At 59.9% G+C, this 57,671-nt stretch carries 53 protein-coding genes and 2 pseudogenes (1 of these 55 running past the window's edge); 44 read left to right on the forward strand and 11 right to left on the reverse strand.

Features of this window, described 5'->3' with window-relative positions; genetic code table 11:
• Positions 1-173: 173 nt before the first annotated feature.
• The 11 genes from ispG to VL197_08715 all read left to right on the forward strand — a co-directional run bounded on the left by ispG (position 174) and on the right by VL197_08715 (position 10,575).
• Positions 174-1,256, forward strand: coding sequence for a flavodoxin-dependent (E)-4-hydroxy-3-methylbut-2-enyl-diphosphate synthase (ispG, locus tag VL197_08665; protein ID HUJ18053.1), 1,083 nt, complete (start codon positions 174-176; stop codon positions 1,254-1,256).
• 149 nt (positions 1,257-1,405) lie between these two features.
• Complete coding sequence (locus tag VL197_08670) at positions 1,406-3,094, forward strand: proline--tRNA ligase (protein ID HUJ18054.1); 1,689 nt, start codon at positions 1,406-1,408, stop codon at positions 3,092-3,094.
• A gap of 85 nt (positions 3,095-3,179) precedes the next feature.
• A complete protein-coding gene (locus VL197_08675; protein HUJ18055.1) occupies positions 3,180-3,320 on the forward strand; it encodes a hypothetical protein in 141 nt (46 codons plus the stop codon).
• A 176-nt stretch (positions 3,321-3,496) separates the two neighbouring features.
• On the forward strand, positions 3,497-3,724 hold the full coding sequence (locus tag VL197_08680; protein HUJ18056.1) for a hypothetical protein: 228 nt from the start codon (positions 3,497-3,499) through the stop codon (positions 3,722-3,724).
• A gap of 88 nt (positions 3,725-3,812) precedes the next feature.
• Positions 3,813-4,019: a hypothetical protein gene (locus VL197_08685; protein HUJ18057.1), complete on the forward strand. Its 207-nt coding sequence runs from the start codon at positions 3,813-3,815 to the stop codon at positions 4,017-4,019.
• A 181-nt stretch (positions 4,020-4,200) separates the two neighbouring features.
• Entirely contained in the window at positions 4,201-5,994 is a 1,794-nt protein-coding gene (locus VL197_08690) for an ATPase, T2SS/T4P/T4SS family (protein HUJ18058.1), read from the forward strand.
• 127 nt (positions 5,995-6,121) lie between these two features.
• A complete protein-coding gene (locus VL197_08695; GenBank protein HUJ18059.1) occupies positions 6,122-7,375 on the forward strand; it encodes a hemolysin family protein in 1,254 nt (417 codons plus the stop codon).
• Positions 7,376-7,417: 42 nt separating this feature from the next.
• Positions 7,418-8,341 carry a malate dehydrogenase gene (mdh, locus tag VL197_08700; protein ID HUJ18060.1) on the forward strand — a complete coding sequence of 308 codons (924 nt, stop codon included), beginning with the start codon at positions 7,418-7,420 and terminating at the stop codon, positions 8,339-8,341.
• Entirely contained in the window at positions 8,323-9,162 is an 840-nt protein-coding gene (locus VL197_08705) for a fumarate hydratase (GenBank protein ID HUJ18061.1), read from the forward strand. The genes mdh and VL197_08705 overlap by 19 nt, the downstream gene beginning before the upstream one ends.
• A gap of 130 nt (positions 9,163-9,292) precedes the next feature.
• Entirely contained in the window at positions 9,293-9,871 is a 579-nt protein-coding gene (locus VL197_08710; GenBank protein ID HUJ18062.1) for a Fe-S-containing hydro-lyase, read from the forward strand.
• 170 nt (positions 9,872-10,041) lie between these two features.
• A complete protein-coding gene (locus tag VL197_08715; protein HUJ18063.1) occupies positions 10,042-10,575 on the forward strand; it encodes an adenine phosphoribosyltransferase in 534 nt (177 codons plus the stop codon).
• A gap of 109 nt (positions 10,576-10,684) precedes the next feature.
• Here the strand turns inward: VL197_08715 and VL197_08720 are convergent, their stop codons facing one another.
• The 8 genes from VL197_08720 to VL197_08755 form a co-directional block, all read right to left on the reverse strand.
• Positions 10,685-11,197: a hypothetical protein gene (locus VL197_08720; GenBank protein ID HUJ18064.1), complete on the reverse strand. Its 513-nt coding sequence runs from the start codon at positions 11,195-11,197 to the stop codon at positions 10,685-10,687.
• A 77-nt stretch (positions 11,198-11,274) separates the two neighbouring features.
• Positions 11,275-12,627 carry an HD-GYP domain-containing protein gene (locus VL197_08725; GenBank protein ID HUJ18065.1) on the reverse strand — a complete coding sequence of 451 codons (1,353 nt, stop codon included), beginning with the start codon at positions 12,625-12,627 and terminating at the stop codon, positions 11,275-11,277.
• A 297-nt stretch (positions 12,628-12,924) separates the two neighbouring features.
• Positions 12,925-14,253 (reverse strand): UDP-3-O-acyl-N-acetylglucosamine deacetylase, encoded by a 1,329-nt coding sequence (gene lpxC, locus VL197_08730; GenBank protein ID HUJ18066.1) that lies wholly within the window; start codon positions 14,251-14,253, stop codon positions 12,925-12,927.
• Between the two features lie 95 nt (positions 14,254-14,348).
• Complete coding sequence (locus VL197_08735) at positions 14,349-14,504, reverse strand: hypothetical protein (protein HUJ18067.1); 156 nt, start codon at positions 14,502-14,504, stop codon at positions 14,349-14,351.
• A gap of 12 nt (positions 14,505-14,516) precedes the next feature.
• On the reverse strand, positions 14,517-14,690 hold the full coding sequence (locus tag VL197_08740) for a hypothetical protein (GenBank protein ID HUJ18068.1): 174 nt from the start codon (positions 14,688-14,690) through the stop codon (positions 14,517-14,519).
• Positions 14,691-14,783: 93 nt separating this feature from the next.
• Positions 14,784-14,933 carry a hypothetical protein gene (locus tag VL197_08745; GenBank protein HUJ18069.1) on the reverse strand — a complete coding sequence of 50 codons (150 nt, stop codon included), beginning with the start codon at positions 14,931-14,933 and terminating at the stop codon, positions 14,784-14,786.
• A gap of 160 nt (positions 14,934-15,093) precedes the next feature.
• Positions 15,094-17,055 carry a phosphotransferase gene (locus tag VL197_08750; protein ID HUJ18070.1) on the reverse strand — a complete coding sequence of 654 codons (1,962 nt, stop codon included), beginning with the start codon at positions 17,053-17,055 and terminating at the stop codon, positions 15,094-15,096.
• Between the two features lie 163 nt (positions 17,056-17,218).
• Entirely contained in the window at positions 17,219-18,406 is a 1,188-nt protein-coding gene (locus tag VL197_08755) for a DUF1343 domain-containing protein (GenBank protein HUJ18071.1), read from the reverse strand.
• Positions 18,407-18,498: 92 nt separating this feature from the next.
• Here VL197_08755 and VL197_08760 point away from each other — a divergent pair, with 92 nt between their 5' ends.
• From VL197_08760 to gspN, 16 genes and pseudogenes are all read left to right on the forward strand, one after another.
• Complete coding sequence (locus tag VL197_08760; GenBank protein ID HUJ18072.1) at positions 18,499-18,669, forward strand: DUF4177 domain-containing protein; 171 nt, start codon at positions 18,499-18,501, stop codon at positions 18,667-18,669.
• A gap of 94 nt (positions 18,670-18,763) precedes the next feature.
• Positions 18,764-19,444, forward strand: a complete 681-nt coding sequence (locus VL197_08765; protein ID HUJ18073.1) for an amidotransferase — start codon at positions 18,764-18,766, stop codon at positions 19,442-19,444.
• 116 nt (positions 19,445-19,560) lie between these two features.
• Positions 19,561-20,130, forward strand: a complete 570-nt coding sequence (locus tag VL197_08770) for a hypothetical protein (protein HUJ18074.1) — start codon at positions 19,561-19,563, stop codon at positions 20,128-20,130.
• A 167-nt stretch (positions 20,131-20,297) separates the two neighbouring features.
• Positions 20,298-21,119: a type II secretion system protein N gene (locus tag VL197_08775; GenBank protein ID HUJ18075.1), complete on the forward strand. Its 822-nt coding sequence runs from the start codon at positions 20,298-20,300 to the stop codon at positions 21,117-21,119.
• A gap of 147 nt (positions 21,120-21,266) precedes the next feature.
• A complete protein-coding gene (locus VL197_08780; protein HUJ18076.1) occupies positions 21,267-23,342 on the forward strand; it encodes a secretin N-terminal domain-containing protein in 2,076 nt (691 codons plus the stop codon).
• Positions 23,339-25,021 (forward strand): type II secretion system ATPase GspE, encoded by a 1,683-nt coding sequence (gspE, locus tag VL197_08785; protein ID HUJ18077.1) that lies wholly within the window; start codon positions 23,339-23,341, stop codon positions 25,019-25,021. Before VL197_08780 ends, gspE begins: the two co-directional genes overlap by 4 nt.
• A gap of 181 nt (positions 25,022-25,202) precedes the next feature.
• A complete protein-coding gene (gspF, locus tag VL197_08790; protein ID HUJ18078.1) occupies positions 25,203-26,420 on the forward strand; it encodes a type II secretion system inner membrane protein GspF in 1,218 nt (405 codons plus the stop codon).
• A 153-nt stretch (positions 26,421-26,573) separates the two neighbouring features.
• Positions 26,574-27,008, forward strand: a complete 435-nt coding sequence (gene gspG / locus VL197_08795) for a type II secretion system major pseudopilin GspG (GenBank protein HUJ18079.1) — start codon at positions 26,574-26,576, stop codon at positions 27,006-27,008.
• A 28-nt stretch (positions 27,009-27,036) separates the two neighbouring features.
• The gene (locus VL197_08800; GenBank protein HUJ18080.1) at positions 27,037-27,609 is read left to right on the forward strand and encodes a prepilin-type N-terminal cleavage/methylation domain-containing protein; all 573 of its coding nucleotides are present in this window, start codon (positions 27,037-27,039) and stop codon (positions 27,607-27,609) included.
• Positions 27,610-27,669: 60 nt separating this feature from the next.
• A complete protein-coding gene (locus VL197_08805) occupies positions 27,670-28,095 on the forward strand; it encodes a prepilin-type N-terminal cleavage/methylation domain-containing protein (GenBank protein ID HUJ18081.1) in 426 nt (141 codons plus the stop codon).
• Positions 28,088-28,831: a prepilin-type N-terminal cleavage/methylation domain-containing protein gene (locus VL197_08810; protein HUJ18082.1), complete on the forward strand. Its 744-nt coding sequence runs from the start codon at positions 28,088-28,090 to the stop codon at positions 28,829-28,831. The genes VL197_08805 and VL197_08810 overlap by 8 nt, the downstream gene beginning before the upstream one ends.
• A complete protein-coding gene (locus VL197_08815; GenBank protein HUJ18083.1) occupies positions 28,828-29,703 on the forward strand; it encodes a hypothetical protein in 876 nt (291 codons plus the stop codon). Before VL197_08810 ends, VL197_08815 begins: the two co-directional genes overlap by 4 nt.
• Entirely contained in the window at positions 29,700-31,037 is a 1,338-nt protein-coding gene (gspL, locus tag VL197_08820; GenBank protein HUJ18084.1) for a type II secretion system protein GspL, read from the forward strand. The genes VL197_08815 and gspL overlap by 4 nt, the downstream gene beginning before the upstream one ends.
• 134 nt (positions 31,038-31,171) lie before the next feature.
• A pseudogene (locus VL197_08825) lies at positions 31,172-31,525 on the forward strand (GxxExxY protein).
• A 38-nt stretch (positions 31,526-31,563) separates the two neighbouring features.
• Positions 31,564-32,064: a type II secretion system protein GspM gene (gspM, locus tag VL197_08830; protein ID HUJ18085.1), complete on the forward strand. Its 501-nt coding sequence runs from the start codon at positions 31,564-31,566 to the stop codon at positions 32,062-32,064.
• 6 nt (positions 32,065-32,070) lie between these two features.
• Entirely contained in the window at positions 32,071-32,901 is an 831-nt protein-coding gene (gene gspN / locus VL197_08835) for a type II secretion system protein GspN (protein HUJ18086.1), read from the forward strand.
• Positions 32,902-33,001: 100 nt separating this feature from the next.
• Here the strand turns inward: gspN and traF are convergent, their stop codons facing one another.
• The gene (gene traF, locus VL197_08840; GenBank protein ID HUJ18087.1) at positions 33,002-34,201 is read right to left on the reverse strand and encodes a conjugal transfer protein TraF; all 1,200 of its coding nucleotides are present in this window, start codon (positions 34,199-34,201) and stop codon (positions 33,002-33,004) included.
• Positions 34,202-34,322: 121 nt separating this feature from the next.
• On the opposite strand from traF, the gene radA reads away from it, so the two are divergent.
• From radA to VL197_08890, 10 genes and pseudogenes are all read left to right on the forward strand, one after another.
• Positions 34,323-35,696: a DNA repair protein RadA gene (gene radA, locus VL197_08845; protein ID HUJ18088.1), complete on the forward strand. Its 1,374-nt coding sequence runs from the start codon at positions 34,323-34,325 to the stop codon at positions 35,694-35,696.
• 192 nt (positions 35,697-35,888) lie between these two features.
• Complete coding sequence (locus VL197_08850; protein ID HUJ18089.1) at positions 35,889-36,509, forward strand: hypothetical protein; 621 nt, start codon at positions 35,889-35,891, stop codon at positions 36,507-36,509.
• Positions 36,510-36,785: 276 nt separating this feature from the next.
• Positions 36,786-37,811, forward strand: a complete 1,026-nt coding sequence (locus VL197_08855) for a cytochrome c3 family protein (GenBank protein HUJ18090.1) — start codon at positions 36,786-36,788, stop codon at positions 37,809-37,811.
• A 195-nt stretch (positions 37,812-38,006) separates the two neighbouring features.
• A pseudogene (locus VL197_08860) lies at positions 38,007-38,584 on the forward strand (nitroreductase family protein).
• 146 nt (positions 38,585-38,730) lie between these two features.
• Positions 38,731-39,201, forward strand: a complete 471-nt coding sequence (locus VL197_08865) for a hypothetical protein (GenBank protein HUJ18091.1) — start codon at positions 38,731-38,733, stop codon at positions 39,199-39,201.
• Positions 39,201-39,812, forward strand: a complete 612-nt coding sequence (locus VL197_08870) for a trimeric intracellular cation channel family protein (GenBank protein HUJ18092.1) — start codon at positions 39,201-39,203, stop codon at positions 39,810-39,812. Before VL197_08865 ends, VL197_08870 begins: the two co-directional genes overlap by 1 nt.
• The gene (locus VL197_08875) at positions 39,809-40,357 is read left to right on the forward strand and encodes a hypothetical protein (GenBank protein HUJ18093.1); all 549 of its coding nucleotides are present in this window, start codon (positions 39,809-39,811) and stop codon (positions 40,355-40,357) included. Before VL197_08870 ends, VL197_08875 begins: the two co-directional genes overlap by 4 nt.
• A 113-nt stretch (positions 40,358-40,470) precedes the next feature.
• A complete protein-coding gene (locus VL197_08880) occupies positions 40,471-40,677 on the forward strand; it encodes a 4-oxalocrotonate tautomerase family protein (GenBank protein ID HUJ18094.1) in 207 nt (68 codons plus the stop codon).
• 115 nt (positions 40,678-40,792) lie between these two features.
• Positions 40,793-41,821 (forward strand): 3-deoxy-7-phosphoheptulonate synthase, encoded by a 1,029-nt coding sequence (aroF, locus tag VL197_08885; GenBank protein HUJ18095.1) that lies wholly within the window; start codon positions 40,793-40,795, stop codon positions 41,819-41,821.
• 62 nt (positions 41,822-41,883) lie between these two features.
• Entirely contained in the window at positions 41,884-43,590 is a 1,707-nt protein-coding gene (locus tag VL197_08890) for a sigma-54-dependent Fis family transcriptional regulator (protein ID HUJ18096.1), read from the forward strand.
• 6 nt (positions 43,591-43,596) lie between these two features.
• Here VL197_08890 and VL197_08895 read toward each other — a convergent pair whose 3' ends face one another.
• Both VL197_08895 and VL197_08900 read right to left on the reverse strand, forming a co-directional pair.
• A complete protein-coding gene (locus tag VL197_08895; protein ID HUJ18097.1) occupies positions 43,597-44,109 on the reverse strand; it encodes a hypothetical protein in 513 nt (170 codons plus the stop codon).
• Positions 44,110-44,375: 266 nt separating this feature from the next.
• Positions 44,376-45,998 (reverse strand): acetolactate synthase large subunit, encoded by a 1,623-nt coding sequence (locus VL197_08900; protein HUJ18098.1) that lies wholly within the window; start codon positions 45,996-45,998, stop codon positions 44,376-44,378.
• A gap of 721 nt (positions 45,999-46,719) precedes the next feature.
• On the opposite strand from VL197_08900, the gene prpB reads away from it, so the two are divergent.
• The 7 genes from prpB to VL197_08935 form a co-directional block, all read left to right on the forward strand.
• The gene (gene prpB / locus VL197_08905) at positions 46,720-47,610 is read left to right on the forward strand and encodes a methylisocitrate lyase (protein ID HUJ18099.1); all 891 of its coding nucleotides are present in this window, start codon (positions 46,720-46,722) and stop codon (positions 47,608-47,610) included.
• A gap of 129 nt (positions 47,611-47,739) precedes the next feature.
• On the forward strand, positions 47,740-48,912 hold the full coding sequence (prpC, locus tag VL197_08910) for a 2-methylcitrate synthase (GenBank protein HUJ18100.1): 1,173 nt from the start codon (positions 47,740-47,742) through the stop codon (positions 48,910-48,912).
• Positions 48,913-49,022: 110 nt separating this feature from the next.
• The gene (locus tag VL197_08915; protein ID HUJ18101.1) at positions 49,023-50,474 is read left to right on the forward strand and encodes a bifunctional 2-methylcitrate dehydratase/aconitate hydratase; all 1,452 of its coding nucleotides are present in this window, start codon (positions 49,023-49,025) and stop codon (positions 50,472-50,474) included.
• 253 nt (positions 50,475-50,727) lie between these two features.
• Positions 50,728-53,436, forward strand: coding sequence for an aconitate hydratase AcnA (acnA, locus tag VL197_08920; protein ID HUJ18102.1), 2,709 nt, complete (start codon positions 50,728-50,730; stop codon positions 53,434-53,436).
• A gap of 426 nt (positions 53,437-53,862) precedes the next feature.
• Positions 53,863-55,761, forward strand: a complete 1,899-nt coding sequence (locus VL197_08925; GenBank protein ID HUJ18103.1) for a propionyl-CoA synthetase — start codon at positions 53,863-53,865, stop codon at positions 55,759-55,761.
• Positions 55,762-56,015: 254 nt separating this feature from the next.
• A complete protein-coding gene (locus VL197_08930; GenBank protein ID HUJ18104.1) occupies positions 56,016-56,861 on the forward strand; it encodes an MBL fold metallo-hydrolase in 846 nt (281 codons plus the stop codon).
• Between the two features lie 340 nt (positions 56,862-57,201).
• Positions 57,202-57,671, forward strand: the 5' portion of a protein-coding gene (locus VL197_08935) for a hypothetical protein (GenBank protein HUJ18105.1). The gene runs 79 nt beyond the window's last position; 470 of the gene's 549 nt are visible here — the first part of the coding sequence; its start codon is at positions 57,202-57,204; its stop codon lies off the right edge, out of view.

A 57,671-nucleotide genomic window follows, 5' to 3' on the forward strand; every position in this document is an offset into this window, starting at 1 on the left:
GTGCGCAAGAAGCCGCTCAGCCGCAGGACCATGGAGATCGCCCAGAGCATCGGCGCCGGTCTGCTGATCACGCTGATCGCGGTCGTTTCCTATAATGACATCATGAGGATGTTCTTCAGCAAGTAAGGGAACTAGCCGGCAAGCCGGCAAGCTCAAGAGGGATTCTTTCATTGATGGACCCTATACCCCGCAGGCGAACAAGGCAGATCTCCCTCGGTTCCGTCAAAATCGGCGGAGGCGCGCCGGTCGTCGTCCAGTCCATGTGCAACACGGACACGCGGGACGCGGCAAAGACGCTCGAGCAGATGAGTCATCTCGAACAGGCGGGATGCGAGGTGGTGAGGCTTGCCGTTCCCGACCTTGACGCGGCAAAGGCGCTGGGCGGGATCCGTAAGGGTACGAAGCTTCCCCTCATTGCGGACATTCACTTCGATTACCGCCTGGCGCTCGAAGCCGTGAAGCAGGGCGTGGACGGGCTCCGGATCAACCCGGGCAATATCGGCGGGAAGGACAAGGTGGCCGAGGTCGTGGCCGCATGCAGGGAGCGGAATATCCCGATCCGCATCGGTGTGAACGCGGGCTCGCTCGAGAAGAATCTGCTCGAACGGTACGGCCACCCGACGCCCGAAGCGATCGTCGAGAGCGCCTTCGGCCATATCCGCATTCTTGAAGACCTGAACTTCACGAACCTCAAGGTCTCGCTCAAGGCCTCCGACGTGATGACGACCGTCGCGGCCTACCGGCTGTTCTCTCAGCAGTCCGACTATCCGCTCCACATCGGCATCTCCGAAGCCGGCACGCTCTTCTCCGGCACGGTCAAGTCCAGCGTGGGGCTCGGCATCCTGCTGAGCGAAGGCATCGGCGACACCATGCGGGTCTCGCTCACCGCCGATCCCGTCGAGGAGGTCCGCGCAGCCTACGAGATATTGAAAGCCCTCAAGGTCCGGCAGCGCGGCGTGAACATCATCTCCTGCCCGACCTGCGGCAGGACCGAGATCGACATCATCGGGCTTGCCCAGGAGGTGGAAAAACGGCTGGCCCACATCAAGGAGCCGATCACCGTAGCGGTCATGGGCTGCGTGGTGAACGGGCCGGGCGAGGCGCGCGAGGCCGATGCGGGCATTGCCGGCGGCAGGGGAGTGGGCCTCTTGTTCAAGTACGGAGAGATCGTCAAGAAGCTTTCCGAGGAGGACCTCGCCGACGCGCTCGTGAAGGAAGTGGAAGAGATAGTAAGCAAAACAAAATTGAAATCATGATACTTCTCGCGCAAAGGCGCCAAGACGCAAAGGAAAGCTGGATCTCGAGAGTCTTTTGCCTTTCTCTGCGACTTTGCGGCTCTGCGCGAGGCCGCCTTGTTTTGATTCTCGATTTGGTTTTATGAATTTGGTTCCTGAGGGGGTTCTCAGTGCGCTATTCCCATCTCTTCATCCCGACGCTGAAGGAGGTTCCGGCCGAGGCGGAGGCCGTCTCGCACAAGCTCATGGTGCGCGCGGGCTACGTGCGCCAGCTCGCAGCCGGGCTCTACATCTACCTCCCTCTCGGACAGCGGGTGATGCACAAGGTTAACCAGATCATCCGCGAGGAGATGAACGCCATCGGCGGCCAGGAAGTGACCATGCCGGTGCTGAACCCGGCGGAGGTCTGGCAGCAGACCGGCCGGTGGGACGCCATTGGCGACGAGATGTTCCGGCTCAAGGACCGCAGCGGCCGCGACATGTGCCTCGCCATGACCCACGAGGAGACCATGACCTGGCTCGCGGCGCACGACATCCGCTCCTACCGCGACCTGCCCCAGGTCTGGTACCAGGTGCAGACCAAGCTCAGGGACGAGGCGCGGCCCAAGAGCGGCATCCTCAGGACGCGCGAGTTCACGATGAAGGATTCCTACAGCTTCGACAGGGACGAGGAGGGCCTGGACAGGTCCTATCAGCTTCACCTCGAAGCGTATAAGAAGATCTATTCGCGCTGCGGCATCAGGTTCCATGTCGTCCAGAGCGATACGGGCATGATGGGGGGCAGCATGGCCCACGAGTTCATGGCCCCGTCGGCCGCGGGCGAGGATGACGTTGCGCTCTGCGACGGGTGCGGATACGCGGCGAACGTGGAACTCGCGCTTTCGGTCCCGAAAACACCGGCGCATGCTGACTGGCAGTTCGAGGAGGTCGCGACGCCCGAGAGAAGGACCATCGACGAAGTGACCCGGTTCCTCAAGGTCACGCCGGACCTTCTGATCAAGTCGATCCTGGTAATGAGCGAATCGGGGCCCGTGCTCGCGCTCGTGCGCGGCGACCAGACCCTGCACGAGAAAAAGCTGGCGAAGCTGATCGGCGCGCATCGTCCGGCCCAGAAGGACGAGGTGAAGGCGCACCTCGGCGTGCCGGCGGGGTTCATCGGCCCCATGGGACACACGGTCCGGAAGATCGCCGATCCCTCGCTCCAGGAAGGGCTTTTCATCGCCGGCGCGAACAGGGAAGGCTTTCACGTGAAGGGTGTGAAGGCGGGCCGTGATTTCGAGGCCGAGTTCGCGGATATCCATACGGCGGCCGCGGGCGACGCGTGCGTGCAGTGCGGCAAGCCGCTCCGGATCGAGCGGGTGATCGAAATCGGCAACATTTTCAAGCTCGGCACGAAATATTCAGAGCCGCTCAAGGCGAACTTCCTGGACGAGAACGGCGCTGAGAAGCCGATCATTATGGGCAGTTACGGCATCGGCCCTGCAAGGATCGCTGCCGCGGCCATCGAGCAGGGGAATGACGAGAACGGAATGATCTGGCCGCTCGCGATCGCCCCCTACCAGGTGATGGTCCTCCCGGTCAACGTGAAGGACCAGAAGTCCGTGGACGTTGCCGAGGAGATGCATACCGCGCTCGAGGAGAAGGGTTTTGAAGTGCTCCTGGACGACCGGGACGAGCGCGCGGGCATCAAGTTCAAGGACGCGGACCTCATCGGCATTCCCTACCGGATCGTGATCGGCGAGAAGAACCTGAAGGAAGGTTTTGTCGAGGTCAAGGAGCGCAGGTCCGGCCGGGTGGAGAAGGTGCCGGCCGGGGAAGCGGTGGAAACGGTCGTAAAGAAGCTGGTGATGGAACTTTAACAATAGTCCGGAACCGGGAGATCGGAGTGCTGAACCAGGCGTTCTTCTCCGGACTTCAAGCACCGAGCTCCGAACAGGGGTGTGTATGGACCGGGATATCGAACGGATCAAAACCATCGTAGAAACGGCGGGCCAACGGTATCTGAGCAGGGGCGGGAGCGTGCGTCTGGCCGCGATCGAGGGCGGTATGGTCAAGATCGCGCCGGCGGGATTCTGCTGGCGCTGACATATCACCCGGGTGGCCCTGGTGCGGGGCCTCGAGGAGCAGTTGCGGTCTGAATTCCCCTGGGTGGAGCAGGTGCTCGTGGTGAAGCCGCAGCAGGAAACTCCACCGTAAAAAGAACTTGAATTTCAGCGGTAAAGTACTATAATCGCTGGTTAGGGATAGGGAGGGTTCGCCGCATGGAAGAGATCGTAAAACTCGCACTGACGCCTCAGCAGGTCGCTGAAATCAAAAAGCAGATCGGGTTCGATCTGGAGGAAATCTATCTCACCAAACGATCCCTCAACAAACTTCGCGTTTTCCGGCTCCGGCTCACGGAGGAACAGCAGCTTCTCCTGGAAGACAAGCTCGGACAGAAGGTCCGGGAACTGACCGTTACACGTTCCGTGGCCACAAGGATTCTCTAGCCAGCCGGGGAGCAGCCGGCGCTCTCGCCTGCTGCTGCAATTTCCCGGCTCCTACCGTGCGTTCCGTACTCGAAAGGAGGTGATTCTCATGAAAAGATATTTTGTTCTTATCCTGTCCCTCGTGGTCGTTCTTACCATTGCACTCGTTGGATGTGAAAAAAAGGCGGAAGCCCCGAAGCCCGTTGAGCAGCCTGCTGTGGCCCCGGCCGCCCCGGCTCCCGCACCGACGGTTCCTGCGCCGGCCCCGGCAGCACAGCCCATACCGGCACCGGCTTCCAAACCGGCAAAGAAATAATCCAGGGAAAGACATCAGCAGCATCTGCACCGGCCCCCCAATGAGGGGGCCTTTTATTTGGTTCTGTAGTATAATGGTTCCTGCGGCACCGGCCGTCCCCGAATGGCCGGGCGGATAACCGGCCCGCGGGAAGGCATTGCCGGGGCGCTACCCTTCCGATGCGAAATGACAGGATGAGCGTATGACCAGACTGACGACGGACCTTCTCTGCGAGATCCTCCTGAAGGAGGGCAGGATCTCCCCCGAGCAGGCACGAGAGATCAAGGTCAAACAGGACATACAGCGTATGAAGGTGCTCAAGGCCAGGGGCGACCCCCTGCAGCGGGGGAGGATGCACCTGGACGCGGAGGTGTCCCCCATCGAGGTCGCGGCATCGCTTGAGCTGGAAATCCCACGGGAGCCGGGCAAGGTGCTGACCGAAGATATGATCACGGAAGCGGTTGCACGGCACGCCGGGCTTCCCTTCAGGAAGATCGATCCCCTCAAGCTGAACCCCGAAGTGACGACGCAAATCCTTTCCCGCGCCTTCGCGCGCAGGACCGTTTCGGTCCCGCTCGAGCGAAACGACGACAAACTGACGATCGCCGTCGCCGATCCCTTCAACATCGAAACGATCGAGAACATCGAGCGCATGGGGTACAAGGTCAGCCGTGTCGTGGCGCCGAAGACCGATATCCTCAAGATCATTACCGAGTTCTACGGGTTCCGGTCATCGGTCACCGCCGCGGCGAAGGAAATGTCTTCCCAGGTCGACCTCGGCAACCTGGAACAGTTTGTCCGGATGAAGCCCGTCTCGGAGATCGAGGCAACGGACCGGCACATCGTGAACGCCGTGGAGTTCCTGTTCCGTTATGCTTTCGACCAGCGGGCGAGCGACATCCACATCGAGCCGAAGCGCGAGTCGAGCGAGGTCCGGCTCCGGATCGACGGCATGCTCCACACGATCCACCGGACGCCCAAGGCGGTCCACCCCGCCTTTGTCTCGCGCATCAAGATGCTCTCGCGGATGGACATCGCGGAAAAGCGCCGGCCCCAGGACGGCAGGATCAAGACGGAATACAAGGAGCGCGAGGTCGAGCTCCGCGTCTCCACGATGCCCACGGCGTTCGGCGAGAAGGTGGTCATCAGGATCTTCGACCCCGACATCCTGCTCCAGGACCTGGAGGAGATCGGGTTCGAGCCGCGTGACTACGAAGTGTTCCGCTCCTTCCTGACGAGGCCGCACGGGATCGTGCTCGTCACGGGGCCCACGGGAAGCGGCAAGACCACGACCCTCTATTCGGCCCTGAAGACGGTCGCGACGCCGGAGGTGAACGTCGTCACCATCGAAGACCCCGTCGAGATGGTCCATGAACAGTTCAACCAGGTGAGCGTCCAGCCCGCGGTCGGCGTCACCTTCGGAAGCACCCTGCGCACGGTGCTGCGGCAGGACCCGGACATCATCATGGTCGGCGAGATCCGGGACCTGGAAACCGCGGAGAACGCGGTGCAGGCGGCTCTGACGGGCCACCTGGTCTTCTCCACCCTGCATACCAACGACGCCCCCAGCTCGATCACGCGGCTCCTGGACCTCGGGGTTGCTCCGTACCTCATTTCCTCCACGGTGATCGGCGTCATGGCCCAGCGGCTGGTCCGCAAGATCTGCACCCACTGCGAGAAGGTCTATCAGCTGCTCCCCGAGGAGGCGGAGGCTGTCGGACTGGATTCATCCGGGAACGGGATCACCGTGAAGTACGGTGAAGGCTGCCCCCAGTGCCGCGGGACCGGGTACCAGGGAAGGACGGGCATCTTCGAGATCATGGAAGTGAACGAGCGGATCCGTTCGATCATCAGGGAGAAGACGGACGCCGAACAAATCCGGAAGGCGGCGGTTTCCGACGGCATGACCGCTCTGCGCGAGGCCGCGGTCCGGAAGATGCTGAACGGGGAGACGACCTTTGACGAGGTCATCAGGGTCACGGGGGAGAAGATGTGATTCACCCGGACGTGCACATGCCGAAGCTCAAATATCAAAATCGTCCTGTCGGGATGCTTGCCGCTTGTTCTGACATTTGGATTTCGGCCTTTGCAATACCCGTAGGGCTATTCTCATGACCTTCCTCATGGATAACTGGCCGCTCGTCGCAGCCGCGTCGCTCTGTGTGCTGTTCGCCGCATTCTTCGCGGCGTCCGAGACGGCCATCGTCTTCGCGAACAAGGCGCACCTCCGCGAGCTTGCAGACGCCGGCAGCGGGCGGGCGAAGGCGGTCATCCAGCTCCTGGGAGAGCGCGACCGCCTCCACGGGACGCTACTGCTCGCCGAGAACTTTTTCATCATCATGGCCTCGGCCCTCGGCACGGTGACGGCAATGCACCTTTTCGCCGATACGACCATTTCCATCGTCACCTCGGCCCTGGTCTCCACGGTGCTCGTCGTCCTGGTCTCCAAGCTGGCCCCGAAGGGACTCGCTGCCCGGGACCCGGACCGTCTGGCGCTGATCGTTGCCCGGCCGATGCGGTTCACCATGAGGCTGCTGTCTCCGGCCGCGCGCCTGCTGGCCGGCGCCGCCGACTTTTTCGCGGGCCCCGGCCCCCAGGGCATGTCCTGCACCGCGGTCGTGACCGAAGAAGACATCAAGGCAATGATCAATCTCGGGGAGGAGGGCGGTTCCCTCAAGGAGGAAGAGAAGGAACTCCTGCACAAGGTCTTCGAGTTCGGCGACACCCTCGCGGCGCAGGCCATGCGCCCCAGGACCGAGATCGTGAGCATCCCCTCGATCGCCACGCTGCAGGACGTGCTCAATCTCGTGTCTGAATTCGGCTATTCGCGCTACCCGGTCATCGAGGAAACGATCGACTCCGTCATCGGGATCCTGTATATCAAGGATATCCTTGTCGCAATGTCGGCAGGCGAAGTGAACCGCGTGGACGGCATCCAGCGATTCATCAGGCCGGCCTATTTCATCCCGGAGAACAAGCGCGTGAGCGAGCTCCTGTCCGAGATGCAGCGCGAACGGTTCCAGATCTCCATCGTCATCGACGAATACGGCGGGACCTCGGGACTCGTGACGCTGGAGGACCTGATCGAAGAGATCGTCGGCAGCATCCACGATGAGCTTGAGACCGCGGAAAAGGACGTCGAGGTCGTTGACGAGAAAAACTTCGTCATCTCGGGCCAGTCTGCGCTCGACGAGGTGAACGAACTGCTCGGTACGTCACTCCATTCCGCTGATTTCAACACCCTGGGCGGGTTCGTGTTCGGACTGTTCGGAAGGATGCCCCGTGTCGGCGAGCAGCTCAAGTACAAGAACCTCAAGCTCGAGGTGCTGGAGCTTGAGGGACGGAAGATCAACAAGATCAAGATCACCAAGCTGTAAGAGACAAGAGACTCTCCGGTCGCTATAAAGAGGGAGGTGTTTGTGCGTAAGAAAGTTACGGTTGTCGGTGCGGGCAATGTGGGGGCGTCGCTGGTGCAGCGGATTGCGGAGGCCAGGCTTGCCGACGTGGTGATGGTGGATGTGATGGAAGGCGTGCCGCAGGGCAAGGGGCTCGACCTCCTGGAGGCGGGACCGGTCCTGGGCTATGATGAGAAGATAACCGGGAGTAATAGCTACGACGAGACCGCGGGATCGGACATCATCGTGATCACGGCCGGATTGGCCCGGAAGCCGGGCATGAGCAGGGACGACCTGCTCGCCGCGAACGGCAGCATCGTGAAGCAGGTCGCGCAGGAAACGGGCCGACGCTCTCCCGATGCGGTCATGATCGTTGTCACGAACCCCATGGATGTGATGGCGTATGTAGCCATGAAGGCCACGGGCTTTCCGCGCGAGCGCGTGATCGGCATGGGAGGCGTGCTCGATTCGGCGCGGTTCCGCACGTTTATCGCCATGGAACTGGGCGTGTCCGTGGAGAACACCCATGCCTTCGTGCTGGGCGGACACGGCGACTCCATGGTGCCGTTGCCGCGCTACTCGACGGTCGCCGGCATCCCGATCACCGAGCTCATGAGTGCCGAGACGATCAACAGGCTCGTCGAGCGCACGCGGAACGGCGGTGCCGAGATCGTGGCGCTGCTCAAGACCGGGAGCGCATACTATGCGCCGTCCGCCTCCACCCTCGAGATGGTCGAGGCTATCCTGATGGACAGGAAGAAGATACTTCCCTGCTCGGTCTGGCTCGAAGGCGAGTACGGTGTAAAGGGCGCTTTTGCCGGCGTGCCAGTGAAGCTCGGCGCCGGAGGCATGGAGCTGGTGATCGAGATCAGACTGAATGCGGACGAGAACGCGGGGTTCATGAAGTCCGTTGACGCGGTGAGGGCGGGATGCGCGAAATTCACGTAGACGAGATCAGGGACAACGTGGCCCAGATCTGCATCGATGCCGCCTACAACCTGAGCGACGACGTGCTCGCCGCCTTCGACAGGGCCGTCGAAACCGAGACGTCGCCGGGGGCAAAGGAGATCATCGGCCTGCTCAAGGAGAACGCTCATATCGCGAGGGAAGACCACATCCCGATCTGTCAGGATACGGGCATCGCGATCTTCTTCGTGGAAGTGGGCCAGGACCTGCGGATCAAGAACGGTTTCCTTTCTGACGCCATCAACGAGGGCGTGCGCAAGGGGTATAAAGAGGGGTATCTCCGGAAGTCGGTGGTCGACCCGATCACGCGCAGGAATACCGGCGACAACACTCCCGCGATCATCTACACCGAAGTGGTTCCTGGCGACCGGCTCAGGATCTCCTTCATGCCCAAAGGCGCAGGAAGCGAGAACATGAGCGTGATCCGGATGCTCAGGCCCACTGAGGGCGTGGAGGGCATCACGAACTTTGTGCTCGAGTGCGTTCGGAAGGCGGGCGCGAATCCCTGCCCGCCGGTCGTAATCGGCGTGGGCATCGGCGGGGATTTCGAGAAGGCGGCGCTCATCGCGAAGAAGGCGCTGCTCCGGCACGTGGGAAGCCCCAACCCGAAACTGGAGCTGGCGTCCCTTGAGGAGACGCTGCTCAAGGCGGTGAACAAGACCGGCATCGGCCCGGAAGGCCTCGGCGGCAAGGTGACCGCCATGGCCGTACACGTGGAAAGTTTCCCCTGCCACATCGCGAGCCTCCCCGTGGCCGTGAACATCAACTGTCACGCGGCGCGGCACAAGACCATTATCCTGTAACCACAGATGAACAGGGGTAAAGCCAGGGATCGAAGAAAAGGAATCAGGCATGAACGCCGAAAAACACGGATCAAAGATTCTCCCGTTTTAATAAACCTTTGCGAACTTTGCGTCTTTGCGAGAAAAAACTATGACCGATCCCGTGAAAATCCATCCTCCCCTGACCGACGACGTGATCATGAGCCTCAAGGCCGGCGACCGGGTCCTGATCACGGGCGTGATCTTCACCGGCAGGGATATGGCGCACAAGTACATGGTCGAAGGACAGAAAAAGGGAGAGAAGGTCCCCTTTGATCTCAGGGGTCAGATCCTTTATTATACCGGCCCCACGCCCGCGGCGCCGGGCCGGGCCATCGGGTCCGCCGGGCCGACGACCAGCTATCGCATGGACAAGTACACGCCCCACCTGCTCGAGCTGGGCCTCAAGGGCATGATCGGCAAGGGGCCCCGCGGGCAGGACGTGAAGGACGCGATCATGAAACACAAGGCGGTTTATTTCGCCGCGATCGGGGGAGCCGGCGCCCTGATCTCCAAGTCGATCAAAAAGGCCGAGGTGATCGCCTACCCCGAGCTCGGGACGGAGGCGGTCATGAGGCTCGAAGTGGAAGACTTCCCGGTCGTGGTCGTGAATGATGTGCACGGAGCGGACCTGTACCGCATGGGCGTGGAACAATACCGGGAGGTTGGCGGGGAGGAAGACACGTGCTGAGGGGGACACTACCGACAGCCGGGGTACCGCTTCGCGGGACGAACCGATAAACACGGGTGAACCGCTGAGATGCAAGTGCCGTCATTCCCGCGAAAACGGAAATCCGGGATTAGTGCAAATATAAGATTCCTGCCTTCGCAGGGATGACGATTATCCCGTCAGGAGAACTCATGCCGATCAAATCGAAGATCAGAACCATTCCCGACTATCCCAAAAAGGGCATCATGTTCCGGGACATCACCACGCTCATCAAAGACCCCGTCGGGTTCCGGCTGGTCATCGACACGCTCACGCAGCGCTATGTCCACGCGGGATTCGATTTCGATACCGTCGTGGGAATCGAGTCGCGCGGTTTCATCATCGGCTCCGCGCTGGCCTACACGCTCGGCAAGGGTTTCATCCCCATCCGGAAGAAGGGCAAGCTGCCGGCCGAAGTGGAGTTTCAGGAGTACGCGCTCGAATACGGAACGGACCGGATCGAGATCCACAAGGACGCGCTGAAGGAGGGCGAGCGGGTGCTCCTGGTGGACGATTTGCTGGCCACGGGCGGCACGGCGCTGGCGGCCGCAGCGCTCATCGAGAAACTCGGCGGGGTGGTCGTAGAGATGGCGTTCATCGTGGATTTGCCGGAGGTCGGCGGGCGGAAGAAGATTCTGGAGAAAGGCTACAAGCTCTTCGCGTTGACGGAATTCGAAGGGGAGTAGGAGCTGTTCTCAACAGTGGATGTTGAAACGGCACTGTCGGATGTGGACAGTGCCGTTTATATTTGATGACTTAACTACTCGTTCGCACTTGAGGAGGGTCTTTCCTTTTTTACCGAAGATTTTTTTGCTGGATAGTGGCCGTATCAATGGCTTTCATGATGCTTGCATTAGTAGGATCGAATGCAAGAATGCTTTTCCAGAGGGAAATCGCTTCGGCAAGATTACCTTTTCTGTATTCGGCCAATGCCCGTTGGGAAAGATGGGAGCTGCAATCCTCCAAGCGTCCATGCAGGAATCCCTTGTCAAGCGGCGGCTTCCGAACTATTTCTTGGCAGTAAGACTTGTTCTTCTGCAAGACATAATAAGCCCGCCCTGATGAGACAAAATCCTCTCTGCTGAAAGCCTCATTGGCGGCACGGTGAATATCCTCTATGGTTTTATCGTAGTTCTTGAAGAGCGCTTGGTTTTCGGGATATTTGCGGCAGGCTTCAGCGTAGACGTCCAACGCACTTCTATAATTGCCCTGGATGACATACTGTTCGGATTTCATACGTGTTTGGTCAACTTCCCTGCGGGCGCTCTCGCCCAACGTCCTGTCAATTCCTGTGTTCTTCTGTGCCATACAGGAAGAAATCACCAGAAGTATCAAAACCGCATCGAGCGTTATTGTTTTCCGGGAAAGGCGCCGCATCTATTCGTCTACCCCCTCATTACCTGCATTTCCTCGGCGATCCGTTTATCCATGATCCTCGTGAAAGTCCTAACAAGCTCGGGATGAAATTGCTTGCCAGCGCACTTGATAAGTTCCTCCAGGGTCTCCATCTCAGAAATAGCGCCCCGATAGGGTCTGTTCGATGTCATTGCATCATAGGTATCGGTTATCGCGATAATGGCGGCAAAGGAAGGAATGGCATCTCCCTGGAGACCGTCGGGATAACCTTTGCCGTTGAACCATTCATGGTGATGTCTGACCGGAGGTATATATTTTTGCAGAGACGGCGCTTTACTGAGAATCTCGGCCCCGTATTCGGTATGGCGCATCATTTCATCGTATTCCCGTACGGTCAGCTTGTCTCTTTTGCGGAGGATCGAGTCCGGCGTTTTGATCTTTCCGATATCATGGAACAGGCATGCGACCTCGAGTTCCTCCAACGCCGCATCGTCTAGTCCGACTTCTCTCCCGAGCTGCAAAGAAAGCACGGAAACCCTCGCCGAATGCCCATGGGTATAGGGGTCTCTCGCATCAATTGCCGCGGCAAGCACCCTCACCGTGGAAACATAGGAGTCTTCCAGCTCTTTGGCGTATGCATTGAGCTTGCTGCTCTGCGCGTCTATCAATGCCATCATCTCATTGAAACTCGCAGTCAATTTCCCGAACTCGTCTTGTGAATAGATTTTGAGCCTTCGACACTCTTTCCCCTCCTTGAGGTCATCAACTCCTCTGGACAGCTCCTGAATCGGCTTCGTCAAAAACGACGAAAGGGCGATGCTGCCGGCAATGCCCAGCATGAGAATGAGCGCAAAGAATATCATGATTCTCTTTTGCGCCGCATTCTGGGCATCCTTCAGCGACGATTTGTTCACGCTGAGAATTACCGAGCCCTGATGTTTATTGAACGAGACAATGGGGCTTACAATTTCAAAGTATCCAGCGGATGGACTCGCTGATTCCGTTATCGTACTGCCGTCAGCGCCTTCGCGGAGTAAGCGCCCTTGAGGGGGCGACAGCTTATTTCCGGCTTTCGCTATATCGCTGTGCACGATGATCTTCATATCGGGACCGACTATCGCTATGGATTCCACGTCCGGATTTGACTCGTGCATCCTGAAAACCATGTTGTCAAGGCCGAGGAAGTCCTTCGAGAGCAGACTGTAACCCGCAGATGCGGCGATGCTTTTCGAAATGGCTTCCGATCGTTTGAGAACCTCACTGAGGAGATAACGGTTCATTATCGAGAGGGTAATGGTGTAGAAAGCGAGAGCTGAGACAATAAGCAGGAAGAGCACCATGCCGGTAATTTTGAATCTGACGCTGTTAAATTTGGTGGGCATACCGAAATGAGATATTCATTTACGACGGTCAATGCAACTTAGGTCGCATATACCAAATAATAAAATTTTACCCTAAATAATCTGTTTTGGCAAGTTATCACCCCGAAAAAACGACACAGCGAAACGATTGAAAATACACTAGTATTTTACACTGCCTCGATGATTCTATCGGTCGTACGCACCTGCAACGCTGCAATGGCAGTATAAGTCGGAAATCAGGAACCAGTCGGAACTTTCACGTAAAGTGAGGCATGAAGGAGTCCGCTTGAGCGCGGCGGTCCCGCAAAAGGAAGGGAACTATGTCCTGGAGCTGCTCTGGACAGCCTGGTACAAGCGTTGCACCAGGGCCTGATTGTAGCCATGGGAGGTCATGTTGGCGGTTATGCGTCCTCTGATGTGAAGGCCGAGGAGGTAGAGGTCTCCGATCAGGTCCAATATCTTGTGTCGCACGAATTCGTCGGGATAACGGAGTTCCGTGTTGATGACCTTGCCATCGTACATGATGATATGGGAGTGGAGATATCCGCCCCCGACCTTTCCAAGCTTCTGTGCCATTTCGATGTTCTCAAAGGTGTTGAAAGAGCGGGCCGGGGCAATCTCCTTTGCGAAAGACGCGCTTTCAGGGTTGAACGTGAGGACCTGTTCGCCTATGGGTTGCGGGTAGTCAACCCTCATCGATATCTCGAACCCTTCAAAGGGCTCCGCATAGAGATGCTTTTCATGCCTGTCCTCGTTTCCCACTCCGATCTTCCGGCGGATGACGGCAACTTTGGTGGAGGCAGACTGTTCCTCTATCCCTGCCGCTTCCAGGAGTTCGCAGAAATCCTTGGCAGAGCCGTCTATGTTCGGTATCTCCTCGTCGACCTTTATGAGCACGTTCGTTATGCCGTACATGGATAGGACCGCCATCAGGTGCTCAATGGTGCGCACCCGCCGTCTGCCGTTGTCGAGCGTGGTGGAGTTGGCAGAGAAGGTCTTTGGCGAGCCGGCCTGGGAGAAGTCCTCAAGGGAGGTGATATGCCCGCGAATGGTTTGACCGTCAAGCGTTTGAAAGACGATCCCTTCGTTGGGCCCGAGGGGGCTCAGGATGACACCGGTGTTCCGGCCGCTCAGGAGCCCGATCCCGTTCAGGACCACATTCCCTCTGAGGGTTCGCTGAGGTTCGGGGGAGTCAGCCACTTCCACCTCGCCAGGGGGAATCGAAAGGTCGGCACTGACGATCTCAAGCCGCGTGTCCGAAGGCAGGGGCTCACCGCCCCCGGAGGGCCGGTGCTTGAGGGCGGACGCCACTTTGTCGAGCAAGACCTCCAGATGAAGAGGTTTTTCCATAAAATCGTAGGCGCCGGCCTTGATCGAGGCAACCGCAGCCTCGATGCCGGCATGTCCGCTCATCATGATGATGGGGAGTGTGGGCATCCGGGCATGAAGACTCTTCAGGAGTTGCATTCCGTCTATGCCGGGGAGCCAGATATCCAGAAGGACAAGAGAGGGCTCCATGGTGTCGAGCCTCTGCCAGAAGCTCTCCGCATCCGGGAATACGATGGTCTGATACCCCTCGTCCTTCAGGATGCTTGCTATGGTGGAACCAATGGAAGATTCGTCGTCTACTATGCAGATAGGGTTCATATAAGGTTATGTCCGATGTTCGTTCCGCGAAGGTCGATGCTTGCTTGAACCTTCGCGCGCTTCGCGTTCTTCGTGGTCAACTCGTTTCTCGTTTTTCACTTCCCCGTAACATCCTCCTTGATCACCTTTGCCGGATTGCCTCCGCCCCGGCAGTTTTCCTGCCCGAAAACCCTCGCGACCACGGACCCGGCCGCGACCACGCAGCCTTTCGGTATCCTGCTGCCCTTCAGCACCGTCACATTGGCGCCGATCCAGACATGATCTCAGACCAGGATCCGCGGATCCCGGTCTTTCCGTCCCTCGAAATCGAGACGCTGGAAATCCTCGTCCACGAACTCACAGCCCCAGGAGATCAGGAAGTCGTCGCCCACTTCGAGGCCGTGCATGATAATGTACTTGATGTTTGCGCTCATGATCCCCATGCCGAATCGTGCCACGGCCTCTTTTCCAATATCGAAGCGGCATCCCTTGCCGATCGAGCACTTGGATGAGAATTACAGGCGGCCGCTGACGTTGAGGTACGTGCGGTCCTATTTATGCATGAAACCGAGATGCTGCATGCCAATATGTACGAGTCCACCGGTGCTGATGTTCTCCATGCCTTTTATGATCAACCGGTCGTTCGCTACGAGGTTCTTGCCCGCCAACCGGTACCGGAGAGAGGACAGCAGGACGCGCACAAGTGAGGAGTCCGATTCCCTGTATTTTTGCTAGAGTCTTACGAGCTGACGCATATTCCTCTCTCCCTGCCCGACGGTTTCTCCGGGAATTATAGTTCATTTTGAAGAGATGTAAAGCGCAAAAGAAAATGCAGGTCCCGGCAAGGACCGATGTTTTCCGTTAAAGATTGTTCACGAGTCTGTACAGCTCCGGATACTCGTCTCTGGCCAAGGCGCACTCCTCCTTCAGCAGCCGCAGCGCTTCCGTGACGTGCTTCAGGAAGTATTTTTTCCCCTTCACCATTGACAGGAAACCGTATGCTCCCAGCGCCTGCATATGCCGCTGGAGACGGCAGGGAAGCAGGCTTTCCCGGAAGAGCCCTTCGCTGAATCCCGAAGCCTCATGGTTCATCTCGTCAATATAGTATTCAAGCAAGCGGCTGCGGACCCTCTCGTCGAGCCGGTGATAGGGGTCCCAGAGGATCGACGCCACATCGTACGCCGGCGGGGCCATCCTGGCCCCCTGGAAGTCGATGAGGTGCGGAAAGCCGCCCTGGGTGATCATGATGTTCTGGCACTGGAAATCGCGGTGGATAACGCCCTTGGGGTAGCCGTCCGCCTTCTGAGCCAGGCGGTGAAATTCCCGGTCGAGCGCACCCCGGTCCTTCAGGAGCAGCTGCTTCAAGCCCGAAAGGAATCGATCCGCAAAATAACCCGTTTCCCAGCGAAGATAATCATAATCGAAGACCCTCTCGCCCAGGGGGGGGCATTCATCGATGTGCTGCGTGACGCGGGAGTGAAGATTCACCAGGATGTCAAGGACGCTCCGGTAGATGTCCTCAACGTGTTCGTTTCCGCATCTCAGTTTCAGGTATGAGTACAGGCTCATGTCGCCCAGGTCTTCGAAGATCGCCCGCTTCCGGTCGTCATCCGAAGCGATCAGCCAGGGCACGGGCACGGAGTGGTTCTCGAAAAAGCGGCTGTAGACGATGTGTCGTTCATAGTCCGGATCATCGGGCCGGCATTCCATGAGCACGACCGTCTTCCCGTCGTTCCGGATGCGATAGTAACGCCTGTCCGAGCCGCCGAGGCCGATCAGCAAGGCGTCGGCATCGTTCCGGTCCTGTGCGGCGCCCTGCAGGCCCATGCCGAAGTGGTTGGCGAACAGGGGGTCCGAGAGGGAGACCTTCTTCTGCTCCGCCGCATGGAACGTCGGCTGGAAATCCGTCTCCCGCAGGCTGATCGTGTAGTCCGGGCCGATGATTTCGTTCTCGTGGCTGCCCGCGGCGCGCGTCCCGGGCATCACGATGCAGTTCCTGAGAGAGGCGTCCTCTTCTACCGTGCTTCCCGATTCGACCACCACGTATCCGTCCATGCCAAAGGCCTCGAAGACCGTGTTGGCGGACAGATAAACGGTCTCGCCGCTTTCCCGCAGCACATCGAGGACTCCCATGGCGTAGCTGGTCGGAGTGCCGATGTCGTTCCAGGAGGACCCCGTGAAATCCATGGTCTGGACCCGGTGTCCTGCGCGGGCCGCATCGATCCAGGCCACGGTTGCATGGGAAATCCCGGGAGGAAAAAACCTCAGGATCTCCGGCGAGTAGACCGCGATGCCGGTATAGGCCACCTTGTCCGCGACCTTCGAAGGATCGGGCCTGGACTCGCCCGGGTTTTCCACGTCAAGGACCAGGCCGCGGCCGTCAACCACCACGTTGCTGAGCTTCGGGTGCCTGTGCGTCACGAGCGTCGCGATACTGCCCGAGGACAGATGCGCTTCGATCAGGCGGCCGAAGTCGATATCGAGCAGGATGTCCGCGTTGTGAACGATGAACGGGCCGGACGAAAGGAAAGACTCCGCGTTCTTGAGCGCGCCGCCCGTCCCGAGGACCGGGTCCTCGGGGAAAAAGGTGATGCGGCCGGCCCAGGGCGATGCGGCGGCCCAGGAGCGGATGAGGTCGGGCTTCCAGTGCAGGTTGATCCCGATCCTGCCGCTGCAAACGGCGGTCAGTCTTTCCAGGATGCCTTCGATCATTGGCCTGCCGAGGATCGGGAGGAGCGGCTTGGGCAGGTGGTTCGTGACGGGCCTGAGCCGTTCGCCGAGGCCGGCAGCCGGGAGGAAGATAGTAAGGGGATATTTTGACATATCAAAAAAAGCGCTCTCTCGCAGAGGCGCTGAGCTCATGGAGAGGCGATCAAAGCCATTCAGACAATTTCAAACAAGGGGATTCCTTTCTGACAACTATCAGTGAAGGAATTTCTTAAATGGTTCCTCTGCGTGCTCTGCGTTTCCGCGTGAACAGTGCCTCTTATTTATAGATTAAATATTTCTTTCGTATTTTCTCGAACGCCCGCGATTCTTGCTTCCACCACGCTTCCATCTCGTCAAGGTCCTTCCATGCCTCGATGCCCTTGCGCAGGCGGTCCGTGCCCGCAAGGATGTCGACCGGCATCTTGATCTCCTCGTATTCATAAGGAGGCTGCTTCCAGGCGAATTCGCGTGGCCAGGTGTTGTGGATCGCCTTCAGGACGGCGACGCCGGTCTTGAAAGGCTTGAACCTCCCACGGTCCGTCACATGGATCTGAGCCCCGCCGCAGAGCATGTTCGCATGCTTTTGGAAGGTTGGCAGGAAGGAGAGCGGGCGGAAGGCCACGCCGGGAAGCCTGAATTCATCAAGCACCCTCACGAGCGTCTCGGGATGCACAAAGGGCGCGCCAAAGATCTCAAAGGGCCTTGTGGTTCCCCGCCCCTCGGAGAGGTTCGTACCCTCGAGCAGGCACATGCCGGGATAGACGAGGGCCGTATCAAGGGTCGGCATGTTGGGAGACGGAAGGGCCCAGGGCAGCCCTGTCTCGTCGAACCATTGTTTCCGGCTCCATCCCGTCATGGTCACGACCCGGTAATCAAGGCCGGGATAGAACTCGGCGCAGAGATAGAGGCCGATCTCGCCGATGGTCATCCCGTGGCGCACGGGCAGGGGGCGCTGACCCACAAAGGACGCGTACTCAGGATCGAGCACCGGGCCTTCCGTGCCGAGGCCGGTGAGCGGGTTCGGCCGGTCGAGTACGATCACGGCCTTGCCGGCCTCATGGCAGGCCTGCATGCACAGCTCAAGGGTCCAGATGAAGGTGTAGTACCGGCTGCCCACGTCCTGCAGGTCCACAACGAGCAAATCGACGTCCTTGAGCATGCCGGGAAGGGGTTTTCGCGTCCGGCCGTAGAGGCTGTAGACCGGGAGGCGGGTTGCGGGATCGCGGAAACCCTCCCATTCGATCATGTTGTCCTGCGTCTGGCCCAGGATCCCATGCTGGGGACCATACAGGGCGGTCAGTCTGAACTTCTTCGATCCCGCACAGACCGAAATGGCGTGCCGCAGCCTGCGATCGATCGAGGCGGGATGCACCACGAGGCCCGCGCGGGCTCCCTTGAGGTCTCCGGGCCAGAGCCTTTCGACCCGGTCCAGCCCCGAGAGCACGGCCTTTTTCTTCTTCGGCATGCCAGATTATATTGCCGGCGGCCGCCAATAGCAACAGTTATTTGGCGGGTTGCGATGTTGATTCGGTTAGCTTCTTCCACTATAATAGAGGCATGGCATACAAGGTTGTCGAGACCAGCACCGTCACCGATGAAGAGATCGAAAAGATCCTGAACCAGTGGACTGCGGAGGGATATACGTTCGAGAGCATCCACTTCGTCACGGCCGATTCCTCACGGCGGCCGAAGATGGCCTTTCTGTTCTTCGCGAAAAAAGGGGAGTGAAGAGCTTGCCGCGGAGGCACCGGGAACCGGAGAGGATCAAGAGAGAAGTCAATCACCGGGGATCAGCACCCATCGGCTTCAAAGAGGAGATATCATGAACGTCCTTATCATCAAGAACATCGCAGCGGAAGGTCCGGGCACGATCGAGGATTATCTCAGGGCCCGGAAGACGGCCTATTCGGTCGTGGATCTGAGCCAGGGAGAGACCGCGCCCGATCCCGATCCTTTCACCCACGTCGTCATCATGGGCGGACCCATGGCAGTGTATGAAATGGACCAGCATCCCTTTCTGAAGGACGAGGCTGGGCTGATCGGCCGCGCGATCGGCATGAACAAGCGCGTGCTGGGCGTCTGCTTGGGTGCGCAGATGATCGCCCACGTGCTCGGCGCGAGGGTCTATGCAGGCGGCGCAAAGGAGATCGGCTGGTCCCGCGTCGCCATCACGCCAGACGGGATAAAGGACCCGCTCATGGCAGCGCTCGCTGTGGACGGAGGCAGCATTGCCGAGGTATTCCAGTGGCACGGCGATACCTTTGACCTCCCTGCCGGCGCGGTCCTGCTCGCTTCGTCTCAGCTGTTCCCGCATCAGGCGTTCCGGTATTCCGACCGGGTATACGCGCTTCAATTTCACATCGAGGTCACGCCGGTCATCGTGCAGGGCTGGCTCAAGGATGAACAGGGGATAGACTTGAACAGCGTCGATGCCGAATCGAACAGGATCTACGATCCCTACCGGCAGCGGGCGGACGGCTTTTACCGGGGATTCTTCAGCTGAAACGGTGAAGCCCCGGGTTCCGGCGGCCGCTCCCCGGCAAGGGGGACGGGCCCGCGAAAGGCATCCGCGCGTTCTCATTATTGACACCCCTTCACGAGGGGGTTATAATCCCGCCCATGGTTCGGGGCATTCATCATTGGTTCACAGCGGCCGGACGCGGCGCGCTGCTGCTCATGGTGCCGGCCGTGCTGGCGGTGCTTATCCCGCTTCCTGCGCCCGCTCAGACCGCGTCTGAGGGGCCCTTCCGATTGATCGGGATCATCGCCGGCAGTGAGTTCACGGGCGCTGTGCTCGACGATTCGACCGGGAACCAGACCTTCTATCACCTCCGCGAAAGCCTTCCCGACGGGTCGCAGATCGTAGCCGCTGCGGACGACCACGTCTCGGTGAAGAGAAGCGACGGCACATCGTACCGGCTGTTTATCAGCCATGATGCCAAACCGTCTCCCCAGACGGCGCGTCCCCCGGTTGCCGTCGCACCGGCTGTTATGCCGGCCCCCGCTGCGCCGTCCACGACGCTTCTGCCGCAGGCGGAAAAAGAAAATCAATGGCGGTACAGACGGGCTTCTCCTGGGGGCGCCGGTGGCGGACAGCAGGCCGCTGTGCAGGGAACCGGGCCCAACAAGACCGGGAAACAGGCGGCCGGGTCGAGAAGGCACAGCGGTTCTGACACGGACCAGGAGTAGCGGTGCACTCCTGATGATTACCGTCCAGGGCTCTTCCGTACCATACCCGGTACGCGGTTTTCCGCTCTCGTGCTACATTGCCGATCTCTCCCGGAGAGGGAATGCGGCGTCGCACCTGTTTTTTGTAGTTGAATATTTGGGGGAAAAGCAGTAAAGTAAAGGCTATCATGAAGGAAACCAGAAAAGCTTATAGCCTGGCCCTTGTCGCGCTCCTGACGCTGTCGGCCTATTTTCTCGCGGACACCGTTGATGCTATGATCGGCCGGAGTCTCGACGCGGCGCCAACGTACGCGGCGCCCATCGCGAACACCAGGCCCCCCATCGAGCCCCGGCGCGAGATGAGCGATTATGCCTCGGTCCTCGAGCGCGGTCTCTTCGGCGAGGGGAAGGGGCCGTCGAATGCGCCGGCTGCTGCCGACGCGGTCAACTACAAACTGATCGGCACCGTCGAGGGCGATGTGTTCGCCGGCGCGGTTCTCGAGGACGCAACGGGGCAGGTTTTCTACCGCATCCATCAGCAGCTGCCAGACGGTTCGCAGATCATCAAGGTACTTCACGACCGCGTCACGCTCCGCCGGGCCGACGGCACGACAGCCGACATCCAGATCGTGGATGACACGAAGATCGTGAGCATGGTGAAGGCGGGGCCGGGTGTGCGGAGGATCGGAGATGGCAAGTTCGCCATAGATCAGCGGGAGATGCAGGCAAGCACCGAGAACATGAGCCAGCTGCTGACGCAGGCGCGGGCGCTTCCCTACGTGGAGCAGGGGAAGACCATAGGGTTCCGCATCACGGAGATCGTTCCCGGAAGCCTGTATGAAAAGATCGGGCTCGTGAACGGGGACGTGATCCAGAAGATCAATTCCCAGGACGTCGATGATCCCGGCAAGTTCTTCCAGCTGTACCAGGGCCTGAAAGAGGAAAAGAACATCTCGATCGACCTGGTGCGCGGCGGTCAGCGTCAAAGCCTGAATTACGAGATACGCTAAATCCTGCCAGACAGCCCAGAGGATCAGAAGCATATCGTGCACGGCACGGTCGTCCATGAAGGACGGGACGCGGCTCACGTGATAACGGGGCTTCCTGTCAATCGTCCCTTCGCACTGCCTAGTCAATTATCCCAGGGAGGCTGAAGAGTGAAAAAAACAGCGGCCTTGCTGCTCGCAGGGTTTGTCACCGCTTATGGTGCGTATGCCGCGGAGAAACCGGGGCCGGCAACAGCGTCTCCCGGCCCTTCCTCGCGGCAGCTCGACGCACGGAAACCCGGATCCGGCGATGATTTCATAACCCTGAACTTCACGAACATCGACATCAATGCACTCGTGAAGGTGATGAGCGAACTGATGCGCCGGAACTTCATCCTTGACGAGCGCGTGACCGGCAAGGTCACGCTCATGACGCCGACCAGGATATCACCCGATGAAGCGTACCAGGTGTTCCTCTCCGCCCTCGAGCTCAAGGGTTTCACGGCAATCGAGGACGGAAAGATCACCCGCATCATCCCGGCGGCCACCGCCCGGCAGAGCGGACTGAAGGTGCTGAAGGGCAATGATTTCAACGACCAGGGATTCGTCACCAAGCTGATCAGGCTCTCGTACGTGAACCCGAACGAACTGGTGCGGACCCTCACGCCCCTGGTGAGCAGGGACGGGAGCCTGATCGCCTACCCCGCCACGAATTCTCTCATCATCACCGACGCGACGCCCAACGTCAGAAAAATGGAGAGCCTGATCGCGTCGCTCGATATTCCCGTTTCTGAGGGAAGAGGCAAGATCAATGTCTACTATCTGAAGAACGCGAACTCGGAGGATTTCGCCAAGGTGTTGTCGGCCCTCGTGTCCCGGCTGCCGGTCCCGCCGGCGGGGGGAATACCGACCGCGGGGCCGTCGGCCATCCTCGAGGGGCAGGTCACGGTCGCCTCGGACAAGGCCACCAATTCGCTGATCATCGTTGCCTCCCCGAGCGACTACGAGACCGTCAAGGACGTGATCCAGAAGCTGGACATCAGGCGGCGCCAGGTGTACGTCGAGGCTGCGATCATCGAGATGAGCCTGACAAAGATGCGCGACGTCGGGTTTGAGTTCCTGTACGCGCCCCAGGAGATACAGACTGGAACGGGGGCGCCGACTACTCCTTTGGGCGGAACGAACTTCGGCAACATCGCGAACGTGGCTGCGACGGGACCGGCCGCCCTGGCACAGATGAGCGGCCTGGCTGTCGGCGTCATCAAGGGGACCTTCACCTATAACGGTGCGACCTTTCTGAATGTCAGCGCCCTGCTCCACGCTCTTCAGAACGACGGTAATGTGAACGTCCTCTCAACGCCGAACATTTTAACTACGGACAACCAGAAGGCCGAGATCATGGTGGGCCAGAACATCCCCATTATCGCGGGATCGACCTCGTCTGCGGCCACGGGCGGCAACATCCAGACGCAGATCAACCGGCAGGACGTGGGCATCAAGCTCCAGATCACCCCCCAGATCACCTCCGACGACAACGTGCGGCTCGAGGTCAAGCAGGAAATCTCCGACGTCATCCAGACTGCGGGCCTGAACGCGAACGTCCTGGGCCCCAGCACGAGCAAGCGCTCTGCCGATACCACGGTGGTGATCAAGGACCGCCAGACCATGGTGATCGGCGGACTTATCCGCGACAACGTTACGTCGAATACCTCGAAGGTGCCACTCCTGGGTGACATTCCCCTTCTGGGCTGGCTCTTCAAGACCCAGACAACCAGCATTGAAAAGACCAATCTCATGATCTTTATTACGCCATACATCATCAAGAACGAGACAGACGTGGCCGAGCTCACCAAGAAAAAGGGCGACGCCCTCGAGAAATTCCGTGATCAGTACGGGATCGAGAAAAAGGACATGGGCGGACTCATTGAAACGAAGAAGCCGAAAGTCGCTCCGACAGGGACCGCGCCTTCTCCTGCCCAGCCTGCGGAAGAGACCGGCGCCATGGAGAACACAGGGACCACGTCTGCTGTAGAGTCAACGCCCACCGGCTCGAACTACGGGGCTCCCCTGAACAACACGCCGATCGAGTCCGGTCCATCCGGCACAGCTCCGACTGCTCCCCTGAACGGCATGCCGATCGAGTCCGGTCCGTCCGGCACTGCTCCGTCCAAGCCCCTGAACGGCGCGCCGCTCCAGACAGCCCCCACGGGCACGGTCCCCGCGACTCCTCCGGAGGGTTCCCGGTGAGACGCCTGATCGGGGAGATACTGGTCGAGTCCGGGCTTTCCCCGGAAAGGCTCAAGAAAGCGCTCGACCTCCAGAAGAAACGGGGAGGACGGATCGGCACGCTCCTGATGCGCCTCAATTTCGTGACCGAGGCCGATGTGCTGAACGCCCTCGGCGCACAGCTGGGACTGCCGGTGCTGACCGAGCTCGGCGACGTTGACCGGGAACTGGCGCTCAAAATTCCGATCACCTATGCAAAGAAGGCGGTCGTGCTTCCGCTCCGGCAGGAGAACGGGACCGTCATTGCCGCCACAGCAGAGCCGCTCACCCTGACCACCGTTGATGATCTGCGCATCCTCTTCGGCGCCAACGTCGCGCTCAGCCTCGCACCGACCGACAAGATCCTCGACACCGTCAACCGCCTGTACAGCGAGGACATGAACAAGGCCGAGGACACGGCCCAGGAGATGGAGGAAGACGACCTTTCGTTCCTGGCCGCCGAACTCGAGGAGCCCACGGACCTGCTCGAGGTCACCGACGACGCGCCGATCATCCGGCTCGTGAACTCGCTCCTGTCCCAGGCCATCCGCGAACGGGCAAGCGACATCCACATCGAACCCTTCGAGAAGGACCTCGTTGCCCGGTTCCGCATCGACGGCATCCTGTACAATATCCTGACCATCCAGAAGCGCTACCAGGCGAGCATCGCATCGCGCGTCAAGATCATGTCGGGCCTGAACATCGCCGAGAAGCGGCTTCCGCAGGACGGAGGCATGCGCATCAAGATCGGCGGCAAGGACGTGGACGTCCGCGTCTCGATCGTGCCCACGGCCTTCGGCGAGCGCATCGTGCTCCGCCTCCTGTACCGCGAGAGCGCGCTTCTGTCGCTGGAGCAGATCGGGTTCTCCGGGGACTACCTGGTGCGGTTCAACGAGCTGATCACCCGTCCGCACGGGATCGTCCTCGTGACGGGGCCGACGGGAAGCGGCAAGACGACGACCCTCTATGCGTCGCTCTCCAAGATCAACACGCCGGACAAGAACATCATCACCATCGAAGACCCCATCGAGTACCAGCTCAAGGGCATCGGTCAGATCCAGGTGAATGCCAAGATCAACCTTACCTTCGCGGCCGGTCTGCGGTCCGTGCTGCGCCAGGACCCCGACGTCATCCTCGTGGGCGAGATACGGGACTCGGAGACCGCCGAGATCGCGATCCAGGCGGCGCTCACGGGGCACCTCGTGTTCTCCACGCTCCACACGAATGACGCGGCGGGCGCCGTGACCCGGCTGATCGATATGAAGGTCGAACCGTTCCTGATCTCCTCCTCGGTGATGGCCATTCTCGCCCAGCGGCTCGTCCGCGTGCTCTGCAAGGAATGCCGCGAGCCTTACGGGATGACGCCGGCAGAGGCCCAGGAGCTCGAGCTCAAGGAGGCGGGGGGCGCCACGGTGTACCGCGCGAAGGGCTGCGAGGCTTGCTTCAATACGGGGTACCTCGGCCGGAAGGCGATCTACGAGCTGCTGCTCGTCGACGATGAGGTCCGGCAGCTTATCATGAAGAACACCGATGCGGCGACGCTCAAGGCCGCGGCCATACAGCGGGGCATGAGGACGCTCCGCCAGGACGGAGCGGACAACGTGCTCAAGGGCATCACGTCCGTCGAAGAGGTCGTGCGCGTGACGCAGAGGGAAGCGTAGAGTTCAATGCAACGACAGGTGACTTGCGAAAACGCGGGGGCAGGCAGGTTAACACAGATAATGGCATCGGAATCGGGGCGGATTTCCCCCTGGTTCCATCCGCCTGCAACCGCGTCTGCGAGCGGCCGCGCGAATGCAGGGTGTGTATATCTGTGTTCATCTGTGGTTTCCGACAGAAAAAATGCCCGTTTACGAATATAAAGGAGTGACCGCCTCTGGCAAGAAGGTCTCCGGCGTGCAGGACGGAGACGGCCTGAAGGCGGTACGTGCGAAGCTGAAAAAAGACGGGGTCGTGGTCCTCGAGATACAGGAGGGCGGTGCGCTTCGCGCGAGCCGCTCGCGGGAGATCACGTTCCGGAGGCCCGGCGTGCGGCTTGGCGACCTGGCCAACGCGACGCGCCAGCTCGCTACGCTTCTCTCCGCCGGCCTTCCGCTGATGGAGGCGCTCACCGTGATGGTGGAGCAGGAGGAGTCGCCGCCCCTGAAGGCCGCGCTCTCGTCGGTCCGGGACGCCGTCCGGGAAGGCGCGTCGCTTGCCGACGCCCTCAAGGCGAACCCGAAGGTCTTCTCGCCGCTCTTTATCAACATGGTCTCGGCAGGCGAGGCCAGCGGCACGCTCGAGATCACCCTGGCTCGGCTGGCGGATTTCCTGGACGAGCAGGTGCGGTTCCGGGGCAGGTTCGCGGCGGCCCTCGCCTATCCCGTGCTCATGACCGTGATCGGCGTGGCCGTGCTGTTCTTCCTGTTCAGTTTCGTTCTCCCGCGCGTGGTCGGGATGTTCGAGGACATGAAGCAGCAGCTCCCTTTCATGACGATCGCGCTCCTGTGGATGGTGCAGGTCGTATCGAAGGGCTGGTGGGCGATCTTGGCGGCCGTGGGTGCGGCGGTCTATTATGTTCAGCGGTTCTTTGCGACGCCCGCGGGCAAGGCCTGGCGGGACGACCGGGCCCTGAAGCTGCCTCTGTTCGGGACCCTGGTCAGGATGATCGCCGTGTCGCGCTTCACGCGCACCCTCGGGACGTTGCTCCACAGCGGTGTGCCCACGCTTACAGCGCTCGATATCGTTCAGAGCGTGGTCGGGAACTCGGTCCTCGCCGCTGCAATCCAGCGTGCACGCGAGAGCGTGCGCGAGGGTGAATCGATCGCCGAGCCTCTCCGGCGGAGCGGGCTGTTCCCGCCGGTCGTGATCCAGATGGTCAGCGTGGGGGAGCGGAGCGGCGAGCTCGAGCAGATGCTGCTCAAGATCTCAGACTCCTTCGACCGGACCGTCGAAACCCGCATAGCAGCGCTCATGTCGCTGCTCGAACCGGTGATCATCCTGGTGATGGGGCTGGTGGTCGGGTTCATCGTCATCGCGATCATGCTGCCGATCCTTCAGATGAGCTCGGGCGTGAGATGAGATTCATAGTAATAGTAACCACGGGAGCTTCACTCACACGGGCTTCGCGTCACAGATAAAAAAAGGCTCCGCGTTCGTCATCATAAGAGTCTGTGCGTGCGGCAAAGCCGCACCCGTGTTCATCCCTGGTTAAAAATGTTCGGGAGGTTGTTCATGAAGAATCAAAAAGGTTTTACCCTCATCGAGATCATGGTGGTCGTCATCATCCTCGGCCTGCTGGCCGGCCTGGTGCTGCCCCGGATCCTGGGGCAGGAGGAGAAGGCGAAGGTCGAGACCACGAAGGTGCAGATCCGTTCGCTCGAAGGCGCGCTCGATGCGTACAAGCTCGATAACAATTTTTATCCGACCACGGACCAGGGGCTCGACGCGCTGATCAAGAAACCGGAATCGGGCCGCATTCCGGCCAAGTGGCGCGAGGGTGGCTACCTGAAGCCTGCCCGTATCCCCAAGGACCCCTGGGGCAAGGACTACGTGTACCTCTCTCCGGGCAACGAAGGCAGGGAATATGAGATCGTGTCCTACGGCGCGGACGGGGAGCCGGGCGGCGAAGGGAACAACGCAGATATCCAGAGCTGGAAGATGGAGTAGGCCGACGGTTCGGAGCATGGAGTCCGGAGTGAGGAGCATTGAGAAGCAAAAAAGCGCGGTTCCGGCCGGAAGACCGGAGGGTCCTCTCTTCGCATCAGGCACTCTGCACCCCAAGGGTTTTACCCTCATCGAACTTGCTATTGTCATCGTCATCCTCGGCTTCATGATAGCGCTCGTCGCTCCGCGTTTAGGCGAGCTCGGCGAGGCGAACCTGAAGCGGAGCGCGCGGCACCTCACGGGCATGATCCGTTTCCTGCATGAAGAGTCGCAGGCGAAGAAGGCGGCCTACCGCCTGGTGTTCGACATCCAGGACGGAAAGTACTGGGCCGAGGCGCCGTCGCAGCTTTCGGACAAGACATTCGAGTACAAGCGGCTCCAGTCGGTGATCGCCGGCGAGGGGAGCCTTTCGGGCCAGACGACCTTTCGGGACGTCGTTGTTGTCGGCCACCCTGACCAGCCCGTTATCCTCTTCACCCCGGACGGCTGGATCGAGCATGCGATCATCCATCTCCGCGACGGCAGCGACCGCGATTTTTCCCTGGTTTTGAACGCGCTCACGGGAAACACCCAGCTCCTCGATGGATACGTGGAGGAGAAATAATGCATGGTTTGGAGTCATGAGTTCGGAGTGCGGAAGACGGAAAGAAACAGAGAAAAAGATATGGTTAAAGATTCTCCCGCTCGTCCCTCGTCTCTTGTCTCTCGTCGCTCCCGGGGTTTCACGCTGCTCGAGGTCATGGTCGCCGTGGCGATTATGGCCATGGTGCTCGTGACGCTGATCGGGGTCAAGAACCGCAGCATGGAAGATGTGCTGCTGGCGGAGCATATGACCACGGCAACGCTGCTGGCGAAGCGCGAAATGACGGACATGCTCCAGAATCGCGCGAATCTTCCGAAGGAGAACGAGTCCGAAGGCGAGTTTAAGGAGGAGGAGTACAAGGACTACACTTGGAAAAAGACGATCGCTCCCCTTACGATAGAAACCGGGACCGGGACCCTCCCCGTCACCATAAAGGAGCTCAAGGTGGCGGTATTGTGGAAGGAAGGCGGCAGGGACGAGAGCGTTGAGCTGGTGAGCTATGAGTAGAAGTTTCGAGTGCGGAGTGCGGAAGACGGAAAGAAACAGAGAAGAAGATATAGTTAACGGTTCTCCCGCTCGTCCCTCGTCTCTTGTCCCTCGTCGCTCCCGGGGTTTCACACTCCTCGAAGTGCTGCTTGCCATGGCGATCCTTGCCGTGATCATGACCGTCATCTATGCGAGCTTTTCCACGGCCGGGAGGGACGTGGAACAGGCGGAAGCCATGCGGGACGAGACGGACCTGGCCCGCGCGCTGATGACCCGGCTCTCGACGGACATTGCTAATGCCTGGGGCAAGCCGGACCCGAATGGGCCCACGTTCTTTAGAATCCAGAAGGAAGAACTGCAGGACACCAGCGCGGCCACGGGCGAGAAGATCAGGCACGACAGGATCGACCTGACCACGCTCACGAACAGCTGGCCCAGGCTGAACACGAAGGAGACGGAACTCTGGGAGGTCGGCTACTTCCTCAAGGAGAAGCCGGACGGCAAGGGATATTCGCTGTACCGGAGGGAGAAGCGCGAGCTGAGTAATGATGTCCTGGCGGGAGCGGGGCAAGGGGGCGAGGAGTACGAGATCACCGACCGCGTAGAGACGCTCCGTTTCGCGCTCTCCAGTGACGGCACGAACTGGACCGATAACGGGTGGAACAGCAGCGGCTTGCCGAAAACCGTGGAGATAACCATTATCCTCGACAACGGCAGGACATACACCACGCATGTGGATGTGGGGAACCCGTCATGAGCGCGGACACTGATTCGGCCCCTCTGAGGCCGCTGCTTCGGAACGAGCGCGGCGTTGCCCTGCTGATCGTGCTCCTGGTGACGGCGCTCCTGATCGCGCTCATCTTCGAGTTCGCCTACGCGACGCGCATCAGCCTGAACAGTGCCGTCAACTTCCGCGACAGCCAGCGGGCATACTTTCTTGCGCGGTCCGGCATCAATGCTTTTATCGCCGGCGGCCAAGGGCTGCGGGGCTTGATACCGCCGGGAGACTGGTATCCTTTGCCTATTCAGCCGGACGAATCGACGGTCATCATGGTCAAATGGGAGGATGAGTCCGGCAAGATCAAGATCAATGATATAAAAAATGATCCAGCAACGAAGGAGATTGTGACGAGGCTCTTTGAGACTATGAAAGGAATCGATAAAAAAGTAGTGGACGGGATGACCGACCCGAACAGCGGTATCAACAGCGTCAACTTATTGTTATTGTCGGGACTCCATCAGTATATGAGCAATGATGATTTCTTCAAGGTGGCTGACAGTCTGACCGTATCGCCGGTCAGCCTGAACAAAATTACAATTAACATTAACACTGCTTCAACAGACGTGCTGCAAAGCCTTAGTATACCTGCAATGGATGTGGAGAGAATCGTACAAGACAGAAAAGATACGCCATATGCTGACGCTGATCTTACCTCGACAGGGAGGTTATCGAGCATCATCAGGATGCAAGTTAGTGGCTCAAATCTCTCGACTCTATTGACTACCCATTCGGCCGGGTATTATAAGTACTCTGCCCGCGCCGCGGTAGGAGGTTCTGCATCGCCCGTCACCAAGCAGATCGATGCCATTGTGAATGGAAACACCGTCTCCTACTGGAGTTCGTTGTGAAGATCGTCGGTCTTAAAATAGAGAAGGGCATCGTTGCGGCGTCGGTGGTGGAGAAGGATTTCCGCCGAAAGGATCTCGTAGATTCTTTCAGCCAGGCCTTTGCCAGCGATGAAGAGCTCACGGACATCCTGAAAAGCAAGGCGCGGGACTGGGCAGGCGCGAAGATCGTTTCGTCCATTCCGGGGCACCTTTTTACCCAGCGTTTCGTGCAGCTGCCCTTTGCCGACCGCAAGCGAGTGGAAAAGGCACTGCCCTTCGAGATGGAGGACCTGGTGCCCTTCGACCTAGGCGAGGTGGTCATCGACCATGTCGTTCTGAACGCGGCCGCGAACGGCAAGGACTCCGCCGCGCCCAGGGAGTCCCAGGTCCTGGCCATAATGCTGCCGAAGGAGATACTGAAGAAGCACCTGGACCTGCTTGCCGCCGCCGGGATCGACCCGCAGGTCGTCGTCCCCTCGTATGTCGGACTCGAATCCCTCTCGCGCATGATGAAGGCCGAGGGATGCGCACTCCTTGCCTGCGGCAGCGATGTTTGCATGCGGAGCGGACAGGCGGTCAAGGGTCTCCGGAGCTTCTCCGATTCCGCTTCGACGGCAAGCATCCGGCACACGCTCCAGGCGCTCGAGATAGAACAGAAAGAACGGGTCGAGAAGATCTGCTTCCTCTGCCCGGACCACGATTCGGAAGCTCTCTTTACGGACCTCGGCATTGCCGTGGAGCAGGTAGTCCCGGAGTACGGCGGGAAGAAACCGGCAGACCCGCTGACCCTCGGGATCGCCCTGTCCGAGGAGATCAACTTCCGGAAGCAGGAATTCACGTACAAGCTGGTCGACGAGGGGATGCGCAGGAAAAGAAGGACGGTCGTTATCGCAGCATCGATCGCCGCCGTTCTGTTCGCCGTGAACCTCGGGGTGAAGTTCTACCTGGTTGAGACGTCCTACGGCAAGCTGGACAAGGAGATCAAGGCGATCTACCATCAGGCCATGCCCGATGCCAAGATCGTTGGGGATCCCGTGCAGCAGCTCCGCAGCAGCCTGGAAGAAGCCCGCAAGAAGTTCGGAGCGCTCGGGAGCGGGACCTCGGCCCTGGACACGATGAAGGCGGTGACCGACGGGATCCCGAAAGAGGTCCGCGTCAGTTTCCAGGAGTTCAATCTCGAGGGCGACCGGTTGAAGCTCCAGGGCGAAGCGGGCTCCTTCGAGGCCGTGGACAAGATCAAGGCGGAGCTCCAGAAGTCGGAGCTGTTCGGGGACGTCAATGTGCTCGACACCCGGATGGGGACGGACAACAAGGTGAAGTTCCGGCTCGATATCAAACTGAAGCAGGCGCTGTGACATGCGATATAACCACGGATGAACACGGTTAAAAACAGGAAAAAAGCATTTGTAAGATGAGAATCGAAACACGTTATAACCACGGATGAACACGGTTAACTGCTAAAAAATGGCGTCTGAAAAGGAACTACTGCATAGAGAAGTTACAAAGGAAATTATTGACTCTGCTTTTAATGTCCACAATGCAGTCGGGTGCGGTTTGCTTGAAAAGGTATACGGCAATGCCCTTGTCTGGGATGTGGAACTAAAAAAGAAAAAAGTGGTCCCGCAGCAACAATACAGTGATGTATCGGGACAACCAGATCGGCACGTATTACGCCGATCTGGTTGTTGAGGATAAGGTAATAGTGGAAGTAAAATCAGTCGAGAAAATCGATGACATACACCGTGCGCAGCTATTGAACTATCTCAGGATTTCCGGGATTCGAGTCGGTTTGATCATCAATTTTTCGCAACCCAAGTTGGAATACGAAAGGTTTGTAGTTTAAACCGTGTTCATCCGTGGTTATCAAGGGAAGAGGTTTACTTGAAACTCGAAGAACGAGATAAAAAGGTCCTGATCTACGGCGGCATCGCGGCGGCCCTGATCCTGCTCTACGCGCTCGTGCTGTCCCCGCTCTACGGGGACCTTTCCCGGAAGCGGGATGCGATCCCGAAAAAGGAGCGCGACCTTGCCGACATCCGCGTGCTCAAGGGTGAGTACCTCGAGATGCAGCAGCGTCTGCAGCAGCTGCAGGCAGTGGCCGCGCAGCGCGGGCCGCTGCTCACGGAGATCGAGAACATCACCAAGCAGACGAACCTGACCAGCAAGATCGTGTCGCTCAAGCCGCAGACGGGCGTCCAGTCAGCGACCTTCAAGGAGAGCGTCGTCGAGGTGCGGCTGGACAACATTACGCTCTATGACGTCGTGAACTATGTGAACCGGCTCGAGAAGGCGACGCTGCGCATCCGGAAGCTGTATTTCAAGCCCCGCTTCGACAATCCGAAGTTCCTGAACGCCACGATCCTGGTCTCGAGCGCCGGGTAAGCACCGATGATCGACAGAAATACACTCATCCGCAGGTTCTCGTTCGCCGCGTATTTTGTAGCCGCATTCCTGCTCTTCCTTCTCTTCCTGTTCCCCTTCGACCGGATCAAGTCGCGGGTGGAGTCCGAGGTCCGGCTGCGGACGCCCCTCGAGCTGTCCATCGCCCGCATCTCTCCGCGGTTCTTCAACCAATTCCTCCTCTCCGACGTGGTGCTGTCCGACAAGCAGGGAAAGGTGCTGTTCGAAAGCCCGTCGGTGAACACCTCGGTGTCGCTCTTCAGCCTGCTGCGCGGAGGCATGTCCGTCTCGATGAAGGCGGCCGCGTACGGCGGCCAGCTGCTCGTCACGATGCAGCAGGGCCCGGGCAGGCAGTCGGTGATGCTGGACGCGGACGGGCTCGACATCTCGTCCTACACGCTGCTCCGGAACGCAGGCTTCAAGCTGACCGGGAAGGTGGGCGGCAATTTCGAGATGACCAATGATGCGGGCAAGGGGCGTCTCTCGGTGAAAGGCGTGACGTCGCGGGATCTCAAGATCAAGGGCTTTGCAATCCCCGACCTGGATTTCGACAATGGCTGGGTCGAGGCGGATGTGAGGGGCGACCGCCTGATGATCAAGAAGCTGGAGCTCAACGGGAAGGAGCTCACGGTCCGGATCACGGGGGATCTGGTGCTGCGCGAACGGGGTATGATGAACCTCCTGATCAGGTTCAAGCCCTCGGAGCGTCTGGTACATGAGCAGGCCGCGCTGCTCTCACTGTTAAAGGGCCGCGACCCCGAAGGTTTCTACCAGCTTACGCTGGGCGGGCTGCTGTCGGAGCCGACGCCGAGGTTCTGAAAGCGCTTCCCCTGACCCCCTGTCAGGCAGCCGCAACGAAAAAAAGAGCCTGCCCTGAGGCCGGCTCTTTTCGTCTTATAATTCTGCCCCCCGATCGATCTTAGAACCTGAGCGCAATGTCGACCGAAGCATCGCCCTGCCGCTCCTTGAAGTCATACCCCGCGGCCAGATCCAGCCTGAATGCGTAGATCCGGAAGCCGAACCCGGCCGTGTAGATTGCCTTCGAGCTGCTGTCGGCCGTGTTCTTGTTCGCGCCCGCTCTTACGATGACGCTTTCCGACAGGAACGTTTTCTCCAGCCCCACCGCGGCGATCTGGCTCTCATAACCGGGCGTGAGGGTTTCGTTCTTCCTGAGATCATAGTCTGCCGAGAGGGTGAAGGTTTTGGAGGGACGCCAGGCAAGGCCCGCCCGGTACTGCGGGTCCAGGGTCACCTCGTCGGTCCTCGTTACCAGGGTGACATCGCCTGTCGCCTGTTTCTGTGCGAAGAGCCCTGCGACCGGGAAGGACGGCTTGTTCAGGTCCCTGCCGACCACTCCGATGCGGAAGCTTTCAACGGGCACGAACAATATGCCGGCATCCAGAGAGGCCTTGCTGCTGGAGGTCTTGTTCTTCTTCACATCGTCCTTGAAGGTGCTGAATGTCGTCGACGTCAGGCTCTGGGAACTGACGTAGGTGTCGGCATAGATCATCTTGGCATTGACCCCGATGAACAGCTTTTCCGCGAAGGATGTCGCCACAGAGAGCACCGGCTCCCTGAGCACGATCCCGATGCCCGTCGCCGTGGAATCATTGAACGCCACGAAGTTGGGGTCCGTGGGCGTGGCCGAGGTGTGCAGCGAGTCAATCGTCGGGTAGACGCCGGCATAGCCCAATCCCATCGCACTGACGGCTATGGCCGACTTGGACACCGGGATCGAAACGAAAAGACCCGTTGACCCGTCGATGTCCGCACCCGTCTTGGGTTTGTCCAGCTGTGCCAGAATTGATTGCATCTGAGTGATGGCCGCGGGGTCGCCTGCCTGAACAAGCGGGAAAATATCATTGATATTGGTCCAGGTGTCCTTGATGCCCATGTGGTCCTTGACGCCGGCCTCAACGGGTATCCGTATGTCGACACGGCGGTTGTCGGCCAGGGAGGCCGGGTTCCAGTAGACTGCCGTCGAATCATTGACCGCTGCAACGGAGGCTCCGCCCATGCCCAGGGCGCGGGGACCGACGATCGAGAATGGAGCTGCGTGCAGCAGCGTCGGAAAGATCAGGATGATGAGAATGGTTAGAATAGCACTCTGCTTTTTCATGAGAAACTCCTCCCTGCACCTTTTTGTTCTTAATAGCATAACACTGGACAAATTTTTGTCAAGCTAAAGTAGTAGGATGATGGGTTTGACATTCCGGCCATGAACCCCTAGAATATCCCCTATGAAAACGCCGAAATCCAAGACCGTTTATGTATGCCAGTCCTGCGGCACCCAGTCTCCCCGCTGGATGGGAAAATGTCCCGACTGCGGCCAGTGGAACACCATGGTCGAAGAGCGGGTCGAGAAGCCGAGGGATGCCGGGATCGCGAAGCGGCGGAACGGCTCCGAGCCCCTGTTGCTCGGAGATATCCAGGCGCGTGACGAGGACCGGTTCGTGACGAAGATCGGCGAACTCGACCGTGTGCTGGGAGGCGGCATTGTCGCCGGCTCCGTGGTCCTTATCGGCGGCGATCCGGGGATCGGGAAATCCACGCTCGTGCTCCAGATGCTGCGCCAGGTGTCGGAGCTCAGGGGAAAGGCGCTCTACGTAACGGGCGAGGAATCTCCGTCCCAGATCAAGATGCGCGCCGAGCGGCTCGGGGTAAAGGCGGAGAACCTCTACGTGCTGGCCGAGACGTCGCTTGATGATATCATCTTTGCCGCCGACGGGCTCGAGCCCCAGGTGATCGTCGTGGACTCGGTGCAGACGGTGTTCACTTCTGAGCTGCCTTCCGCTCCGGGCAGTGTGGGACAGGTCAGGGAAGTTTCGGGGAGGCTCATGGTCCACGCGAAGCGCACCGGCATACCCACGTTCCTCATCGGACACGTGACCAAGGACGGCGCCATCGCCGGTCCCCGGGTGCTCGAGCACATCGTGGACACGGTGCTCTATTTCGAGGGCGACCGGGGGCATGCTTTCCGCATCCTGCGCGCGGTCAAGAACCGCTTCGGCTCCACGAACGAGATCGGCGTGTTCGAGATGAAGGAGAGCGGCCTGGCAGAGGTGGCCAACCCCTCGGAGATCTTCCTGGCCGAGCGGCCGGCGGACGCCACGGGCTCCGTGGTCGTGTCCTCCTTGGAAGGCACGCGCCCTATCCTGGCGGAGCTCCAGGCGCTCGTGGCGCCGTCGAAGCTCACCATGCCGCGCAGGACCTGCATCGGCGTGGATTTCAACCGCGTGTCGCTGCTTTTGGCCGTGCTCGAGAAAAGGGTCGGCATGCACCTCATGGGCATGGACGTGTTCGTGAACGTGGTGGGCGGCCTCAGGATCGACGAACCCGCAGTGGACCTCGGCGTGATCGCCGCCGTGGCATCGAGCTTCCGGGAGAAGGCCATCAACGCCCAGACCCTGGTCATGGGCGAGGTGGGTCTCGCGGGTGAAGTCCGCGCGATCAGCCAGGCCGAATCGCGGCTCAAGGACGCGGCCAAGCTCGGGTTCACCCGGTGCATCCTTCCCGCGGCGAGCGTCGAAAAGCTGGAGAAGACCGCTGCGCTCAGGAACATGGAACTCCTCGGCGTGAAGAGCGTCGATGAGGCCATGGAGCGGCTGTTCTGAGAGGTTTTGCTTCTCCCGGCGCCGCGGCGCGGTTGACCGGTCATGGTGACGGCAGTGCTGTCAGCGGAGAATACGAGGGAACCTGTTTGTATCAGCTAAAGGCGATTTTCCTTTCTTCCCGCGACCTCCTTTCATGATGGCTTGATAACATTCCATTTGTTTTGGCCCTTTCCCTGTGGTATCCTTCACGCTATGACGATCGGAAGACTCGGGAACCTGTTCGGCACAAGGCGCGGCATGTCGCTCCTTTTCGTGCAGCTTCTGCTCGTGCTCGTCTTCAGCTATTTTTACCGCGGCTACCAGTCGAGCGACAGATGCGTCCAGTGCCACGCCGACAAGGGGAGGATGGCCTCGCTCGGATATCCGCAGTTCGTGATGACCCGCGAGCAGGTCCAGAAGGAGTCGCGCCATCCGAACACCGAATGCCGCGACTGCCACCTGGGGAACGGCCTCTCCGGCGATCCCGCCGGGGCGCACAGGGGCATGCTGAAGCTCATCGTCCTCGATAACGACCTGAACATCATGCCGCGCAAAGGGCATGTCAATCGCCTGCTTCCCGACGGCTCCGACCGGATGCGCGAAATGCTGCCCCGCCTCGCTGACGGCTCCCTCGATTACGATGTCGGCACCCTCCTCTGGCACGACCGGAACACGACCACGCTGGGGTACGATCCCGCCATCGCGCAGAAGACCTGCGGCAAGTCAGGCTGCCATGCCGACGAGGTGAAGCAGTTCAGTACGAGCGTGATGGGAGCGAACTTCCGGCAGCGGTCTATGAGGACGTGGAACGATATCCACGGCCCGAATAACTGAGGGCCGTCCTTTGCGGACACCCTGCCGGTCGGCAGGGCGGAAGGAAACAGGTTCTCCTTCGAAAACACGCAGAAGATCCTGAACGAGATCAATCTTGCGCTCACGAACGACCAGGCCATCGCCAAGCAGAAGGCGTGCAACATCTGCCACGCAGGCTGCCTCGACTGCCACTATGCGCCCAGCCGCGAGCGGGGCAGCCATGCGTTCAGCAGGACGCCGCCGTCGCCGAACTGCACCGGCGGCGGGCGGAGCACCTTCGTCTGTCATGCGGGTACCATGGAGCGGCGAAGGGGCGACAGCTATCTCGGGAAGGATTTTTCCGAGCCGGCAGGCCTGCCGGAGGACGTTCACGTCTCGAAAAAGATCGAGTGTGTTGACTGCCATCAGACCGGGCCCGGCGGCATGGGCCATATCGAACGCAAGGCGACCTGCCAGGACTGCCACATCGAGGTCGAGGAAGCCATGGCAAAGAGCGTGCACAAGAACGTAGCCTGTGCGGCCTGCCACGTGAAGATCCTCGGCGGCTACGAGATGACCTCCTGGGGCCCGGGCATGATCGCCTCCAGGCCGAACCCGTTCAAGAAGTATTCATTATATTACGGCCCGCAGGAACCGCCGATCCTGATCAGGGACCAGAAGGGCACGTGGATGCCGACCAAGATCTGGCCGAACAGCGTCGGCGGGTTCAAGGAGACCATCGCAGCAAGGCAGGGGCTCACGTTCCGGTGGCCCAAGGGCGAGACGCACGATGCCTTTGCGCAGCTCGGGACCTTCAACTTCCCCGGAGGGAACAACAACTATCTCGCGTGGCTCCAGGTCGAGGAGGTTGCCCATCCGCTCGGCAAGTCGCGCACCTGCGGAAGCTGTCATGACTCCGGGACCCAGGTTGCCAGGGTCTCGTGGCACTATTTCGATTCACAGGGGGCCGAGCCCTTTGACGGGAGCCAGAAGGTCGTGGCCGACAGGAACGGGATCCACGTAAAGGACATCAAGGCGGCATCCCCGATGAAACTCATGGAAGGCGGGAAGATCGAGAACTTCGCCGCATGGATGAAACTGGGCGATATCTGGAAAACGAGCGGGGACTTCTCGATCCCGAAGTCCGATCCGGTCAAGTACCGGAACCTCGAACAAGGCATCCGCGATGCAATGCTTCGGCTTGATGCGATCGACAGGCAGCTCAGGGTTCGGGAGGCAAGGGGCGAGGATGTGAAGAAGCTCCGGAGACGGTGGAAAGAGGTCCGCGCCGCGGCAATGCATGAGCCGGCATCGGCTCGGAATTTATTGAACGAAATGAGGTAATACAATTTTAAGGAGGAAGGCGGGTAGAGCTGAGCGTAACCCGATGCTTTTGTCATTCCGGGCTTGCAAGCCCGCCCCGTACTTCATACGGGGGAATCCAGCGGTTCAGATTCGTCGTTAAAGACCCCGGGATTTCCGCTTTCGCAGGAATGAGTGATATTGAAACACGGAGGCTTCTTGACAATCGTCTCCAACATGTCGGATTATCGAAAACCGGACCACGACATCTCCCCTATCTTCGTGAACCGCTGGTCTCCGCGGGCCATGTCCGGGGAGGAGATCACGAGGGAGGAACTGATGCGGCTGTTCGAAGCTGCGAGGTGGGCGCCGTCTTCGAACAACAATCAGTCGTGGCGCTTCCTGTACGCCCTGAGGAGCGGTCCGCACTGGGAAAAGTTTTTCGGATTTCTGACGCCGGGTAACCAGGCATGGTGCAAGAACGCAGCGGTCCTCATCGTGGTGATCTCGAAAACGACTTTCGACTATAACGGCAAGCCCGCCCGTACGCATACCTATGATACCGGCGCTGCCTGGGTGAGCCTTGCGCTCCAGGGGTCCTTCATGGGCCTTGTCGTCCACGGCATGCAGGGATTCAGCTACGACCTGGCGAAGACCGGGCTCAACGTGAGCGACGAGTACCAGGTGGAGGCCATGGCGGCTGTCGGGCGTCCGGGGAACAAGGCAGACCTGCCGCCGGCCCTGCAGGAGCGGGAGTTCCCTCGAATCGAAAGAAGCTCGAGGAGATCGTTTTTGAGGGCGGGTTCGGAACGTAGTGCCGGCGAAATGATGGCCGTTCAGCGCGGAAATCTCCCCTCACTCCTCCTTGCTCCACCCCGGGAGGGAGAAGTCAGGACCGAGGACGGCCGGTAACGGGTCAACAACGCTTGTCACGGTCAGCAGCCACGGAGGATCATCACGCGTGAAAAAGACGATTACCATACTGGGCTACCTCTTCCTCGTGCTGATCGTGGTTCTTGCGACCACGTTTGGTGCCCTCTACCTGATCGGTAAGAAGCTGGACAAAGAGAGCAAGGCGTATGTTGACGCTGCCGTCCCCGCTATCGCCGCCGACTGGGACATCGAGGAACTGAGGAAACGGGCCAGCCCTGAGTTCGACAGCGGCCTGGACTACGACGAAGTCGGGGAATACTTTGATTCGCTCCACGAACTGGGGAAGTTTGAGGCCTATCAAGGCTCCACCGGCGAATCCACCATAGCCATCTCGCTCCGGTACGGGTACGAGGTCACGGCCGATTATACCGCGACGGTCAATTTCGAGACAGGGACGGCCGAGATCCAGGTCTTGCTCATCAAACAGGGGGGCCTCTGGCAGATCCTTGACTTCAAGGTGAGCCCCGAGGCCTATTCCGAGGACAAGAATATCATCTGATGAACACGCTCGTTAAAACCATCGAGATCATCGGGACCTTCGCCTTTGCGCTGTCGGGCATCATCGAGGCGCGCAAGAAGGGCATGGACATCGTCGGCATCTATGCCGTGGCGATGATAACCGCCTTCGGCGGCGGCACGCTGCGCGATTTCATCCTGGACAGGCGCCCGCTCTTCTGGGTCCAGCACTACTGGTACCCGATCATCTTTCTGGGCCTGTCCTTGCTCGGCGGGTCCATCACGAGACACGTGACGGAGCACAGAAGGTCGATGACGACGGTGCTCGTGCTCGACGCGCTCGGCTTGGGCCTCTTCAGCGCAACGGGGGCCTCGCTCGCCCATCAGGCCGGCTTCAACCCGTTCATCGCCTCGCTGCTGGGCGTGACAACGGGGGTCTTCGGCGGTGTGATGCGCGACATCATCTGCAATGAGATCCCCTACGTGTTCCAGCGCACGGAGCTGTATGCCACGTGCGCCTTCATCGGCGCCTGGTGCTACCTCATTGCGATGGACGTCACGGCCAACGATATTTTCGCCGCCGTCGTCTGCATCTCGGTTACATTTCTGTTGCGGATGTTCGCCTTGCGGTATAAAATCAGGCTGCCCATATGACCCTCTCTGTTCCCAGAAGCACCCTCCGCAATACCTATGGATGGGATGTTGAGCTGACGTGCGCGCAGTGCCGGTTTACCGGCATGCCGCGCTATGAGGGCTGGTCGCACGGCCTGAAGACGGACGCAGGCGGCGACGCGGCGGTGTATGCGAAGGTCGCCTGCACGCAATGCGGCCGGAGACTGACGGACGAAGCGGCAGGGAAGCTTGTCGACCTGTTCGCGGGGATCGATACGCCGGACCGGAACAGGAAGCTCATATCCCGTTTCGCGATCCAGCTGGTCCTGGTGCCGTTTGTGCTCGCCTTCGTGCTGTTCTTCGGAACGCAGATGGACTGGTGGGGATGGGGGCTCGGCACGGTCTGGGTCCTGCTGGCATCCGCCGTCTCCATCCCGGCGCTCGCGACGCTGAAGAATAACGGGGTAGCGGATCTGCTCTTGCACTGTGAGTGCGGAAAGCCCCATTATGTATTCATGGGGACGCTGGACGGCTGCTCCTGCTATCGCTGTTTCTCCTGCGGAACGTTGATGAAACTGCGGGAGTAAATCCATTCGACGGTCAGTGCGGCGGGAGCAGCAAGGATGCAATCCCGGATTCGTGGTGGGGATTGCCGCGCTCCCTCCGGTCGCACGCACTGACGGAAACCAGGGAGGTTCTCATGCCGTACGTCAATATCAAGATCACCAGGGAAGGCGCAACCGCCGAACAGAAGAAACGCCTCATCGAGGGGACGACCAGGATGCTCCATGACATCCTGGGGAAGAACCCCCAGACCACGGTCGTGGTCATCGAGGAAGTGGAAACGGACAACTGGGGCATCGGCGGCGAGACGATCACCGAACGCAGGAAACGGGAGAAGAAGTAGACATCGCATTAATCTGTCATTCCGGGCGAGACCTGGAATCCAGCGGCTTTGGTCTAAAGAATTAGACTCTGGATTCCCGCTTTCGCGGGAATGACGAATTCTCAAGGAGCTCTTCATGCTTATCGTGATGCACCACTGGGCCACAGACAAGGACGTCGCACTGGTGAAAAAGACGATAACTTCCATGGGGCTGAAGCCCGTCGCGATCCCGGGGGCCGAGCGTACGGCCATCGGGATCATCGGCAACCAGGGCAGGGTGAACGACGCACCGCTCCGGGGCATCAAGGCGATCCTGGAGATCATCCATGTGACCAAGCCCTACAAGCTTGTGAGCCGGGACTTCCATCCCCGCGATTCGGTCGTGACGCTGGGCGGAAAGGTCCGGGTCGGCGGCACGTCGCCCTTCCTCGTGATCGCAGGACCCTGCGCGGTCGAGAGCAGGGACCAGCTCATGAAGACGGCGCGCCTGCTCAGGAAGACGGGCGTTCCCGTGCTCCGCGGCGGCGCGTACAAACCGCGGACAAGCCCGCACAGCTTTCAGGGTCTGCGCGAGGGCGGGCTGGAGCTGCTCGACGAGGTCAGGAAAGAGACGGGCCTCCTGGTCGTGACCGAGGTCGTGAGCCCGGAGCATGTCGGCCTCGTAGCCGATCATGTGGACATCCTCCAGGTCGGCGCGCGGAACATGCAGAACTTCGATCTCCTGACCGAGGTCGGCAAGATCAGGAAACCGGTCATCCTGAAGCGGGGACTCTCGGGGACGGTCGAGGAATGGCTCGGCTCCGCTGAGTACATCCTGCTCGGCGGCAACCCGAACGTCATTCTCTGCGAGCGCGGCATCCGCACCTTCGAGACCGCGACGCGGAACACGGCCGACCTCGCCATCATACCGCTCGTGAAGGAGAGGACCCATTTGCCGGTCATCTTCGATCCGAGCCACGCCACGGGCAAGAGAAATCTCGTCGGCCCCATGGCTCTGGCATCGGTCGTCGCAGGCGCGCAGGGCGTGATGGTCGAGGTCCATCCCGACCCCGAACACGCCCTTTCCGACGGCCCCCAGTCGCTGCACTTCAGGGAATTCGAGAAGCTGCGGGCGCAGATAAAAAACCTGGAAACATTCGTCAAACAGAAGATCGCCGGCGCTTGAAAAAATCATAAACCGCGGGTCCTGAAAGTCGAACCCGTGTACATCCGTGGTTAACAATCCTTATGAACAAGAGCATCGAGATCATACTGGACTCGACCCACGACGGGATGATCGCCATCGATCAGGATGGCCTGGTCACGCTCTTCAATAAGGCCGCAGAGCGAATCACCGGCCTCAAGGCCTCCGCTGTCATCGGCCGGAAGGCGGCCGACGTCATCCCCAACACGCGCCTCCCGCTCATTCTCTCCACGGGCGAAGCCGAACTCAACCAGCAGCAGACCATCGGCCAGGCCGCCATCATCACGAACCGCGTTCCCCTGCGCGATGAGGCGGGCCGGCTCGTCGGCGCTGCGGCGGTGTTCCGCGACGTGTCCGAGATCAAGGCCCTGACGGAGCGGGTGTCGGACCTATGGTCGGCGCGCAACCTGCTCGAGGCGGTGATCGATGCCACGGAAGACGCCATTTCCGTCGCCGACGAGAACGGCAACACCATCATCATCAATCGCGCCTATACCCGCATCACGGGGCTGCACCGGGACGAGGTCGTCAACAAACCCGTGACCGTCGATATCGCGGAAGGCGAGAGCATGCATCTGCAGATCCTCAAAACGGGCAGGCCCGTCCGTAATGTCCGGATGCGGGTCGGGCCTGCACGGAAGGAGGTCATCGTCAACGTTGCCCCGATCCTCATCGACAACAGGGTCCGCGGCAGCGTCGGCGTGATCCACGACATCTCCGAGATCATGGGCCTTACCGAGGAGCTTGCCAATGCGCGGAAGCTCATTCGACGCATCGAGGCGCGCTATACCTGGGACGACATCGTGGGTGCGAGCGCGTCGCTGGCGCAGGCCAAGGACATGGCCATGCGCGCGGCCGAGACGCCTGCCACGGTACTTTTGCGCGGAGAGAGCGGGACCGGCAAGGAGCTCTTTGCCCACGCGATCCACAACGCGAGCCGCAGGAGCAGGGGCCAGTTCGTGCGCGTGAACTGCGCGGCCCTGCCCGAGAGCCTGCTGGAAAGCGAGCTCTTCGGCTACGAGGAGGGCGCCTTCACCGGCGCGGTCAAGGGGGGCAAGCGTGGCCTTTTCGAGGAGGCGGGCAGGGGGACCATCTTCCTGGATGAGATCGGCGAGATCGCGTCGCCGCTCCAGAAGAAGCTTCTTCGCGTATTGCAGGAAAAGGAGATCATGAAGGTCGGCAGCACCGTTCCGCTCCCTGTGGACGTGCGGGTCATTGCGGCGACCAACGCGAACCTGGAGCAGATGGTCAGGGACCGCACCTTCCGCGAGGACCTATACTACCGCCTGAACGTGCTGCCCATCCGGATCCCGCCGCTCCGGGACATCAGCGACGACATCCCCCTGATCGCGAACCATCTGCTCATCAGGCTGAACAAGGACTACGGACGGCAGGTGGAGCGGATCAGCAACGGGGCAATGGAGGCTCTGAAGGGATATCCCTGGCCCGGAAACGTGCGGGAGCTCGAGAGCGTGATCGGGCGCGCCATGATCAACATGAAACCCGCGGACAGGACCATCGAGGCAATGCACCTGCCGCTCTTCGAAAGCGAACGGATCGGCCGGATCATCCTCGGCACCGCGCCGGGACCGGTCGTGCCCCTGAGCCAGGCGATCGCCGAGGCCGAGAAAGCGGCGATCGAGCGCGCGCTTCACGAAGCCAAGGGAAACCGCGAACAGGCTGCGCAGCTCCTCGGCACGGCAGTCAGGAACCTGTATTACAAAATGAGGAAGCACAAGATAAAGCTGTAGGTTACGTTACGCATTCCGCAGAACTTTGAGCGCCATCTTGTCGTCGGCGGTCTTGATCACCGAAGTTGCCGTCTTCCCTGAGCTTGTCGTGGCGTAAAAATAATAGATATTGATGCCCGCCTCTGCGATGACCTTCGCTATCCTCTCCAGCGACCCCGGCTTGTTCGGCGTTTCTACCATGAGCACCGACGATTCGTGGATCTCGAGAGCCCCGATCCTGTCAAGAGCCTTTTCCGCCTTTACGAGGTCGTCCACGATCAGCGTGAACGTGGCCTTGTCGCGGAAGCCGCTTGCCGAGTATCCGGTTGCCGCCAGGATGTTCACGTTCTCCGCGGCAACGGCCGCGGCCACTTTCGCGGTCAGCCCGATGCGGTCATCAAACGTGGCCGTGATCTCCTTCGCGGTATGGACGGTATACGCGGGGGCCGCGGATGTCTTCGCCAATGCCACGGCCTTCGCGGTACGCTTGATTGCCGCCTTCCTGGATTTCTTCGCTGCCGCTTTTTTCGCCTTAGCCATGTTTTTCTCTCCTTATATAATGAAGTAGCAGAATCGTGCCGGGCCGGAACGCGAACCCGGCATCCTCATGCCATGATGTCAATTGCAGCAGTTCATTTCACGTGAAACTATATCATAAGACGAAGCTTCCATACAGGAATTTCAACGAATTGGTGCCCTGGAGGCATTCATCATTCCCGAATGCTCCGATCGGGAATCCAGTTTCTTTGCGATGAGTCCCGGATTCCGGGTCACGTCCGGAATGAGGCAGAAAAATACTTTCACTTCTAAAGCAGCTTATAGATCAGCTCATTGTCCGAATAATCGATGGGGACATCGATGATGACGGGCACGTCCCTGGTCAAAGCATCGCGGAGCAGGGAGGTGAAGTCATCGTTTTTCGTGAGACGCAGGCCCATTGCGCCGAAGCCCTCTGCAACCTTGACAAAGTCGGGGTTCGCGAAGTCGACGCCAAAGGACGTACCGAACTTGTTCGTCGACTTCCACTTGATGAGGTTGTATCCGCCGTCGTTGAAGACGACGATCGCCATGCCCAGCTTCATCCGGACCGCGGTCTCGAGGTCCTGCAGGTTCATCAGGAAGCCTCCATCGCCCGAGAGTGCGACGACCTTGCGTTCCGGATGCAGGAGCTTGGCCGCCACAGCCGTGGGGAGCGAGAATCCCATGGATGCGAAGCCGTTCGACAGGATGAAGGTGTTGTTGTCATAGACGGGGTAGAATTTAGCCGCCCAGAACTTGCACGTGCCCACGTCCGAGACAAGGATGTCGGAGTCGCCGAGCACCTTTCTGATGCCGTACAGCACCTGCGGGGGCCGGATCGGCCAGGTCTTCTGCGACCCGATGCGCTCGAACTCGTCGCGGAAGCCGGCGTGGAGATCGATGGCGCACTGGCTCTTCTTGTTCGTGCTGAGCATGCCCTCGAGGAGCTCCACGCTCTCCCGGATGTCGGAAACGATCTCGACCTCGGGCACGTAGTGGAGGTCGACCTCGCTCGACGTGAAGTCAATATGGATGATCTTCTTGTCGAGCCCGGGGTTCCAGTTCTTCGGCGCATACTCGACGAGCCCGTACCCGACGGCGATGATGAGGTCGGCCCGCTTGAATACGTCCCCGATCTGGCGGTCGTTCGCCAGGCCGATGGCGCCGATGCAGGAGGGGCTCTTTGCGCTGAGCGCCCCCTTGCCCATGAAGGTCGTGACCACGGGGATGCAGAGCAGTTCGGCGAACTGCCGGAGCTGGGCGTTCGCGCCCTTGCGCACGACGCCGTGGCCGGCCAGGATCACGGGAAACTCGGCCGCCTCGATCAGGTCGGCGGCCTTCCGGAGGGACTGCCGGTCAGGCGAGCTCCTCCTCGCCCTGATGGGCGGTATCATCGCGGCATACATGTCGTAGACCTTCATGGATGCAATGTTCTCGGGAAGCTCGAGGTGCGTGGGGCCGGGCTTTTCCGCTTCGGCGAGCTTGAAGGCCTTCCGGACCATCTCGGGGATGACCTCGGGCGTCTCGATCCGGCCGTTCCATTTGGTCACGCTCTCGCACATCTCGACGATATTGATGTACTGGTGCGACTCCTTGTGGATCCGCTTGAGGTCCGCCTGGCCCGTGATCGCAACCACGGGCGAGGCATCGAGATAGGCATCGGCAACGCCGGTCAGGAGATTCGTGGCGCCCGGTCCCAGGGTCGCCAGGCAGACGCCGGCCCTGCCCGTGAGCCTGCCGTACGCATCGGCCATGAAGGCAGCAGCCTGCTCATGGCGGGTGACGATGAACCGTATCTTCGAGGTCCTGAGCGATTCCATGAGGTCAAGCGTCTCTTCGCCCGGGATGCCGAAGATATACTCCACTCCCTCATTCTCGAGGCATTTGACCAGCAGGTCCGAGGCCTTCATGTTGGCGATACCCCCTTGGATTCAAAACCGTAGAGTCAGCATCCTTCTCCACCTTCACCACTGAGGACGCAGTGGATGCCGGGGAAAACCTGACCACGACAAGACAGGGGAATGCTGTCTATCGCAGCGGCGCAGAGTTCGGATCTTGAATCCTGAGACTTGAAACCTTGGCCTTGAATCCTTCTCTGCGTCCTCCGCGTGCTCCGCGAGAGACGGTTTTTTGGTTCCGTCCGTCCCTGCATACATCAAGCTGGGACTTGATATCCATTATGCCATAGAAATTGAAATGAAATAACCTGCGTGCAAATATTTTCAAACATGAACATTCTTGCATGAACGCCGCATCCGCGTACGCTATACTCATCCCTTCAAATGCTCTGTATTTCGGCCGTTTAATGATTTTTCATTTACCCTGAGGCCTTCTGGAACGATACTTGCTCTTACTATTATGCATTAAGCGTTCCCCGGTCAATCCCGCGACTTGCAATTCCCCGGCTTCTGCCGGGTGGAATGCGTCGTAACCCGCGGGAGGTCGCTATTATTAGGGAGCCTCCGGCTCCTGCCCGAGGGGGCTCCACTCCCGCCATCGGGCGTCCGATTACCGCTTGACTTCGGAGAGTAAGGAAACATATAGTAGCTTGTTCTGTCGCATTGTCCGTATAGCGCCATCCCGATTTCAGATGGAAAGGGAGCGGCCTTATTCTCCGGGGAGGATCTCAGCATGACGAAACAGAACTCAGCAGGCGCCCGCTTCCGGGCGGCGATCAACGAGGAGAAGCCACTGCAGGTGGTCGGCGCGATCAATGCCTATGCCGCTCGGCTCGCCGAGCGCTCCGGGTTCAAGGCGCTCTACGTCTCGGGCGGCGGCGTTGCCGCGAGTTCGCTCGGCGTTCCCGATCTCGGCATCAGCACTATGGACGACGTGCTGACCGACGTCCGGAGGATCACGGACATCTCGAGCCTTCCCGTCCTGGTCGACATCGACACGGGCTGGGGCGGCGCTTTCAACATAGCGCGCACGATCAGGTCCATGATCAAGTTCGGCGCCGCGGCCGTCCACATCGAGGACCAGGTGCAGGCGAAGCGCTGCGGCCACCGGCCGGGCAAGGCGATCGTGCCGAAGGAAGAGATGGTGGACCGCATAAAGGCCGCCGTCGACGCCAGGACAGATCCCGCCTTCGTCATCATGGCGCGGACCGATGCCATCGCCGTCGAGGGAGTCGATGCGGCGATCGACCGGGCCGTTGCCTGCGTCGAGGCCGGCGCGGACATGATCTTTCCGGAAGCCGTGAAAGACCTCGCAACGTACAAGAAATTCGCACAGGCAGTCAAGGTCCCGGTCCTGGCCAACATCACCGAGTTCGGCTCCACCCCGCTCTTCACTGTCGAGGAGCTTCGCTCGGCGGACGTGTCCCTGGCCCTTTACCCCCTGTCCGCGTTCCGCGCCATGAGCAAGGCGGCCCTCGCCGTGTACGGCGCCATCCGGAAGGAGGGGACGCAGAAGAACGTGGTCGACCAGATGCAGACCCGCGCGGACCTCTATGACTATCTCGGGTATCATGCCTTTGAGCAGAAGCTTGACGAGGTTTTCGGAAACATAAAAAAACAATAATGGCGTTTTCGCGCAAAGGCGCCAGGCTCGCAAAGAAAGGCCAAATCATTAGGTCGTCAAACTAAGACTTAAGATTTCCTTTGCGTCTTTGAGCGAGACGCAGTGCTTTTAATTTAAGGAGGACAAACCATGAGCTCGAATACCGGCGCACCAGTAGCAGCGGACCCCGCTGCCCCGAAAGTGAAGAAATCCGTCGCCCTGTCGGGCGTGATCGCGGGAAACTCGGCGGTCTGCACCGTGGGCCGTACCGGGAACGACCTGCATTACCGCGGATACGACATCATCGAAATGGCGAGGCTCTCGACCTTCGAGGAGACCGCCTATCTCCTGATCCACGGCGACCTTCCCACGGAGTCGCAGCTGAAGGACTACCGCAAGAAGCTGAAGCAGCTGCGCGGCCTGCCCCACCAGGTCAAGACGGTGCTCGAGCTTATTCCGGCATCGGCCCATCCCATGGACGTGATGCGCACCGGCTGCTCCATCCTCGGCAACGTGCTGCCTGAGAAGGACGACCAGAACATACCGGGCGCCCGGGACATCATTGACCGACTGATCGCCTCCTTCGGATCCCTGCTCCTGTACTGGTGGCACTACAGCCAGAACGGCCGCAGGATCGACGTGGAAACCGACGACGATACCGTGGCCGGCCATTTCCTGCACCTGCTGCACGGCCGGAAGCCTTCCCCGCTCCATGAGAAGGCGCTCGACCAGTCCCTGATCCTCTACGCGGAGCACGAGTTCACGGCCTCGACCTTCACCGCGCGTGTGATCGCCGGCACGCTGTCGGACTCCTATTCCGCCATCACCGGGGCCATCGGCGCCCTCCGGGGGCCGAAGCACGGGGGCGCGAACGAGGCAGCCCACGAGATCCAGCGCCGGTACCGCACGCCCGACGAGGCGGAGGCGGACATCATGGCCCGCGTGGCGCGGAAGGAGATCGTAATCGGCTTCGGCCACCCGGTGTACACGGTGAGCGATCCCCGGAACCAGACGATCAAGGCGATCGCCAGGGGGCTCTGCGAGGACGGCGGCAACATGAACCTGTTTTCCATCGCGGACCGCATCGAAGCGGTGATGAAGCGCGAAAAGAACATGTTCGCGAACCTCGACTGGTATTCCGCGGTGGCCTACCATATGATGGGTGTGCCCACCTCGCTCTTCACCCCGATCTTCGTCATCTCGCGGACCACGGGATGGGGCGCGCACGTGATCGAGCAGCGGCTTGACAACAAGATCATCCGGCCTTCAGCAAACTATACCGGCCCCGATGACCGGAAGTACGTGCCGATCAGGGAGAGATAGTCACCAACAGCAAGGGCAGGATACATCTGGCCTTTCTTTGCGACTTTGCGCGAGACTTGTCCCGTTTATTTACAGGATGCCGATCAATTCAAGAAAGGAAACATCCCTTCATGAGTTCCCACCTCTCCAACGTCCGGCCTGAACCGGACAAGGTCCTCGTCGATATCGCAGAGTATGTCAAGAATTACACGATCACGTCCGATGAGGCCTTCGAGACTGCCCGGCACTGTCTCATCGACACCATCGGCTGCGGCATCGAGGCGCTGGGCTACCCGGCCTGTACGAAGCTGCTCGGGCCGATCGTTCCCGGCACCATCGTCCCGAACGGGGCCAAGGTGCCCGGCACGCAGTTCCGGCTCGATCCCGTGCAGGCGGCGTTCAACATCGGCGCAATGGTCCGCTGGCTCGACTTCAACGATACGTGGCTCGCTGCCGAGTGGGGCCACCCATCGGACAACCTCGGCGGCATCCTGGCCACCGCGGACTGGCTTTCCCGCACACGCATTGCGAACGGCAAGGAGCCGCTCATCATGAACACCGTGCTCGAGGCCATGATCAAGGCGCACGAGATCCAGGGCGTGATGGCGCTCGAGAACGCCTTCAACCGCGTGGGCCTGGACCACGTGGTGCTCGTGAAGGTGGCTTCGGCCGCCGTGTGCGCCTGGCTCATGGGAGGCACGCGGGACGAGATCGCAAACGCCGTGTCGCAGGCCTTCGTGGACGGCCAGTCCCTCCGGACCTACCGCCATGCGCCGAACACCGGCTCGCGCAAGTCCTGGGCCGCCGGAGACGCTACGAGCCGGGCCGTGCGCCTCGCCCTCTTCTCGATCAAGGGGGAGATGGGCATCCCGAGCGTGCTGACCGCCAAGGGATGGGGATTCTACGACGCGCTCTTCAGGGGAAAGGAATTCAAGTTCCAGCGGCCCTACGGCTCCTACGTGATGGAGCAGGTGCTGTTCAAGATCTCCTTCCCGGCGGAGTTCCATTCCCAGACCGCCGTCGAAGGCGCCATGATGCTGCATACAAAGCTGAAGGGGATGGGCAGGACCGCTGCCGACATCAGGAAGATCACCATCCGGACCCACGAGGCGGCCATCCGCATCATCGACAAGAAGGGCCCGCTCAGCAATCCCGCGGACCGCGACCACTGCATCCAGTACATGGTCGCCGTGCCGCTCATCTTCGGCCGGCTCACGGCCCAGGACTACGAGGACGGCGTTGCGGCCGACCCGCGCATCGACGCGCTGCGCGACAAGATCACCTGCGTCGAGGACCTGCAGTTCACGAAGGACTATCATGATCCGGAAAAGCGCTCCATCGCCAACGGCCTGACCGTCGAGCTGAACGACGGCACGGTCCTTCCCGAGGTCGTGGTAGAATACCCCATCGGACACCGCCGCAGGCGCAGCGAAGGCATGCCGGTCCTGGTCGAGAAGTTCAAGACCAATCTCGGCCGACGCTTCCCGGCGAAGCAACAGAAAGCGATCCTCGATGTCTCGCTCGACCGCCGGAGGCTCGAGGCCATGCCGGTGAACGAGTATGTGGACCTGTACGTGATATGAAGGCTGACTGACAAGCCTGTTTCGAACCGGGAAGATTTTTTCGCGCAAAGCCGCAAAGACGCAAAGAAGGCAATAGCTTGTTTCGAACCAAGAATATTTTTCGCGGAGGGCGCCAAGCTCGCCCATAAAGGTTAAGGACGTTTCAGGTTTAAACCAGCAGTAATGATTTTCTCTGCGTCTTTGCGGCTTTGCGCGAGACAGCCTTGTTTCTCAGGTTTGTCCAAGTCTTGGTTTTCTCTTTTCGGTATACCGATTGAACAACGATCTCTTTAAAACTCTCCGCGATTTCGATCCCGGCGGCGGAACAAAGGGGAAGCTTTATTCCCTTCCGGCCCTGGAGCGGTCCGGCCTCAGGAACATCTCCCGCTTGCCCGTCTCGATCAGGATCGTGCTCGAGTCTGTTTTGCGCAACTGCGACAACCGGAAGATCACCGAAGAACATGTCCAACAGCTCGCGACCTGGGCGCCCGTCGAGAACCGCATCCGCGAAATTCCCTTCGTCGTTTCCCGTATCCTGCTCCAGGACTTCACCGGCGTGCCCCTCTTGTGCGACCTGGCTGCCATGCGCAGCACGGCCCTTGGCATGGGCAAACGGCCGGGGATCATCGAGCCCCTCGTTCACGTCGATCTGGTCATCGACCATTCGGTGCAGGTGGACTGCTCCGGTGAACCCGGCGCGCTCGAAAAGAACATGGACAGGGAGTTCCAGCGGAACCGGGAGCGCTATGAGTTCCTGAAGTGGGGCATGAAGGCGTTCAAGACCTTCAAGGTGGTACCGCCGGGCATCGGCATCGTGCACCAGGTGAACCTGGAATATCTTGCCCGCGGCGTGCATCAGCGGGACGGCCTGTACTACCCGGACACGCTCGTCGGCACGGACAGCCACACGACCATGATCAACGGCATCGGCGTTGTGGGGTGGGGCGTGGGCGGGATCGAGGCTGAGGCGGGCATGCTCGGCCAGCCGCTCTACTTCCTGACTCCCGACGTGGTTGGCGTGCATCTCTCGGGTGATCTGCAGGAGGGGGTCACCGCGACCGACCTCGTGCTCACGATCACGGAGCGTCTGCGGAAGGATAAGGTCGTGGGCGCCTTCGTCGAATTTTTCGGAAAAGGCGCTGTTTCACTCGCCGTGCCCGACCGCGCCACCATTTCCAACATGGCGCCTGAGTACGGCGCGACCATGGGCTTCTTCCCGGTTGACGAAAAGACGATCGACTATTTCCGCTGGAGCGGACGAACGGACAGGGAGGTCGCTGCGCTTCGGTCTTACTTTGAGGCCCAGGGCATGTTCGGCATGCCCGAGCAGGGCACGATCGATTACACGAGGACCATCGAGTTCGACCTGGCATCCGTCAAGCCTTCCGTGTCCGGACCGAGGCGGCCCCAGGACCGGATCGATGTTCCAAAATTGAAGGACCGGTTCGAAGACCTCTTCATCAAACCGGCTGTTGAAGGCGGCTTCGCGAAGAAGTCCGGCGATCTCGCCCAACGATACAGGACCTCGGGCAATAGCGACGTCGGCCATGGAGACGTGATCATCGCGGCCATCACGTCCTGCACCAACACCTCCAACCCTGCGGTGCTGCTCGCAGCGGGGCTCCTCGCCCAAAAGGCCGTGGCGAAAGGCCTCTCGATCAACAAGAGGGTAAAGACCTCCCTTGCGCCGGGTTCGCGCGTGGTGACGGAGTACCTGCAAAGGGCCGGCCTGCTCGCCCCGCTGGAGAAACTCGGCTTCTTTCTTGCGGCCTACGGCTGCACCACCTGCATCGGGAATTCCGGCCCGCTGGACGCCTCGATCGAGGAAGCGATCGTGAAGAACGATCTTGTCTGCGCGGCCGTGCTTTCGGGCAACCGCAACTTCGAGGCGCGGATCCATCCCAACCTGCGTGCGAACTTCCTGATGAGCCCGCCGCTCGTCGTGGCCTTTGCCATCGCCGGGACCGTGCTCTGGAACCCGGAACAGGACCCTCTCGGCATTGGCAGCGACGGCAAGCCTGTCTATCTGCGGGACGTCTGGCCGAGCAGCGTTGAAGTGGCGTCGCTCATGAAGTATGCCGCTGACCCGGAAACCTTCCGCAGACTCTACGCTGACCTTGCCTCGGGCAACACTTTATGGGACGCGATTCCAACGGTCTCCCATGAGGTGTATCCCTGGCCCCGCTCAACCTACATTGCTGAGCCGCCCTTTTTCAGTAATTTTTCCATGAAGCCCGAAGGGCCGGGAGATATCACGGGCGCGCGAACGCTCGGCATCTTCGGCGACTCGCTCACCACGGACCATATCAGCCCTGCCGGCTCCATCAAGGAAACCTCGCCCGCGGGCAAATACCTTGTCGACCGGGGAGTCCCGAAATCCGAATTTCAGAGCTACGGCACCCGCCGCGGGAACCACGAGGTCATGGTGCGCGGCACCTTCGCGAACGTCCGGATCAAGAACCTCATGGTGCCTCCGAAGCCGGATGGCGCGGCCGTGGAAGGAGGCGTCACGCTGTTCCAGCCAACTGGCGAGCCGATGTCCATCTATGACGCCGCGATGAGGTACGGCGGCGCGGGAAAGCCTGTGGTGGTGTTCGGCGGCGAGGAATACGGCACGGGCTCGTCGCGCGACTGGGCCGCCAAAGGGCCCCGGCTGCTGGGTGTGCGAGCCGTCATCGCGAAGAGCTTCGAGCGGATCCATCGTTCGAACCTGGTCGGCATGGGTATCCTGCCGCTCCAGTTCAAGTCCGGCGCCTCCGCGGATTCTCTCGGGATCCGGGGGGACGAGGAGTTCGATATCCTGGGTTTGAACAGGCTCAGGCCCCAGCAGGACGTTGTCATGATCATCAGGCGGCCGGACGGGGCACGCCGGGAGGTTACCCTGCTTTCTCGCATTGACACGGCCATCGAGGTTGATTACTATGTTCACGGCGGCATTCTCCAGTACGTGCTTCGGGAACTGCTCGGAGGGAATCTTTCTTAGAGAAAGATTCCGGACCTGCCGGAATGACGGAAGGACTGGCAGGCAAATAACGGAAAGAAAATTTTGCGCAAAGGCGCAAAGACGCAAAGTTTAAAACCGGAGATTATGTCTTTTTTTTGCGAGCTTAGTTTATGGCCGCGCTTACGCGAGTGCAGGCACAGGCAAAGGATGTAACGGTTTTATCAGGTAATGCCTTCTTTGCGTCTTGGAGGTTTTGCGCGAGACGCCTTTTACGTCATTGCGAGGAGTATTTTTGCGACGCGGCAATCTCAAACGTATTGATTTATCCAACTGCGAGATTGCTTCGCTCCGCTCGCAAAGACGGCCAAAGGACTTTTTCAACAACCTATGTAGAGGGCCGGGAATGATGGATTCCCGCTCCTGCCATAATATGGTCGTTCACAAGTCACAAGGGGGAGGCATATCATGGGGAAGTATTACGATCTGTTTCAGAAGAGCATCAAGGATCCCGAGGGTTTCTGGGGCCAGGCCGCGGAGGCCGTGACCTGGAGCAGGAAATGGGACAGGGTCCTCGATGATTCGAAAAAGCCGTTCTACCGGTGGTTCGCGGGCGCGGAGCTGAACACCTGCTTCAACGCGCTCGACCGCCACGTCATGGCGGGCAGGGCGGACCAGGCCGCGCTCATCTACGACAGCCCCGTGACCGGCACGATCAGGAAGTACACCTACCGGGAGCTGCTCGACCTGGTCTCCCGCTTCGCCGGCGCGCTTGCAGGCCTCGGCGTCCGGAAGGGCGACACGGTCATCATCTACATGCCGATGATCCCGCAGGCGGTCATCTCCATGCTCGCCTGCGCGCGGCTCGGCGCTGTCCACTCCGTGGTCTTCGGCGGGTTCGCGCCCCACGAGCTGGCGATCAGGATCGACGACGCGAAGCCGAAGGTGATCGTCACCGCCTCGGGCGCCATCGAAGGGAAGAAAACGCTGGAATACAAGCCCATGCTCGACAAGGCGATCGAAGAGGCATCGCACGCTCCCAAGCATTGCGTGATCTTCCAGCGCCCCTTCGTGAAGGCATCTCTCAATCCCGGCCGCGACCACGACTGGGAGGATCTCATGGCAAAGGCCGTGCCCGTCGAGTGCACGATGGTAAAGGCGACGGACCCGCTCTACATCCTGTACACGTCGGGGACCACCGGAAAGCCGAAGGGCGTGGTGCGCGACAACGGCGGCCATGCCGTTGCGCTCCGCTGGAGCATGCGCCACATCTACGGGGTCCAGCCCGGCGACGTGTACTGGGCGGCATCGGACGTGGGATGGGTCGTGGGCCACTCCTATATCGTCTACGGCCCGCTCCTCCACGGGTGCACGACGGTCCTGTACGAGGGCAAGCCGGTCGGGACACCCGATGCCGGGGCGTTCTGGCGCGTCATCTCCGAGCACAACGTCAAGGTCCTGTTCACGGCTCCCACGGCGTTCCGGGCCATCAAGAAGGAAGATCCAAAGGGCGAGTTCATCAAAAAGTTCGACCTCTCGGGCTTCAAGTATCTCTTCCTTGCCGGAGAGCGGCTCGATCCGGACACCTACCACTGGGCGCACGATCTCCTGAAGAAACCGGTCATCGACCACTGGTGGCAGACCGAGTCGGGCTGGCCCATCACCGCGAACTGCATGGGCATCGAGCCCTTCCCCATCAAACCGGGCTCTTCCACCATGCCGGTGCCGGGCTTCAACGTCATGATCCTCGACTCCGATGGCAAGCCGGCTGGGCCGAAGTCGACGGGCCTCGTCACGATCAAGCTTCCCCTCCCCCCGGGCACGCTGCCCACGCTCTGGCAGGCGGACCAGCGTTTTCTCGAGTCCTATCTCAAGGTCTACCCGGGCTACTACTATACGAGTGACGGGGGGTATATCGACGAGGATGGGTACGTCTTCATCATGGGCCGCGTGGACGACGTGATCAATGTTGCGGGCCACCGGCTGTCCACGGGCGAGATGGAGGAGGTTGTCTCGACGCACCAGTCCATCGCCGAGTGCGCGGTCATCGGCGTGCACGACGACCTGAAGGGACAGGTGCCGGTCGGTCTCTGCGTGCTGAAGGCGGGCGCGGACCGCGCCGAAGAGGATATCCAAAAGGACCTCGCGAAGATGATCCGCGACACCATCGGCCCCATCGCCTCGTACAAGGAGACCTGCGTGGTGAAGCGCCTTCCCAAGACCCGTTCCGGGAAGATCCTGCGCGGCACCATGCGGAAGATCGCGGACAGCGAACCTTACCTCATGCCGTCCACCATCGACGATCCGACAACTCTGAACGAGATCGAAGAGGCGCTGAAGAAGGTCGGGTATGCGAAGAAGCAGTGACGATGTCATCGAATGGAACTACTCGGTATGAGTAACATTCAGAAGACGCGAAAAACCAATCTATCCGCAGATGTCGCAGATGGCCGCAGATTTTAAAACCAGTAATTTCAGCGCGGTTTAATCTGTGAAATCGGCACTTGCAAGGGCGAGGGGTCTTTCGTTCATGAAACTCGAACAATCCGTAGGGTTGTGATCAGACGCTCCAGCCTTAATTTGCATTGATCTGCGCAATCTGCGTCATCTGTGGATAAAAAATGAAGACCGGTTTTAAAATAGGCGACTTCGAGCTGACCTGGCTGAACGGCGGCAGGTTCGAGCTGGACGGCGGGGCCATGTTCGGAGTCGTGCCGAAGGTCCTGTGGCAGAAGAAATATCCCGCGGACAATGAAAACTATATCAGCCTCAATGCCTGGCCGATCCTGGTCAGGACCCCCTCGTCCCTGGTCCTGATCGAAACGGGCCTGGGAAACAAGCTGACCGACAAGCAGAAGAAGATCTACCGCGTCAGGGAAGAGTGGTCGATCCTGTCCGATCTTTCCCGCATGGGCATCAACCGCAAGGACATCGATAAAGTGATCCTGACCCATTACGATTTCGATCATGCAGGCGGCGTGGTCATGCAGGACGAGGCGGGAACGCCCAGCCTGACGTTCCCTGAAGCGAAGCATTTCCTCCAGCAGAAAGAGTGGGAGGACGTGCTGAACCCGAACATCCGGTCCATCAACACCTATTTGCCCGTCAACATCGAGGCGATGAAAGGAAGCAGGAATCTCGAACTGGTCAGCGGCGAGGCGGAGATCGCGCCGGGCATCACGGTCGTTCACACGGGCGGCCACAACGGGGGCCACCAGATCGTCCGCCTGGAATCAGGGAACGAGCGCGCGCTCCATCTGGGGGACCTTCTGCCCACCCATGTCCACGCCAATCCCCTCTGGGTCATGGCCTACGACAACTTTCCCATGGAATCGATCGCCCTGAAAGAGAAATGGATCAAGTCCGGCGTCGCGGCAGGGGCGTGGTTCACCTTTTATCATGATCCCTTCCTGCAGGCGTGCAAATTCGACGAGAAGGGAAATGTGGTTGAGAAGTGGGAGGGATGAACGCTCCCGGACAGGGAGAAGATAATAGAGGAATATCGTAAAGGCTCGGAAAAATTCCGGGCCTTATTCGTTCTTACCAAACCACAGAGAACGCGGAGCAGTGCAACCTGTGTTCTCAACTGACTCAACAAAAAGACCATTCTTCAAGACGTGAAGGATGCAGAAAACGAAATAAATGCTGTAGAAGAGGGCACAGAGTGGTAGGCCATAAGAAAAGTCTGAGTCATTGTGAGAATTAAAGATTTCTCTGTGTGCTCTGTGGTTAATTCTTGACAATACGATTTCCGTCATAAGGAGGCCCATTTTTTTATTTATATCAAAGCCGGGATATGTTACCATCATGACCATGGAACGGGAAAAGACTGCCGGAGGCGCCGGGGCCCACGGCCCGGACGAATTCTCCGAGAGAACGACGGCAGGTGAGTTCATCAAGGCTGCGCGGGCGCACCTCAAGAGCGGAGAACAAAAGCAGGCCTACTCAGTCCTGCTGAAGGCGCTGGTCTTCTACCCGGATCATCCGATCATCCTCTCCTACACCGGCTGGCTTAAGGCAGTCGTCGATAAGAAGCATCTCAGCGGCGTCGCGTCCTGCAGGAAAGCGATCGTCAAGTTCAAGACGTCCGATCCTGACGTTGCCAAAACCGTGTATCCCTTCCTGTACCTCAACCTGGGAAGGACGTTTCTCCTCGCGGGAAAGAAGAAAGAAGCCGTCGACAGTTTCACGAAAGGCTTGAGCTACGACCGGGGGCATTACGATCTCAAGAAGGAAATGAAAGCCCTCGGCATCCGGAAAAAGCCCATCCTGCCCAT

It is taken from the genome of Nitrospirota bacterium, from assembly GCA_035516965.1.
Taxonomy (GTDB): Bacteria; Nitrospirota; UBA9217; order UBA9217; family UBA9217; genus MHEA01.

Bases quoted from the DNA above. Each gene is read 5' to 3' on its own strand.
- VL197_08720 (HUJ18064.1), bottom strand. From the start codon at position 11,197: ATGGCACAGAAGAACACAGGAATTGACAGGACGTTGGGCGAGAGCGCC.
- VL197_08680 (HUJ18056.1), top strand. From the start codon at position 3,497: ATGGAAGAGATCGTAAAACTCGCACTGACGCCTCAGCAGGTCGCTGAA.
- VL197_08750 (HUJ18070.1), bottom strand. From the start codon at position 17,055: ATGTCAAAATATCCCCTTACTATCTTCCTCCCGGCTGCCGGCCTCGGC.
- VL197_08930 (HUJ18104.1), top strand. From the start codon at position 56,016: ATGAAGACCGGTTTTAAAATAGGCGACTTCGAGCTGACCTGGCTGAAC.
- VL197_08855 (HUJ18090.1), top strand. From the start codon at position 36,786: ATGGAGCGGCGAAGGGGCGACAGCTATCTCGGGAAGGATTTTTCCGAG.
- VL197_08725 (HUJ18065.1), bottom strand. From the start codon at position 12,627: ATGCCCACCAAATTTAACAGCGTCAGATTCAAAATTACCGGCATGGTG.
- VL197_08690 (HUJ18058.1), top strand. From the start codon at position 4,201: ATGACCAGACTGACGACGGACCTTCTCTGCGAGATCCTCCTGAAGGAG.
- VL197_08890 (HUJ18096.1), top strand. From the start codon at position 41,884: ATGAACAAGAGCATCGAGATCATACTGGACTCGACCCACGACGGGATG.
- gspN (HUJ18086.1), top strand. From the start codon at position 32,071: ATGATCGACAGAAATACACTCATCCGCAGGTTCTCGTTCGCCGCGTAT.
- radA (HUJ18088.1), top strand. From the start codon at position 34,323: ATGAAAACGCCGAAATCCAAGACCGTTTATGTATGCCAGTCCTGCGGC.
- VL197_08915 (HUJ18101.1), top strand. From the start codon at position 49,023: ATGAGTTCCCACCTCTCCAACGTCCGGCCTGAACCGGACAAGGTCCTC.
- prpB (HUJ18099.1), top strand. From the start codon at position 46,720: ATGACGAAACAGAACTCAGCAGGCGCCCGCTTCCGGGCGGCGATCAAC.
- traF (HUJ18087.1), bottom strand. From the start codon at position 34,201: ATGAAAAAGCAGAGTGCTATTCTAACCATTCTCATCATCCTGATCTTT.
- ispG (HUJ18053.1), top strand. From the start codon at position 174: ATGGACCCTATACCCCGCAGGCGAACAAGGCAGATCTCCCTCGGTTCC.
- VL197_08900 (HUJ18098.1), bottom strand. From the start codon at position 45,998: ATGAAGGCCTCGGACCTGCTGGTCAAATGCCTCGAGAATGAGGGAGTG.
- VL197_08760 (HUJ18072.1), top strand. From the start codon at position 18,499: ATGGCATACAAGGTTGTCGAGACCAGCACCGTCACCGATGAAGAGATC.
- prpC (HUJ18100.1), top strand. From the start codon at position 47,740: ATGAGCTCGAATACCGGCGCACCAGTAGCAGCGGACCCCGCTGCCCCG.
- VL197_08810 (HUJ18082.1), top strand. From the start codon at position 28,088: ATGAGTAGAAGTTTCGAGTGCGGAGTGCGGAAGACGGAAAGAAACAGA.
- VL197_08710 (HUJ18062.1), top strand. From the start codon at position 9,293: ATGACCGATCCCGTGAAAATCCATCCTCCCCTGACCGACGACGTGATC.
- VL197_08775 (HUJ18075.1), top strand. From the start codon at position 20,298: ATGAAGGAAACCAGAAAAGCTTATAGCCTGGCCCTTGTCGCGCTCCTG.
- VL197_08805 (HUJ18081.1), top strand. From the start codon at position 27,670: ATGGTTAAAGATTCTCCCGCTCGTCCCTCGTCTCTTGTCTCTCGTCGC.
- VL197_08875 (HUJ18093.1), top strand. From the start codon at position 39,809: ATGACCCTCTCTGTTCCCAGAAGCACCCTCCGCAATACCTATGGATGG.
- VL197_08765 (HUJ18073.1), top strand. From the start codon at position 18,764: ATGAACGTCCTTATCATCAAGAACATCGCAGCGGAAGGTCCGGGCACG.
- VL197_08755 (HUJ18071.1), bottom strand. From the start codon at position 18,406: ATGCCGAAGAAGAAAAAGGCCGTGCTCTCGGGGCTGGACCGGGTCGAA.
- VL197_08880 (HUJ18094.1), top strand. From the start codon at position 40,471: ATGCCGTACGTCAATATCAAGATCACCAGGGAAGGCGCAACCGCCGAA.
- VL197_08695 (HUJ18059.1), top strand. From the start codon at position 6,122: ATGGATAACTGGCCGCTCGTCGCAGCCGCGTCGCTCTGTGTGCTGTTC.
- lpxC (HUJ18066.1), bottom strand. From the start codon at position 14,253: ATGAACCCTATCTGCATAGTAGACGACGAATCTTCCATTGGTTCCACC.
- VL197_08715 (HUJ18063.1), top strand. From the start codon at position 10,042: ATGCCGATCAAATCGAAGATCAGAACCATTCCCGACTATCCCAAAAAG.
- VL197_08870 (HUJ18092.1), top strand. From the start codon at position 39,201: ATGAACACGCTCGTTAAAACCATCGAGATCATCGGGACCTTCGCCTTT.
- VL197_08770 (HUJ18074.1), top strand. From the start codon at position 19,561: ATGGTTCGGGGCATTCATCATTGGTTCACAGCGGCCGGACGCGGCGCG.
- VL197_08685 (HUJ18057.1), top strand. From the start codon at position 3,813: ATGAAAAGATATTTTGTTCTTATCCTGTCCCTCGTGGTCGTTCTTACC.
- VL197_08705 (HUJ18061.1), top strand. From the start codon at position 8,323: ATGCGCGAAATTCACGTAGACGAGATCAGGGACAACGTGGCCCAGATC.
- gspG (HUJ18079.1), top strand. From the start codon at position 26,574: ATGAAGAATCAAAAAGGTTTTACCCTCATCGAGATCATGGTGGTCGTC.
- VL197_08675 (HUJ18055.1), top strand. From the start codon at position 3,180: ATGGACCGGGATATCGAACGGATCAAAACCATCGTAGAAACGGCGGGC.
- VL197_08925 (HUJ18103.1), top strand. From the start codon at position 53,863: ATGGGGAAGTATTACGATCTGTTTCAGAAGAGCATCAAGGATCCCGAG.
- VL197_08850 (HUJ18089.1), top strand. From the start codon at position 35,889: ATGACGATCGGAAGACTCGGGAACCTGTTCGGCACAAGGCGCGGCATG.
- VL197_08895 (HUJ18097.1), bottom strand. From the start codon at position 44,109: ATGGCTAAGGCGAAAAAAGCGGCAGCGAAGAAATCCAGGAAGGCGGCA.
- VL197_08815 (HUJ18083.1), top strand. From the start codon at position 28,828: ATGAGCGCGGACACTGATTCGGCCCCTCTGAGGCCGCTGCTTCGGAAC.
- aroF (HUJ18095.1), top strand. From the start codon at position 40,793: ATGCTTATCGTGATGCACCACTGGGCCACAGACAAGGACGTCGCACTG.
- gspF (HUJ18078.1), top strand. From the start codon at position 25,203: ATGCCCGTTTACGAATATAAAGGAGTGACCGCCTCTGGCAAGAAGGTC.